General features: G+C 47.9%; 66 protein-coding genes and 4 tRNA genes (1 of these 70 running past the window's edge). 57 read left to right on the forward strand and 13 right to left on the reverse strand.

The features are described from left to right. Positions 1-435: 435 nt before the first annotated feature. The 5 genes from pyrB to HMPREF2608_RS11605 all read left to right on the forward strand — a co-directional run bounded on the left by pyrB (position 436) and on the right by HMPREF2608_RS11605 (position 3,971). Complete coding sequence (gene pyrB, locus HMPREF2608_RS01600) at positions 436-1,356, forward strand: aspartate carbamoyltransferase (RefSeq protein WP_003684701.1); 921 nt, start codon at positions 436-438, stop codon at positions 1,354-1,356. Positions 1,357-1,366: 10 nt separating this feature from the next. After that, positions 1,367-1,825 carry an aspartate carbamoyltransferase regulatory subunit gene (gene pyrI / locus HMPREF2608_RS01605; RefSeq protein WP_070825757.1) on the forward strand — a complete coding sequence of 153 codons (459 nt, stop codon included), beginning with the start codon at positions 1,367-1,369 and terminating at the stop codon, positions 1,823-1,825. A 192-nt stretch (positions 1,826-2,017) separates the two neighbouring features. Beyond that, positions 2,018-2,683, forward strand: coding sequence for a COG1361 family protein (locus HMPREF2608_RS01610; protein WP_070825758.1), 666 nt, complete (start codon positions 2,018-2,020; stop codon positions 2,681-2,683). A gap of 275 nt (positions 2,684-2,958) precedes the next feature. Next, on the forward strand, positions 2,959-3,822 hold the full coding sequence (locus HMPREF2608_RS01615) for a GNAT family N-acetyltransferase (protein ID WP_070825759.1): 864 nt from the start codon (positions 2,959-2,961) through the stop codon (positions 3,820-3,822). Between the two features lie 23 nt (positions 3,823-3,845). Next, positions 3,846-3,971, forward strand: a complete 126-nt coding sequence (locus tag HMPREF2608_RS11605; protein WP_003684698.1) for a hypothetical protein — start codon at positions 3,846-3,848, stop codon at positions 3,969-3,971. Positions 3,972-4,036: 65 nt separating this feature from the next. On the opposite strand, the gene HMPREF2608_RS01620 is transcribed toward HMPREF2608_RS11605, so the two are convergent. Beyond that, on the reverse strand, positions 4,037-4,540 hold the full coding sequence (locus HMPREF2608_RS01620; RefSeq protein WP_070825760.1) for a hypothetical protein: 504 nt from the start codon (positions 4,538-4,540) through the stop codon (positions 4,037-4,039). A 213-nt stretch (positions 4,541-4,753) separates the two neighbouring features. On the opposite strand from HMPREF2608_RS01620, the gene pyk reads away from it, so the two are divergent. Continuing rightward, complete coding sequence (gene pyk / locus HMPREF2608_RS01625) at positions 4,754-6,226, forward strand: pyruvate kinase (RefSeq protein ID WP_070825761.1); 1,473 nt, start codon at positions 4,754-4,756, stop codon at positions 6,224-6,226. 176 nt (positions 6,227-6,402) lie between these two features. After that, complete coding sequence (locus HMPREF2608_RS01630) at positions 6,403-7,818, forward strand: OmpP1/FadL family transporter (protein ID WP_070825762.1); 1,416 nt, start codon at positions 6,403-6,405, stop codon at positions 7,816-7,818. 308 nt (positions 7,819-8,126) lie between these two features. Here the strand turns inward: HMPREF2608_RS01630 and HMPREF2608_RS01635 are convergent, their stop codons facing one another. Continuing rightward, positions 8,127-9,392 carry a LysM peptidoglycan-binding domain-containing protein gene (locus HMPREF2608_RS01635; RefSeq protein ID WP_070825763.1) on the reverse strand — a complete coding sequence of 422 codons (1,266 nt, stop codon included), beginning with the start codon at positions 9,390-9,392 and terminating at the stop codon, positions 8,127-8,129. A gap of 234 nt (positions 9,393-9,626) precedes the next feature. Here HMPREF2608_RS01635 and def point away from each other — a divergent pair, with 234 nt between their 5' ends. The 46 genes from def (at position 9,627) to rplQ (ending at position 38,783) form a co-directional block, all read left to right on the forward strand. After that, entirely contained in the window at positions 9,627-10,130 is a 504-nt protein-coding gene (gene def, locus HMPREF2608_RS01640) for a peptide deformylase (RefSeq protein ID WP_070583279.1), read from the forward strand. A 134-nt stretch (positions 10,131-10,264) separates the two neighbouring features. Further along, positions 10,265-11,191 carry a methionyl-tRNA formyltransferase gene (gene fmt, locus HMPREF2608_RS01645; protein ID WP_070825764.1) on the forward strand — a complete coding sequence of 309 codons (927 nt, stop codon included), beginning with the start codon at positions 10,265-10,267 and terminating at the stop codon, positions 11,189-11,191. Between the two features lie 33 nt (positions 11,192-11,224). Next, positions 11,225-11,743: an O-acetyl-ADP-ribose deacetylase gene (locus HMPREF2608_RS01650; protein ID WP_070825765.1), complete on the forward strand. Its 519-nt coding sequence runs from the start codon at positions 11,225-11,227 to the stop codon at positions 11,741-11,743. A gap of 47 nt (positions 11,744-11,790) precedes the next feature. Further along, positions 11,791-13,050: a 16S rRNA (cytosine(967)-C(5))-methyltransferase RsmB gene (gene rsmB, locus HMPREF2608_RS01655; protein ID WP_070825767.1), complete on the forward strand. Its 1,260-nt coding sequence runs from the start codon at positions 11,791-11,793 to the stop codon at positions 13,048-13,050. Next, positions 13,016-13,609, forward strand: a complete 594-nt coding sequence (locus HMPREF2608_RS01660) for a DUF4390 domain-containing protein (RefSeq protein WP_004520180.1) — start codon at positions 13,016-13,018, stop codon at positions 13,607-13,609. The genes rsmB and HMPREF2608_RS01660 overlap by 35 nt, the downstream gene beginning before the upstream one ends. 3 nt (positions 13,610-13,612) lie before the next feature. Continuing rightward, the gene (locus tag HMPREF2608_RS01665; protein ID WP_070825768.1) at positions 13,613-15,739 is read left to right on the forward strand and encodes a sensor histidine kinase; all 2,127 of its coding nucleotides are present in this window, start codon (positions 13,613-13,615) and stop codon (positions 15,737-15,739) included. Continuing rightward, positions 15,726-17,000, forward strand: coding sequence for a sigma-54-dependent transcriptional regulator (locus HMPREF2608_RS01670; protein ID WP_070825769.1), 1,275 nt, complete (start codon positions 15,726-15,728; stop codon positions 16,998-17,000). Before HMPREF2608_RS01665 ends, HMPREF2608_RS01670 begins: the two co-directional genes overlap by 14 nt. A gap of 234 nt (positions 17,001-17,234) precedes the next feature. Next, entirely contained in the window at positions 17,235-18,425 is a 1,191-nt protein-coding gene (gene dprA, locus HMPREF2608_RS01675) for a DNA-processing protein DprA (RefSeq protein ID WP_070825770.1), read from the forward strand. A gap of 28 nt (positions 18,426-18,453) precedes the next feature. Beyond that, complete coding sequence (locus tag HMPREF2608_RS11430; protein WP_070825771.1) at positions 18,454-19,185, forward strand: glycosyltransferase family 25 protein; 732 nt, start codon at positions 18,454-18,456, stop codon at positions 19,183-19,185. Positions 19,186-19,252: 67 nt separating this feature from the next. Next, a complete protein-coding gene (locus HMPREF2608_RS01685; RefSeq protein WP_003679497.1) occupies positions 19,253-19,708 on the forward strand; it encodes a Smg family protein in 456 nt (151 codons plus the stop codon). A gap of 73 nt (positions 19,709-19,781) precedes the next feature. Continuing rightward, on the forward strand, positions 19,782-22,088 hold the full coding sequence (gene topA / locus HMPREF2608_RS01690; protein WP_070825772.1) for a type I DNA topoisomerase: 2,307 nt from the start codon (positions 19,782-19,784) through the stop codon (positions 22,086-22,088). A gap of 150 nt (positions 22,089-22,238) precedes the next feature. Next, the gene (gene rsmD, locus HMPREF2608_RS01695) at positions 22,239-22,811 is read left to right on the forward strand and encodes a 16S rRNA (guanine(966)-N(2))-methyltransferase RsmD (RefSeq protein WP_070825773.1); all 573 of its coding nucleotides are present in this window, start codon (positions 22,239-22,241) and stop codon (positions 22,809-22,811) included. Between the two features lie 122 nt (positions 22,812-22,933). Next, positions 22,934-23,185, forward strand: a complete 252-nt coding sequence (locus tag HMPREF2608_RS01700; protein WP_003679513.1) for a YfhL family 4Fe-4S dicluster ferredoxin — start codon at positions 22,934-22,936, stop codon at positions 23,183-23,185. A 98-nt stretch (positions 23,186-23,283) separates the two neighbouring features. Further along, positions 23,284-23,367 (forward strand) — tRNA-Tyr (locus tag HMPREF2608_RS01705). A 32-nt stretch (positions 23,368-23,399) separates the two neighbouring features. Further along, positions 23,400-23,473: transfer RNA gene (locus HMPREF2608_RS01710), tRNA-Gly, on the forward strand. A gap of 9 nt (positions 23,474-23,482) precedes the next feature. Further along, positions 23,483-23,557, forward strand: a tRNA-Thr gene (locus HMPREF2608_RS01715). A 50-nt stretch (positions 23,558-23,607) separates the two neighbouring features. After that, positions 23,608-24,792 carry an elongation factor Tu gene (tuf, locus tag HMPREF2608_RS01720; protein WP_004520187.1) on the forward strand — a complete coding sequence of 395 codons (1,185 nt, stop codon included), beginning with the start codon at positions 23,608-23,610 and terminating at the stop codon, positions 24,790-24,792. Between the two features lie 17 nt (positions 24,793-24,809). Further along, the gene (gene rpsJ / locus HMPREF2608_RS01725; RefSeq protein WP_002642322.1) at positions 24,810-25,121 is read left to right on the forward strand and encodes a 30S ribosomal protein S10; all 312 of its coding nucleotides are present in this window, start codon (positions 24,810-24,812) and stop codon (positions 25,119-25,121) included. A gap of 250 nt (positions 25,122-25,371) precedes the next feature. Next, on the forward strand, positions 25,372-26,016 hold the full coding sequence (gene rplC, locus HMPREF2608_RS01730; protein WP_004464584.1) for a 50S ribosomal protein L3: 645 nt from the start codon (positions 25,372-25,374) through the stop codon (positions 26,014-26,016). Next, positions 26,016-26,636: a 50S ribosomal protein L4 gene (gene rplD / locus HMPREF2608_RS01735; RefSeq protein WP_003684798.1), complete on the forward strand. Its 621-nt coding sequence runs from the start codon at positions 26,016-26,018 to the stop codon at positions 26,634-26,636. Before rplC ends, rplD begins: the two co-directional genes overlap by 1 nt. Beyond that, positions 26,633-26,947, forward strand: a complete 315-nt coding sequence (gene rplW, locus HMPREF2608_RS01740) for a 50S ribosomal protein L23 (RefSeq protein ID WP_002243944.1) — start codon at positions 26,633-26,635, stop codon at positions 26,945-26,947. Before rplD ends, rplW begins: the two co-directional genes overlap by 4 nt. Before the next feature lie 5 nt (positions 26,948-26,952). Further along, entirely contained in the window at positions 26,953-27,786 is an 834-nt protein-coding gene (gene rplB, locus HMPREF2608_RS01745) for a 50S ribosomal protein L2 (protein WP_070825774.1), read from the forward strand. Positions 27,787-27,791: 5 nt separating this feature from the next. Beyond that, positions 27,792-28,070 (forward strand): 30S ribosomal protein S19, encoded by a 279-nt coding sequence (gene rpsS, locus HMPREF2608_RS01750; RefSeq protein ID WP_002215422.1) that lies wholly within the window; start codon positions 27,792-27,794, stop codon positions 28,068-28,070. Positions 28,071-28,078: 8 nt separating this feature from the next. Continuing rightward, positions 28,079-28,408 (forward strand): 50S ribosomal protein L22, encoded by a 330-nt coding sequence (rplV, locus tag HMPREF2608_RS01755; protein WP_003749277.1) that lies wholly within the window; start codon positions 28,079-28,081, stop codon positions 28,406-28,408. 9 nt (positions 28,409-28,417) lie between these two features. Beyond that, positions 28,418-29,110, forward strand: coding sequence for a 30S ribosomal protein S3 (gene rpsC, locus HMPREF2608_RS01760; protein WP_003684753.1), 693 nt, complete (start codon positions 28,418-28,420; stop codon positions 29,108-29,110). Next, a complete protein-coding gene (gene rplP, locus HMPREF2608_RS01765) occupies positions 29,094-29,510 on the forward strand; it encodes a 50S ribosomal protein L16 (RefSeq protein WP_003749279.1) in 417 nt (138 codons plus the stop codon). Before rpsC ends, rplP begins: the two co-directional genes overlap by 17 nt. Continuing rightward, positions 29,510-29,701 carry a 50S ribosomal protein L29 gene (gene rpmC, locus HMPREF2608_RS01770; RefSeq protein WP_003684705.1) on the forward strand — a complete coding sequence of 64 codons (192 nt, stop codon included), beginning with the start codon at positions 29,510-29,512 and terminating at the stop codon, positions 29,699-29,701. Before rplP ends, rpmC begins: the two co-directional genes overlap by 1 nt. Then, positions 29,701-29,964, forward strand: coding sequence for a 30S ribosomal protein S17 (rpsQ, locus tag HMPREF2608_RS01775; protein ID WP_003684766.1), 264 nt, complete (start codon positions 29,701-29,703; stop codon positions 29,962-29,964). The genes rpmC and rpsQ overlap by 1 nt, the downstream gene beginning before the upstream one ends. Positions 29,965-30,191: 227 nt before the next feature. Beyond that, entirely contained in the window at positions 30,192-30,560 is a 369-nt protein-coding gene (rplN, locus tag HMPREF2608_RS01780) for a 50S ribosomal protein L14 (protein ID WP_002215434.1), read from the forward strand. A gap of 11 nt (positions 30,561-30,571) precedes the next feature. Beyond that, a complete protein-coding gene (gene rplX, locus HMPREF2608_RS01785) occupies positions 30,572-30,895 on the forward strand; it encodes a 50S ribosomal protein L24 (protein WP_036493506.1) in 324 nt (107 codons plus the stop codon). A 9-nt stretch (positions 30,896-30,904) separates the two neighbouring features. After that, positions 30,905-31,444, forward strand: coding sequence for a 50S ribosomal protein L5 (gene rplE / locus HMPREF2608_RS01790; protein WP_003684750.1), 540 nt, complete (start codon positions 30,905-30,907; stop codon positions 31,442-31,444). 2 nt (positions 31,445-31,446) lie between these two features. After that, positions 31,447-31,752, forward strand: a complete 306-nt coding sequence (gene rpsN / locus HMPREF2608_RS01795) for a 30S ribosomal protein S14 (RefSeq protein WP_003684736.1) — start codon at positions 31,447-31,449, stop codon at positions 31,750-31,752. 14 nt (positions 31,753-31,766) lie between these two features. Further along, entirely contained in the window at positions 31,767-32,159 is a 393-nt protein-coding gene (gene rpsH / locus HMPREF2608_RS01800; RefSeq protein WP_063075320.1) for a 30S ribosomal protein S8, read from the forward strand. A gap of 13 nt (positions 32,160-32,172) precedes the next feature. Continuing rightward, positions 32,173-32,706, forward strand: a complete 534-nt coding sequence (gene rplF, locus HMPREF2608_RS01805; protein WP_070825775.1) for a 50S ribosomal protein L6 — start codon at positions 32,173-32,175, stop codon at positions 32,704-32,706. 13 nt (positions 32,707-32,719) lie between these two features. Beyond that, the gene (gene rplR, locus HMPREF2608_RS01810) at positions 32,720-33,073 is read left to right on the forward strand and encodes a 50S ribosomal protein L18 (RefSeq protein WP_003749287.1); all 354 of its coding nucleotides are present in this window, start codon (positions 32,720-32,722) and stop codon (positions 33,071-33,073) included. Between the two features lie 17 nt (positions 33,074-33,090). After that, a complete protein-coding gene (gene rpsE / locus HMPREF2608_RS01815) occupies positions 33,091-33,609 on the forward strand; it encodes a 30S ribosomal protein S5 (RefSeq protein ID WP_003684704.1) in 519 nt (172 codons plus the stop codon). Then, positions 33,602-33,787 (forward strand): 50S ribosomal protein L30, encoded by a 186-nt coding sequence (gene rpmD / locus HMPREF2608_RS01820; protein ID WP_003684808.1) that lies wholly within the window; start codon positions 33,602-33,604, stop codon positions 33,785-33,787. The genes rpsE and rpmD overlap by 8 nt, the downstream gene beginning before the upstream one ends. 1 nt (position 33,788) lies before the next feature. After that, a complete protein-coding gene (rplO, locus tag HMPREF2608_RS01825) occupies positions 33,789-34,223 on the forward strand; it encodes a 50S ribosomal protein L15 (protein WP_070825776.1) in 435 nt (144 codons plus the stop codon). 13 nt (positions 34,224-34,236) lie between these two features. Continuing rightward, a complete protein-coding gene (gene secY / locus HMPREF2608_RS01830) occupies positions 34,237-35,532 on the forward strand; it encodes a preprotein translocase subunit SecY (RefSeq protein ID WP_070825777.1) in 1,296 nt (431 codons plus the stop codon). A gap of 4 nt (positions 35,533-35,536) precedes the next feature. Continuing rightward, the gene (infA, locus tag HMPREF2608_RS01835; RefSeq protein WP_003684714.1) at positions 35,537-35,755 is read left to right on the forward strand and encodes a translation initiation factor IF-1; all 219 of its coding nucleotides are present in this window, start codon (positions 35,537-35,539) and stop codon (positions 35,753-35,755) included. Positions 35,756-35,773: 18 nt separating this feature from the next. Beyond that, complete coding sequence (gene rpmJ, locus HMPREF2608_RS10990) at positions 35,774-35,887, forward strand: 50S ribosomal protein L36 (RefSeq protein ID WP_003697674.1); 114 nt, start codon at positions 35,774-35,776, stop codon at positions 35,885-35,887. 67 nt (positions 35,888-35,954) lie between these two features. After that, the gene (gene rpsM / locus HMPREF2608_RS01840; protein WP_003749295.1) at positions 35,955-36,317 is read left to right on the forward strand and encodes a 30S ribosomal protein S13; all 363 of its coding nucleotides are present in this window, start codon (positions 35,955-35,957) and stop codon (positions 36,315-36,317) included. A 19-nt stretch (positions 36,318-36,336) separates the two neighbouring features. Beyond that, on the forward strand, positions 36,337-36,732 hold the full coding sequence (gene rpsK / locus HMPREF2608_RS01845; protein ID WP_002216249.1) for a 30S ribosomal protein S11: 396 nt from the start codon (positions 36,337-36,339) through the stop codon (positions 36,730-36,732). 19 nt (positions 36,733-36,751) lie between these two features. Next, complete coding sequence (gene rpsD, locus HMPREF2608_RS01850; RefSeq protein ID WP_003684796.1) at positions 36,752-37,372, forward strand: 30S ribosomal protein S4; 621 nt, start codon at positions 36,752-36,754, stop codon at positions 37,370-37,372. Positions 37,373-37,397: 25 nt separating this feature from the next. Next, on the forward strand, positions 37,398-38,384 hold the full coding sequence (rpoA, locus tag HMPREF2608_RS01855) for a DNA-directed RNA polymerase subunit alpha (protein ID WP_070825778.1): 987 nt from the start codon (positions 37,398-37,400) through the stop codon (positions 38,382-38,384). A 24-nt stretch (positions 38,385-38,408) separates the two neighbouring features. Beyond that, positions 38,409-38,783, forward strand: coding sequence for a 50S ribosomal protein L17 (gene rplQ / locus HMPREF2608_RS01860; protein ID WP_070825779.1), 375 nt, complete (start codon positions 38,409-38,411; stop codon positions 38,781-38,783). 680 nt (positions 38,784-39,463) lie between these two features. Here rplQ and HMPREF2608_RS01865 read toward each other — a convergent pair. The 4 genes from HMPREF2608_RS01865 to HMPREF2608_RS01880 all read right to left on the reverse strand — a co-directional run bounded on the left by HMPREF2608_RS01865 (position 39,464) and on the right by HMPREF2608_RS01880 (position 44,661). Next, positions 39,464-40,888: an alanine/glycine:cation symporter family protein gene (locus HMPREF2608_RS01865; protein WP_070825780.1), complete on the reverse strand. Its 1,425-nt coding sequence runs from the start codon at positions 40,886-40,888 to the stop codon at positions 39,464-39,466. Positions 40,889-41,150: 262 nt separating this feature from the next. After that, a complete protein-coding gene (gene lysS, locus HMPREF2608_RS01870; protein WP_070825781.1) occupies positions 41,151-42,662 on the reverse strand; it encodes a lysine--tRNA ligase in 1,512 nt (503 codons plus the stop codon). Positions 42,663-42,841: 179 nt separating this feature from the next. After that, entirely contained in the window at positions 42,842-44,284 is a 1,443-nt protein-coding gene (aldA, locus tag HMPREF2608_RS01875; RefSeq protein WP_070825782.1) for an aldehyde dehydrogenase, read from the reverse strand. A 301-nt stretch (positions 44,285-44,585) separates the two neighbouring features. After that, positions 44,586-44,661, reverse strand: a tRNA-Lys gene (locus tag HMPREF2608_RS01880). Between the two features lie 182 nt (positions 44,662-44,843). Between HMPREF2608_RS01880 and HMPREF2608_RS01885 the strand changes: the two genes are divergently transcribed. Further along, a complete protein-coding gene (locus tag HMPREF2608_RS01885) occupies positions 44,844-45,242 on the forward strand; it encodes an Ag473 family lipoprotein (RefSeq protein WP_070825783.1) in 399 nt (132 codons plus the stop codon). Positions 45,243-45,305: 63 nt separating this feature from the next. Here HMPREF2608_RS01885 and HMPREF2608_RS01890 read toward each other — a convergent pair whose 3' ends face one another. Further along, positions 45,306-46,280 (reverse strand): TerC family protein, encoded by a 975-nt coding sequence (locus HMPREF2608_RS01890; RefSeq protein ID WP_070825785.1) that lies wholly within the window; start codon positions 46,278-46,280, stop codon positions 45,306-45,308. 33 nt (positions 46,281-46,313) lie between these two features. Then, the gene (locus HMPREF2608_RS01895) at positions 46,314-46,763 is read right to left on the reverse strand and encodes a CopD family copper resistance protein (RefSeq protein WP_070825786.1); all 450 of its coding nucleotides are present in this window, start codon (positions 46,761-46,763) and stop codon (positions 46,314-46,316) included. Between the two features lie 254 nt (positions 46,764-47,017). Here HMPREF2608_RS01895 and HMPREF2608_RS01900 point away from each other — a divergent pair, with 254 nt between their 5' ends. Next, positions 47,018-47,230, forward strand: coding sequence for a glycine zipper 2TM domain-containing protein (locus tag HMPREF2608_RS01900; RefSeq protein WP_003684747.1), 213 nt, complete (start codon positions 47,018-47,020; stop codon positions 47,228-47,230). 64 nt (positions 47,231-47,294) lie between these two features. Here the strand turns inward: HMPREF2608_RS01900 and HMPREF2608_RS01905 are convergent, their stop codons facing one another. The 5 genes from HMPREF2608_RS01905 to HMPREF2608_RS01925 form a co-directional block, all read right to left on the reverse strand. Continuing rightward, positions 47,295-48,215, reverse strand: coding sequence for a hydrogen peroxide-inducible genes activator (locus HMPREF2608_RS01905; RefSeq protein ID WP_003749313.1), 921 nt, complete (start codon positions 48,213-48,215; stop codon positions 47,295-47,297). Between the two features lie 3 nt (positions 48,216-48,218). After that, positions 48,219-48,482, reverse strand: coding sequence for a cell division topological specificity factor MinE (minE, locus tag HMPREF2608_RS01910; RefSeq protein ID WP_003680625.1), 264 nt, complete (start codon positions 48,480-48,482; stop codon positions 48,219-48,221). 3 nt (positions 48,483-48,485) lie between these two features. Further along, entirely contained in the window at positions 48,486-49,301 is an 816-nt protein-coding gene (gene minD, locus HMPREF2608_RS01915; protein ID WP_004520213.1) for a septum site-determining protein MinD, read from the reverse strand. A 26-nt stretch (positions 49,302-49,327) separates the two neighbouring features. Further along, the gene (gene minC, locus HMPREF2608_RS01920; protein WP_063076223.1) at positions 49,328-50,047 is read right to left on the reverse strand and encodes a septum site-determining protein MinC; all 720 of its coding nucleotides are present in this window, start codon (positions 50,045-50,047) and stop codon (positions 49,328-49,330) included. 147 nt (positions 50,048-50,194) lie between these two features. After that, positions 50,195-51,430, reverse strand: coding sequence for an FAD-binding domain-containing protein (locus tag HMPREF2608_RS01925; RefSeq protein WP_070825787.1), 1,236 nt, complete (start codon positions 51,428-51,430; stop codon positions 50,195-50,197). A 125-nt stretch (positions 51,431-51,555) separates the two neighbouring features. Between HMPREF2608_RS01925 and HMPREF2608_RS01930 the strand changes: the two genes are divergently transcribed. Next, complete coding sequence (locus tag HMPREF2608_RS01930) at positions 51,556-52,413, forward strand: ATP-grasp domain-containing protein (protein ID WP_070825788.1); 858 nt, start codon at positions 51,556-51,558, stop codon at positions 52,411-52,413. 367 nt (positions 52,414-52,780) lie between these two features. Further along, a protein-coding gene (locus HMPREF2608_RS01935; RefSeq protein ID WP_070825789.1) for an alanine/glycine:cation symporter family protein crosses the window boundary here: on the forward strand, positions 52,781-53,825 show its 5' portion. It continues 347 nt past the right edge of the window; 1,045 of the gene's 1,392 nt are visible here — the first part of the coding sequence; it begins with the start codon at positions 52,781-52,783; its stop codon lies off the right edge, out of view.

Here is a 53,825-nt window from a genome sequence, read left to right on the forward strand (position 1 = left end):
CGGAGGCGACGGTTTCTTCTGCCGCGCCTAAGGCCGCCCAGCCTGCCGTGAAAAAATAAGCCTGACGGTTAACTGCCGTAGACGCCGCCCCGAGGCCGAACCGTTTGCGGTTCGGGTTGACGGGCGGCTTTGTATGGGGCCGGGAATGAGAGCTTGGACCAATGGGGGTTTCTATTGGGTAATAACTGAAAACAGCCGAATCCCTGTGCTTGGGTCTCAGCTGTTGAGTACAGAGGGTTATTTTGCAAAGGTATCAGTCCGTCTGAAAACTTGAAAGAAGCAGCCGTCTGTTAAATATGCGATAATGCGGAAGATTTCATGGGTGTGGTAGGAACATGGTTGTGATTGTCCGACGAGGATGATGTCGGGCAACGATGGAATCGGTTTGCTTGAAACGCCCGCCTGTTGCGGGCTTTTTTATGGGAAGGAATGGTCATGCCTAATCCGCTTTATCGGCAACATATTATTTCAATTTCAGATTTGACGACGGAGCAGCTCGAATTGCTGCTTCAGACGGCCTTGAAGTTGAAAAAGCAGCCTCGTGAAGATTTGCTTGAGGGTAAATTGATTGGATCGTGCTTTTTTGAACCGTCCACCCGTACGCGTTTGTCTTTTGAAACCGCGGTACAGCGTTTGGGTGGGAAAGTTATCGGTTTTTCTGATGGTGCGAATACCAGCGCGAAAAAGGGTGAAACGCTTGCAGATACTGCGAGGATTATTTCTAGCTATACGGATGCGATTATTCAGCGACACCCTAAAGACGGTGCGGCCCGTGTGGCGGCCGAGTTTTCGAGCGTACCTGTGATTAATGCCGGTGATGGTACCAACCAACATCCGAGCCAGACGCTTTTGGATTTGGTAACGATTTATGAAACACAAGGTAGCTTGAGCAATTTGAAAATTGCGATGGCCGGTGATTTGAAATATGGCCGTACAGTACACTCATTGTGTCAGGCATTGAAGCGTTGGGGTTGTGAGTTCGCATTTGTATCCCCTCCCAGCTTGGCGATGCCGGACTATATTACTGAAGAGTTGGAAGAGGCCGGTTGCCCTTACCAAGTTTTGTCTAGTTTGGAAGAAGCGGTCGAATGGGCGGATATTTTGTACATGACCCGCGTTCAGCGCGAACGTTTTGATGAGCAGGAATTTGCCAAAATTCAGGGTAAATTCAATCTTGATGCGTCGATGTTGGCGAATGCCAAACCCAATTTGCGCGTCTTGCATCCTTTACCGAGGGTAGATGAAATTCATCCGGATGTGGATAAAACACCTCATGCCTATTATTTTGAGCAGGCAACCAATGGCGTGTATGCACGGATGGCGATTTTGTCTTTGGTATTGAACGAAGAAGTTTAAGGAGCGAAAGATGGAAAACTCAAAACTCAGCGTTGAAGCGATTGAACAAGGTACGGTAATTGACCATATTCCTGCCGGTAAAGGCTTGGCCATTTTAAGACAGTTTAAGTTGCTGCATTATGGCAGCGCGGTTACGGTCGGCTTTAATTTGCCCAGCAAAACGCAGGGAAGCAAAGACATTATCAAAGTCAGCGGCGTATGGTTGGATGCCAATGCGGCCAACCGTTTGGCTTTATTTGCCCCTGAAGCAGTGGTAAACAAAATTGATCAGTTTAAAGTGATCGACAAACAGCATTTGTCATTGCCGGACGAGATTTCGGAAGTATTCCGCTGCCCGAATACCAATTGTGCCAGTCATGGAGAGCCGGTCATCAGCCGTTTTTATGTCCGCTCACATCATGGGCAGACGCGTTTGAAATGTCATTATTGCGAGAAAACCTTCTCGCGTGATTCGGTTGCTGAAGCCTGATAAAAATCTCAGGCCGTCTGAAAACACAGCTGTGCGGTTTGAGTTGTCTGCTTGATACATCAGTTTCATAAAAAGCAAGATATTAAGCAAATTGCGTTAAAATTACGTTAAAATAATGCCTTCCGGGTTGATGACATCATTTGCTCAAAAGGCATTATTTTTTATAACACGACACGAAATGTAGGAAAACTTATGCACTCATCCATACAAAGCCGGTTTGCCCCAATTTTATACGTCTTGATTTTCTTTGCCGGATTTTTGGCAGCACAAGTTTGGTTTAATCAGCAAGCCTATTTGACCAACCTTCCCCTTTTGGTCACTGCCATTTCTGCCGTTGCATTGGTTTGGTTGATCTGGGCTGTCGTCTCTGCGCGATCCAAAGCAAAAAGCAAGATGTTGCACCGTGAGCAGCTGATTCAAAAAGAAAGCATTCATCCTGTTTTGCATGCGACGTTGCAGCGTTCTGACGGTCAAACGGATTTATTGGTTTTGGTTGTCCGCAATAGCGGTAAGGGCTTGGCGAAGAATGTGCGTTTTGAGGCAGAGTCTTTGCCGGATCACTTGCCGAGCAGGCTGGTTGCCGATGCAGTGATGCGCTTGGAGATGTTTTCCGGCGGTGTGGATATGCTGGCATCGGGCGAATTGTATGGCGGCGTGTTTGCAAGCATGTTGGCGCTTGCTGCCGAATTGCCGGATCAGACATTTGGCGGCGTGTTGAAACTGAAGACCACTTATGAAAATGCCTTTGGCGATCAATGCACTTCTGAAAGCGTCTTGGATTTGAGCATACTGAATTTCAACTTGTCGGAAATTAAATCCGGTGGCGAACAAAAGCCCCGCAAGAAATTGTTGTATTGATATACAAAATATGCAGGCCGTCTGAAACCGAAATACTTGGTTTCAGACGGCCTGTTGTTATTTTTCAAATGATTTTTGAAGAAAAAGAGGCGTATCGGGTATAATAATCAAAGAATTCGAAACGGATTGTCAGGATCGGCAAGCCGTCTCATCATTGTCGTATTTCAAAACCTTACTGATATTTTTTCAATCATCTGTTGCTATGTATCGGAACTTTTTCTGATGTTGGCACTGGCGAAATATTCCTTCAGCTATTTACTTTCAGGAAGCTGCTTATGTTAGTGTGTAATCCTTATGAAGTTGTGATCCATGGTACAACCAGCAAAGGCAAGATTTTCCGACCAAGCGACTGGGCGGAGCGCCTGTGCGGTATTTTGTCTTCCTTTACTAAAGACAACCGCCTTTCCTATTCGAATTGGGTGCGCCCGATTTTGGTGGACAATGTCCGTTGTGTGGCAGTCGATAAAAAACTGGAAGAAGACAATCCGCAAATGTTCCGTTTCTTGATGGACTTTGCGGCGGATAATGATTTGCGCGTGATTGACTGCAAAGCCTTGCTCAAAGAGCAAGAGAGCAAACAGCAGGGCGAAGTGCCGGTCGAGCGCGTTTTGTTGGCGCAGGCGATTGAAGAAAAACATGCCGCCGAGCGTGCGGAAGCGGCCAATGCGCAGCCTGAGTCCCAAGCTGCCGCGCCTGTGGTCGGCGTATTGCGTGAAATTCCGCCGGAAGAAACCGCGACTGCTTTTGCGGCACTGAGCATTTTGCGTTCATCGTTGACCGATATTCACCGTTTTGTCGAACAAATCAACGAGCACCAGCGCAAAACCGGCTACCGCCTGTTGGGTATTTTTGAAGAAGGCAAACAAAATGCCGTGGCCGTATGCGGTTTCCATACAGCACATAACTTGGCCAGCGGTTACCATATCCATATTGATGATCTCGTAACCATGCCGCAATGCCGCCAAAAAGGCTATGCTTCTCGCTTGTTGGAAGAAGTACGCAAAATCGGTGCGGAAACGGGTGCGACCAAAATCCATCTGAATGTCCATGTTAACCATGACCGTGCAGATGCGCATCGTCTCTACTTCAAAAACGGATTTGAAATTTGCGCTTACCATTTCCGTTGCGATCCGAAATAATTTTTGTGGAAAGAGAGAAATCAATGTTGAAGATTTTGACCGCGGCTGTTTTGACACTGAGCTTGGCGGCCTGCGCATCAGGCAGCGGAGGCAGCTCGCAAATGTATGGTGAGATTAAGGCCGGTGTAGAAACCAGCCATCAACGTTGAGATATATAATGACAAGGCCGTCTGAAATAGGTTTTCCTGTTTCAGACGGCCTTTTTGCAACTTGATTAGAGGGTCGTGGAGGTGTCGTCAGCGGCAACAGTCCGATGCAGGCGATACCAATTGTACAGGCGCAAGATGCACAAGAAAGCGATGATGGGCATGCAGGCTGCGGTAACCAGATAACGCGGGTTGCTGAAGTTTAAAACATTATGCCCAGAAAGCAGCGACAAAGCGGCATGCAACCATTCCCACAAAGACGAAATGCTGAATGCCAAAACAGCCAACAGGCTGAGAGTTCGGAAAATGCCGATGGGCAGGATTTGTTGGCGTAATACAGCTCGGTTGAGTTGGAACAAGACAATCAAACCGAAGCCGATAATGCAGATCATGCCGCCGTTGGCGACGATTTGCAGGCTGTTGAAGGCAATGTCGGGCGTAACGGAAATTGTACCGGACTGGTTGGAGGCGGTTTGTTGCAAATTTAAGCCTTGCATGACATTAAGTACGAAACCGTAGATCAGGTCAGCCAAAACGATGCCGATGGGTAGTGGAGTCAAAAAACGTTTCATGGATCAGTTGAGTATTCTATTAGTATGAGGGAGGCCGTCTGAAAATCAAAAATGACGACGTGAGAGTGTATTGTATCCGATAGAAAAGTAGGTTAATGCAAAAATAAATTTAGTTTAAGTCAGAAAATCATGTAATTTTACGCCAACATTATTGCATTAAGAGTACAATCTTCTTCATTATCAAACGTGAAATCAACAGGAAAGGACGTTTACATGAGCCAATTGCAACGTGATTTAACCCGTATCAGCCACAATACCAAAATTGTTGCCACACTGGGTCCGGGTAGCAACAATGTACAATTGTTGGAAGACATGATCCGTGTCGGCGGCCTTAATGTCGTCCGTTTCAATTTCAGCCACGGTACGCCGGAGTTTCATGAAGAAAATGCCCGTATCGTACGCGAAGCCGCGAAACGTGCGGGTCAGGAAATCGCCATTCTTGCCGACTTGCAAGGGCCTAAAATCCGCGTGGGCAAAATTGCAGGCGGCAGCATCGAGCTGAATAAGGGTGAAACCTTGATTTTGGATGCCACACTTGAAGGCGAAGGCACACGTGAAGCGGTGGGTTTGGACTACCGTGATTTGCCGAATGACGTCGCTGCCGACGATGTTTTGTGGCTGGACGACGGCCTGTTGACGTTGACCGTTGAAGCGGTTGAAGGAAGTAAGATTATTACAAGGGTAGAAAACAGCCATGTGCTGAAAAGTAACAAAGGTATCAATAAACGCGGCGGCGGCCTGTCTGCCGGTGCATTGACCGAGAAAGACTTCCGCGACCTGAAAACCGCGATTGCTATTGGTTGTGACTACCTCGCCATCAGCTTTGTAAAATCCGCCGAAGATTTGCACATTGCACGCGCCAAAGTCGAAGAAGAAATGAAAGGCAGTACAGCCGTACGCCCCGGGTTGGTTTCCAAAATTGAGCGCGTAGAAGCCATTGAAAATCTGGACGAAATCATCCTTGCCAGCGACGGTATTATGGTTGCCCGCGGCGACTTGGCAGTGGAAGTCGGTCATGCCGCCGTACCTGCCCTGCAAAAACGCATGATCCGCCGCGCCCGTGAGTTGCGCCGCTTCAGCATTACCGCAACTCAAATGATGGAATCCATGATTACCAACCCCGTACCGACCCGCGCCGAAGTGAGCGACGTGGCCAATGCGGTATTGGACGGTACCGATGCGGTAATGTGTTCCGCTGAAACCGCCGTCGGCGCGTATCCGTTTGAAACCGTCAGCCAAATGGCGATTATTTGTGCGGCTGCGGAAAAAGAACAAGATTCGCTCAACGGCGTTGCCGAACAGGTCGAGTATCCCGAAGCCGTCAGCACCAACTTGGCGATTGCCGGCGGTGCGGTCAGCGTGGCGCGAGCAGTTCACGCCAAAGCCATCGTTGCCCTGACTGAAAGCGGTTCGACCGCCTTCGAAGTCAGCCGCCACAACATTACCCTGCCGATTTTTGCCCTGACGCCGAGTGTTTCAGCGCAACGCCGCATGGCGATGTACCGCGGTGTACGTCCGTTGATTTTGGCAACCAGTACCGATCACGATACCGCGCTGAACGAAGTGGAAGCCATGCTGGTAGAACACAAAATCCTCCAAAGCGGCGACCAATACATCATCACCAGTGGTTCGCAAATGCGCGAATCCGGTTCGACTAATACGCTGGAAGTGTTGCAGGTCAAATAATTGCAGTGATCCGATGATTGGAAAAGCAGGCTGTTTTAGCCTGCTTTTTTTGTGTAAAAAAAGAAAAGATTAGGCAAAAATAATGATGTAGTATAGAATTGAGTGCCTATACTAAATCAATAAAGGACGTTTCAGACGGCCTTTTTCTTTGTCCGCTACTTTCACGGTAAAACAAAATGATTCATTTCAATCTGAAAAAAACAGCATTTATTTTAAGCGCAGCACTGTTATCTACCGCCGTCCAAGCCTCCGGCTACCACTTCGGCACACAATCCGTTAACGCACAAGGCACGGCCAACGCTGCCGCCGCCGAAGCCGCCGATGCATCAACCATTTTCTACAACCCGGCCGGTTTGAGCAAAATCGACAGCAGCCAAATTTCTGTCAACGCCAATATCGTTTTCCCAAGCATTCACTATGAGGCGGAATCTGCAAAACACTTCCGCACGGGTGCCGATGTCAGCGGCTCGACCAGTGGCAAAATTACCGAAACCACCATTGCTCCGCACATCTATGGCGCGTACAAAGCCAGCGACGATGTAACTTTGGGTTTGGGCGTGTACGTTCCTTTTGGCTCTGCAACCGAATACGAAAAAGATTCCGTCTTGCGCCACAACATCAACAAACTGGGTTTGACCACCATAGCCATCGAGCCAGTAGTCGCATGGAAACTGAATGAGCAACACGCCGTCGGTGCCGGTTTGATTGCCCAATATTCCAAAGCCGAATTGCGCAAATACTCCGACTGGGACGCTTCCGGCGCCATCAGCCAATTGGCCAGCGGCTTGGCTTCCCGTCAAGCAGGGCGTCCAGTTGCTGTCGATGCGACCGGCAAAGCTGACGGTCATGCCGATGTAAAAGGCCACGATTGGGGCTTCGGTTATCAACTGGCGTGGATGTGGGACATCAACGAGCGCGCGCGCGTGGGTGTGAACTATCGTTCCAAAGTATCGCATACGCTGAAAGGCACTGCCGATTGGGAAGCGGACGGCGCATATGCAAAACGCGCTTGGGATTTGGGTGCAATGGCTGCACGCGGTTATGTGCCGAACGAAAAAGCCAGCGTAAAAATCGTAACGCCTGAGTCTTTGTCTGTTCACGGTATGTACCGTGCTACCGACAAAACCAATTTGTTCGGCGATGTGACTTGGACGCGCCACAGCCGCTTCAACAAAGCGGAGCTGGTGTTTGAAAACACCAAAAAAGTTGTCAACGGCCAATCCGACCGTACTGTCATTACACCTAACTGGCGCAACACTTATAAAGTCGCATTCGGCGGCTCTTACCAAGTTACCGAACCATTGCAACTGCGTGCCGGTATCGCTTTCGACAAATCACCGGTTAAAAGCGCCGAAGACCGCATGAACAGCCTGCCTGACGGCAACCGTATCTGGTTCTCCGTCGGCGCTAAATATCAACTGGGTAAAAACCATGTTATCGATGCGGCGTACAGCCATATCCACATCAATGACACGGTTTACCGCACCGGCAAAGCCAGCGGCAACGACGTGGACAGCCGTGGTACATCCTCTGCCCGTTTTAAAAACAAAGCGGATATCTTGGGCTTGCAATACACTTACAAATTCAAATAATCGGATTTGAGTTGTAGATAAAAAGGCCGTCTGAAGATTTCAGACGGCCTTTTTGATTGGAAGGAACAGATGGAACAATCAACAGGCAATAAATGGCGTATTGGGCTTTTCATATTTCTGATTTGAATGGCAGAGCAGAAAGACAAATGGAAAAGGGGATAGCCAATAAATAGCTGAAGACATGAAATATTGTTTGCGCTTTAAACAACGCGTTACCAAATTTATTTATGGGCGGAAATCAAAAGGCCGTCTGAAAAACAGGTTTTCAGACGGCCTTTGTTTGCCGGATGGCTGCTAAGAAAGCCCAATCAGCTGCGGACTTCCAGTTCGATTTCTCTTTCCTGTTCGTCTTCAGCCGGTTTATCCATGGTTTTTTCATCAGCCATATTGTCCAAATCGCGGCCGGGTTCGGAGGCGGTATCGCCGATGGAAACGCTGTTCAGGCTTTCCAAAATAATGGCTGAGGCCAGATGGTCGGATGTGCGGTACACCATTGCCAAGCCGATTTCTTCCGCCGGAATGGAAACCAATTCAACCGTATCTTTGTCTTTCGGCTTGCGAATCAGGTTGTTGGACAGATTGACACGGACTTGGCGGCCGCGTTTGTAGAGGCTGACCACAGTGCCTTTGTCCAAGCCGTCGAGTTCGCCTTTATCCAAAGTAATGGTTTGGAACTGGCCTGCTTCGCCCACGCCGTCGAAGATGGAAACGACTTTGGCCTGAATCGGACGGGTAGGGGCGTGAGGCATAACATTGAAGCTGTCGAGGCCTTCTGGCAGTTTCAGCAGATAGTCGTCTTTGCGGATTTCGGAAACCGCTTCTTCGATAACCAAAGGTTGCGCAGATTGGGTGCGCAGCTTCATAGCTTTGTTGACTTGGGTGTAATACTCGTTGCTTTTGAGTTTTTCGTCAGAAGCGCGGGTACGGTGTTCCAATGCGGAGTCGGTGTAAGGCAGCGTGTTGGCGATGCCGCTGAACACGACTTCTTGACCGAGGAATTTGCCGGTTTCCGGATCAGTGATGTTTTTATTGACGCGGTAGGTCAGGTAGCGGCCGGGCTCGGTCAGGCCGTATGCGTACACGCGGTTGCCTTGCGTGTAGAGGACGCGGTTGTCGGGGCCCGCAATCAGGCGCGGCGCGTTGGCGGTTTCTTCCGGAGCGATAATCTGCGGATGTTTCATGAACATGCGGTAGAGATTGACGTTGACGGTCGGAATGCCGTAGCCGGAAGTTTCGCGTACGCGCGGATGCAGTTTGATCACGGGAATGCCGTCTGAACGGGTTTGGGCGTGTTCAAAACCCAGGCGCGGCTGGCCGTTGACGTAGCGTAAAACCAACACCTGACCCGGATAGATCAGGTGCGGATTGCGGATGGCGTTGCGGTTGGCGCCCCAAAGGCGGTTCCATTGCCACGGGCTGTACAGATATTTGCCGGAAATACCCCACAAGGTATCGCCGTTTTTAACGACGTAGCGTTGCGGCGCATTGGGGCGGATTTTTAAAGAAGCTGCCTGAGTGTGGGCAGAAATAGCCATGCCTGCTATGCAAAGCAGGGTTATAATACGTTGTTGCATAACCGTTCCCCTTGAAATCGATTCGGTTTGTCTTCAGATGATAAACAGAGAAGGCTGGAGTTTGCGAAACTGCCGCCCATTCATCAATACGATAACGAACGGCCTCCGTCGCGCTATCTTAACATTTTTCGGCGTTATTTTAGCATTGAATGTTGCTGTCATGACAGGAGATTGTGGCGGCGGAAACCAAATCTGTATGAAAATCACACATCAGTTTTATAAAATGAGAATATTATGGCTTTACTGAACATCCTCCAATACCCTGACGAGCGTTTGCACACGGTCGCCAAACCTGTTGAAAAAATCGACGAGCGCATCCAAAAATTGGTTGCCGATATGTTTGAAACCATGTACGAAGCACGCGGTATCGGCTTGGCGGCCACTCAGGTCGACGTACACGAGCGCATCGTCGTGATGGATTTGACCGAAGACCGCAGCGAGCCGCGCGTGTTCATCAATCCAGTCATTGTCGAAAAAGATGGCGAGACGACTTATGAAGAAGGCTGCCTGTCCGTGCCGGGCATTTACGATACCGTAACCCGTGCCGAGCGCGTCAAAGTTGAAGCCTTGAACGAAAAAGGCGAGAAATTCACACTGGAAGCAGACGGCCTGCTGGCAATCTGCGTGCAGCACGAATTGGACCACCTGATGGGCATCGTGTTTGTCGAACACCTGTCGCAGCTGAAACAAGGCCGCATTAAAACCAAACTGAAAAAACGTCAGAAACACACCATCTGACCTACGCATCGCTTAAAGGCCGTCTGAAAAGACAAAACAGAAGGCAGACTTCGGTTTTCAATCTTTCAGACGGCCTTTTCAGCTGAAATAGTTTGCCCAACGCGCCATTCAAACCATTTCCACAAGGACACAATATGAAAGTCATCTTTGCCGGTACGCCCGATTTTGCCGCCGCCGCCTTGAAAGCCATCGCCGCCGCAGGTTTTGAAATTCCGCTGGTGTTGACCCAGCCCGACCGCCCCAAAGGCCGCGGCATGCAGTTGACCGCATCGCCAGTCAAACAGGCTGCCTTGGAATTGGGTTTGACCGTGGCGCAGCCGGAAAAGTTGCGCAATAACGCCGAAGCCCTGCAAATGCTCAAAGATACGGGCGCGGATGTGATGGTGGTGGCCGCGTATGGCTTGATTTTGCCGCAGGATGTGTTGGATACGCCCAAACACGGCTGCCTCAATATCCACGCATCGCTGTTGCCCCGTTGGCGCGGTGCGGCACCGATTCAACGTGCGATTGAAGCCGGCGACGCCGAAACCGGCGTGTGCATCATGCAGATGGACATCGGCTTGGACACCGGCGCAGTGGTCAGCGAACACCGCTACGCCATTCAACCTACGGATACTGCCAACGAAGTGCATGACGCGCTGATGGGTTTGGGTGCCGAAGCGATTGTTGCCGACTTACAGCGTCTGCAGGCGGAAGGCCGTCTGAACGCGGTCAAACAGCCTGAAGAAGGTGTTACCTATGCTCAAAAATTGAGTAAAGAAGAGGCGCGTATCGATTGGAATGAAAGCGCGGCTGTGATTGAGCGAAAAATCCGTGCTTTCAACCCCGTACCTGCCGCGTGGGTCGAGTATCAAGGCAAACCGATGAAAATCTGGTGTGCCGAAGTCGTGGCCAAACAGGGTAAGGCAGGCGAGGTGTTGGCCTGCACTTCAGACGGTTTGCTGGTGGCGTGCGGTGAAAATGCGCTGAATATTACCGAATTGCAGCCTTCCGGCAGCAAACGCATGAGCATACAGGCATTTGCGGCAGGCCGGACGATTGAAGTCGGAACGGTTTTGTAACAGGCTGGAAACCAACGTAGAGGAAAGAAAACAATGGCTGTTTTTGAAGTGGTCGAGGGCGATATTACCCGATTGGCAGTCGATGCGATTGTCAATGCCGCCAATTCATCGCTGTTGGGTGGTGGCGGCGTGGACGGTGCAATACACCGCGCCGCAGGCAAAGAGCTGCTGGACGAGTGCCGCACTTTGGGCGGTTGCCGCACAGGCGAAGCCAAAATAACCCAAGGCTATCGTTTGCCTGCGCGTTTTGTCATCCACACGGTCGGGCCGGTATGGTTTGGCGGACACCAAAATGAAGAGGCCAAATTGGCACAATCCTACGCCAATTCCTTGCTGCTTGCCCAGAAACACGATCTCCACAGCATCGCCTTTCCGTGCATCAGCACCGGTGTGTACCGCTTCCCGGCCGAAGCCGCCGCGCGTATCGCTTTGGAGAGTTTGAAACAAACTCTGCCGCAATGTCCGGCAGTGGAAAAAATCATCTTTTGCTGTTTTTCCAAAACAGATGTCGAATATTATCGGGCATTGCTGGCAGCCGAACAGGCCGTCTGAAAATCCTCCGAACACTTGAAATCAAATATGAATCAGAAAGCAAAAATATGAGTATGTCCCTCGCCCAAAAACTGGCCGCTGACAGCATCGCCGCGGTTGCCGAAGGGCGCAATCTTCAGGATGTTTTGGCGGAAATCCGCGCGGCGCATCCGCAGCTGACGGCGCAGGAAAACGGCGCGTTGCAGGATATTGCCTACGGTTGCCAACGTTATTTGGGCAGTTTGAAATATATGCTTGGACAAATGCTGAAGAAGCCGATTGACAATCCTCAGCTCGAAAGCCTGCTTTTGGCGGCGATGTACCAACTGCATTACACGCGCAATGCGCCTCATGCAGTGGTCAATGAGGCGGTGGAAAGCATTGCCAAAATCGGTCGCGGCCAGTTCCGCTCGTTTGCCAATGCGATTTTGCGCCGCTTTTTACGTGAACGCGACAAGCTCGCGGCTTCCTGCAAAAAAGACGATGTGGCGAAACACAATTTGCCGCTGTGGTGGGTGGCTTACTTGAAAAACCATTATCCGAAACATTGGCACAACATCACCACCGCGCTGCAATCGCATCCGCCGATGACTTTGCGTGTCAACCGCCGACACGGCAATGCAGAAAGCTATTTGGAAAAACTGGCTGCGGAAGGTATTCAGGCCAAGGCTTTGGACGAATACGCCGTGATGTTGGAAGAAGCCGTGCCGGTCAGCCGCCTGCCCGGTTTTTCAGACGGCCTGGTGTCGGTGCAGGATTTTGGTGCGCAACGCGCCGCCTATTTGTTGAACCCGAAAGACGGCGAACGTATCCTTGATGCCTGCGCGGCGCCGGGCGGTAAGACGGGCCATATCTTGGAACTGGCAGATTGTCATGTTACCGCTTTGGATATAGACGAGGGCCGTCTTCACAGGGTGAAGAGTAATCTTGACCGTTTAGGCTTTCAAACGGCCTCTTTGACTTGTGCCGATGCGCAGGACTTGACAGCGTGGTATGATGGCAAGGTCTTTGACGCTGTCTTGGCAGATGTGCCGTGTACCGCTTCGGGTGTGGCGCGCCGCAATCCCGACGTAAAATGGCTGCGCCGACCGACCGATGCCGTCAAAACCGCACGCCAACAGGAAGCATTATTAGACGCGCTGTGGCAGACCCTGACGAAAAACGGCAGAATGTTGCTGGCTACCTGCTCGGTCTTCGTCGAAGAAAACGACGGTCAGTTGCAAAAATTCCTTAACCGCCATGCCGATGCCGAGTTGATCGAATCGCATGTGCTTTTACCGAACAAACATCAAGATGGCTTTTATTACGCGCTTATTAAAAAGCAGTAAAACGCTGATTGTACCGCTCTTGCTTGCCGTGTCGCTGAACGCGGCAGGCGAGGGCATCAGTGCGACCCGTGCCGAGGCAAAGCTGACCCATGCCGGACAGCTTTCCGTCAGCAGCCGTTTCCGCACCGACCTGCCCGACCAGCTTAAAGAAGCACTTAAACAGGGCGTCCCCCTGCATTTCAATTTGAGTTGGCAGCTGTCAGCGCCGTCTATGTCGTCTTATAAATTCAAGTTCGACCAGCTGCTCAACAACGACAGCACGATTCAATATAAATTATCCTTCCATCCGCTGACCAACCGCTATCGCGTTACCGTCGGTACGTTTTCTACCGAGTACGACACGCTTGAAACTGCCTTGCGCGCAGTGGGTGCGGTCGCAAATTGGAAGGTTTTGTCCAAGGGCGCGCTGAGTGATGTGGCCGCCAAAGACACGAAGGCTGAAATCCGCCTGCTGCTGACAACCGCCAAGCTGCCCAAACCGTTCCAAATCAATGCCCTGACTTCTAAAAACTGGCATTTGGATTCCGGTTGGAAATCCTTGTCGGTCGTGCAGGAGTAAACCATGCGCCGCTTTCTTCTGATTGCCGCCGTATTCGCCGTTGTTTTGTTGTACGGTCTGACTGTTGCAACGGGCAGCAGCAACGTATTGTCCGATTATTTCTGGTGGATTGTCGCCTTGTGCGGTTTGCTGTTGCTGGTGTTGGCAGCGGTGTTGGTGCGCTATGTCGTGCTTTTGATGCGCGACAACAGCAAAAGCGTGTTCGGTTCGCAGATTGCGCGTCGGCTGTCGGGGATGTTTACTTTGGTTGCCGTATTGCCGGGCGTGTTTTTGTTCGGTATTTCCGCCCAGTTTATTAACGGTACGATTAATTCTTGGTTTGGCAACGATACCCATGAGGCTCTAGAGCGCAGCTTAAACTTGAGCAAATCCGCGCTGAACTTGGCGGTAGACAACGCTGTCAGCAACGCCACGCCGGTGCAGATCGACTTAATCAGCGCCGCTTCGCTGGACGGCAACTTAGGGCAAGCGCTGGCAAAATCCGCGCTTACTGCCGACTTTGCCCAGCTGGCGCTTTATAACGCGACTACCCATAAAGCCGAGAAAAGCATCAATCCCTTGAAACTAAATCAACCTGAGCTTAACAAAGAAGGATGGGAGCAACTGGAGCAGACCGGCTCGGTGCGCAGCTTGGAAAACATCGGCGGCGTGCTGTATGCTCAGGGTTGGATGCTGATCGGTACGCATAAAAATCAGGATTATGCGTTGTTTTTCCGTCAGCCGATTCCGAAAGATGTTGCCCAAGATGCGACGCTGATTGAAGCGGCTCGTGCCAAATACGCCGAGCTGAGTTATACCAAAAAAGGCCTGCAAACCTTTTTCCTGTCCACGCTGTTGGTTGCAACATTGTTGGCCATCTTTTTGGCGCTGGTTATGGCTTTGTATTTTGCCCGCCGTTTTGTGGCACCGGTGTTGTCGTTGGCAGAGGGTGCGCGGGCGGTGGCTCAGGGTGACTTCAGCCAGACCCGGCCGGTATTCCGCAATGACGAGTTCGGTCGTTTGACCCAATTGTTCAACCACATGACTGAGCAATTATCGATTGCTAAAGAGGCAGACGAGCGCAACCGTTTGCGCGAAGAAGCCGCGCGCCATTATTTGGAATGCGTGTTGGAAAGTTTGACCACAGGCGTGATTACTTTGGATGCTGACGGCCGTCTGAAAACCTTTAACAAGGCCGCCGAACAGATTTTGGGCGTTTCGCTGGTGTCTTTGTGGGGCAGCAACTGGCATCAATGGCACGGCAAATCGCCGCAGCAAACCCTGTTGGCCGATGTGTTTGCCGCCATCAATGAAACCGCCGACAGCGACAAACCCGTCCAAGTCGAATACGCCGCGCCCGATGATGCCCGAATCTTGTTGGGTAAGGCCACCATCCTGCCGGAAGACAACGATAACGGCGTGGTGATGGTGATTGATGACATTACCGTCTTGATGCGGGCGCAAAAAGAGGCCGCATGGGGTGAAGTGGCGAAACGTTTGGCGCACGAAATCCGCAATCCGCTCACACCTATCCAGCTTTCCGCCGAGAGATTGGCATGGAAATTGCATGATAAACTTGATGAACAAGACGCCCAAATCCTCAGCCGTTCAACCGATACCATCGTCAAACAGGTTGCCGCGCTGAAAGAAATGGTCGAAGCGTTCCGCAATTATGCGCGTGCGCCGTCGCTGAATTTAGAAAAACAAGATTTAAACGGTTTGGTGTCGGAAGTGTTGGTATTATATGAGGCCGGCGCGTGCAAGTTTAATGCACGGCTCAACACGGAAGCCCTGCCGATTGTTGCCGATACGACGGCGATACGCCAAGTGTTGCATAACCTATTTAAGAATGCCGCAGAAGCGGCAGAGTCGGACGAAGCGCCGCAAGTAAACGTCGAAACAGGGCGCGAAGGCGGACAGGTTTTCCTGACCGTCTGCAACAATGGTAAAAGTTTCAGCAAAGAAATGCTGCACAATGCTTTTGAGCCGTACGTTACCGACAAACCGACAGGAACGGGGCTGGGTTTGCCCGTTGTGAAAAAAATTATCGAGGAGCATGGCGGCCGTATCAGCTTGAGCAATCAGAACAGCGGCGGTGCGTGTGTCAAAATAGCTTTACCGGAAATGGCAGAAACTTATGCGAAGCAGTGATATTTTGATTGTAGATGATGAAGTAGGCATCCGCGACCTGCTCTCCGAAATCCTTCAAGATGAAGGCTATACCGTCACTTTGGCTGAAAATGCCGAAGAAGCGCGCCAATTGCGTTATCAAACGCGTCCGGCCATGGTGTTGCTGGACATTTGGATGCCCGATTGCGACGGCATCACTTTGTTGAAAGAGTGGGCGAAAAACGGCCAACTCAATATGCCTGTGGTGATGATGAGCGGTCATGCCAGCATTGACACCGCGGTTGAGGCCACTAAAATCGGCGCGCTCGATTTTCTGGAAAAACCGATTGCCCTGCAAAAACTCTTGTCTGCAGTAGAACGCGCCTTGAAACATGGCGAAGTTCAGACGGCCTCCGGCATGACTTTGGACAAACTGGGCAACAGTTCCGTCATTCAAGAAATGAACGGCAGTATTGAAGCGGCCGCCAAACACAACCGCCCGCTGTTGTTGGCCGGTGAGGCGGGCTCGCCGTTTGAAATTGTCGCCCGCTATCTGCATAAAAGCGGTACGCCTTGGGTGGCAACCGACCGTGTCGAACACATTGTCGATACGCCGATGGAGCTGTTGCAAAAGGCATCAGGCGGCATTTTGTATGTCGGCGATATTGCTCGTTACAGCAAAAATATCCAAAACGGCATTGCTTTCTTGCTTGAAAAAGCCGACCGCTACAATGTCCGTGTGATTGCTTCATGCGGCTTTAAACGCGGTGAGAGCGCTGATGACGTCGTTGCCGGCCGACTGGCGGAGCTGTTGAAAGAGTGCATCAATGTTCCTTCTTTGCGCAGTCAACCAGACGATATCGTCTTTTTAATCAACCGCATCATGACCGATTTGGCCGAAAGTCAAAAAATCCAGCCGGTAAAATTCAGCGATAGCGCGTTGGTGGTTTTGCGCCAATACGATTGGCCGGGCAATTACGACCAGCTTGCCGAAACGGTGAAAAACATCATGTTGGAATCGGACGGCAAAGAAGTGGACGAGCAGGCCGTTGCTGTGGCTTTGGGTCAGAAGGAAAACGCGACGGCGACAGAAATCATCGGCGGCTTCAATTTCAATATGCCTTTGCGTGAATTGAGGGAAGAAGTCGAGCGCCGCTACTTTGAGTACCACATCGCCCAAGAAGGCCAAAATATGAGCCGCGTGGCGCAAAAGGTTGGTTTGGAGCGTACGCACCTTTACCGCAAACTCAAACAACTCGGTATCAGTGTATCGCGCCGTAACGCCGACAAATCCGAAGAATAAGCGCAATATCGGTTCAAACACAAAAGAGGCCGTCTGAAAGCCATCAGGTTTTTCAGACGGCATCGTCATTTGACGGTTTGCTTGGGTAACTCAAACTTTATCAAAATAATGATATGGCTCGGCATTGTTGTTTTGCCTTTTGGGCAGACAAAAGTTTTATACCAATAAAATTTTCAGACGGCCTTGATTTACTTTAGGCCGTCTGAAAAAACATTACGAAAAGGGAACAGATTGATGACGGAAAACGAGCGTTTTGCTTGGTTGCAACTGGCATTTACGCCCTATATCGGCGCAGAAAGTTTTTTGGTGCTGTTGCAACAATTCGGTAGCGCACAAGCTGCCTTGAATGCGCCGGCAGACAAAATTGCCGCGTTGGTGCGCCATAAACAGGCAGCCGAGTCATGGCGTAATGCGGACAAACGGGCTTTGGCGCAGCAGTCTGCCGAAGCCGCTTTAAAATGGGAAATGCAGGACGGTTGCCGTCTGTTGCTGCTGCAAGATGATGATTTCCCCGAAATGCTGACACAAGGTATTACCGCGCCGCCGGTTTTGTTTTTACGCGGCAATGCAGAGTTGTTGCACACACCTTCTGCCGCGATTGTCGGTAGCCGCCATGCCACGCCGCAGGCAATGCGGATTGCCAAAGATTTCGGCAGGGCGTTGAGCGAAAAAGGCATTCCCGTCGTATCGGGTATGGCTTCGGGTATCGATACCGCCACCCATCAGGGGGCATTGCAGGCAGATGGTGGCACCATCGCCGTCTGGGGAACCGGTATAGACCGCATTTATCCGCCGTCCAATAAAAACCTTGCTTATGAAATTGCTGAAAAAGGATTGATTGTCAGCGAGTTCCCTTTAGACACGCGTCCGTTTGCAGGCAACTTTCCGCGCCGCAACCGTTTGATTGCCGCATTGTCGCAGCTGACATTGGTGGTTGAGGCGGCATTGGAATCCGGCTCATTGATTACTGCCAAGCTAGCGGCGGAGATGGGGCGCGAAGTGATGGCAGTGCCCGGTTCGATAGACAATCCTCATAGCAAAGGCTGCCACAAGCTGATTAAAGACGGGGCAAAATTGGTTGAATGTTTGGACGATATTCTCCATGAGTGTCCGCAGCTATTGCAAAATACGCATGTTCCATCATATTCTATAAATAAGACGGTCAAACCGAAAAACGATCAAACCGAACGGCTGCAACCAAAAACAATAGCGGATGAACCGCAAAGGCCGTCTGAAAACCTATCTGCCGCCCCATCAACAAGCGCTTTATTGGAAGCAATGGGTTACGACCCGATACATCCCGATATTTTGGCGCAACAAACCAATACGGCAGCAGCAGACGTGTACGCACAGCTTTTGGAATACGAACTTGACGGTATCGTTGCCGCCTTGCCGGGCGGCCGTTATCAGCGTGTCAAAGCATAAATTATCTATATTTATAAAGGGATTTGTGATGAAAGGGTATGTCATCAATTTAGATAGACAGCCGGAAAGGCTGGAACATTTTTACGCCCAACCAGGAAGTAAAATTTTTCAAAAAGTCTCTGCAGTTGATAGGAAGGTTTTAGATCTTATCGGCAATAAAGAATTCTTTTTTGATGTCGCCACCTTTACTCGCATGATACCCCGAGGACCGACGATGGGAGAAATAGCCTGTACGCTTTCCCATATCAAATGTTGGCAACTTATTGCGATGGACGATACTATCGAGGAAGACGATTTTTGTCTTATTGCCGAAGATGATATTACCTTATTACCTAATGCAGGCAAAGAATCAACAGTGTTTCAAGATGTGGTTGTGGATATTGCTAAAGCTTTAGAAAATTTTCCGGTTGAGTTAGTCAAACTGCAAATGTTGGCCTATCGGGAAGGTGATTTGTTTGAAGTAGGCAAAAATATTGCGTTAAGTAAAGAAATTACCACAGGTTACGATACATCTTATGACAATACAGGATCGGCGTTGTATTTAATAAGAAAGTCACTTGCACAAGCCATCATGCATAAATTAAAAACAAAAAAACCGTATTGGCTGGCAGATGGATTTACCAAGTTCTGTAATCCTGAAAATATTATGATGAGTTTGCCGTTGATGGGGTGTGTCAAAGATGATGCTTCCTCTGATTTGGAAGAAGATAGGGAGAAACAGATGCAAGCCTATATTCAAATGCGTAATGTTGCGGAATGAGTTGATTTTCCATAAGTTATTTATTTGATAAAACAACGAATCTATTTATAAATTTTAAGGAACCAGCATGACCGAAGTCATTGCCTATTTAATCGAACACTTCCAAGATTTCGACAATTGTCCGCCTCCGGAGGACTTGGGTCGCCTTTTGGAAGATGCGGGTTTTGATGCTACGGAAATCGGCAATACATTGATGATGATGGAAGTCTTGTTCAATACGTCCGAATTCTATGCCGAGCCGTTTAACAGCGACTCCCTGCGCGTATTCTGCCGTGAAGAAGCTGAAAACCTGCCGCAGGAAGTCATGGGCTTGATGCAATATTTGGTTACCGAACACGCAATTACTTATGAGCAACGCGAAATCGTCATTCACGCCCTGATGCACATTCCATCGGACGAAATCACCCTCGATACCGCCAAAGTGTTGGTATTGCTGGTGTTGTGGATGCACAAGAGCGAGTTGCCCGTCCTGATTGGCGACGACTTGATGAGTGCGTTGACCGGACAAAACGTGATGCACTAAACCTTTTTTCAGACGGCCTCAATAATAAAGGCCGTCTGAAACATAAACCCAATACATCCAAAAGAGAACAACAATGGCGAAAAACCTATTAATCGTCGAATCCCCGTCCAAAGCCAAAACCCTGAAAAAATATCTGGGCGGTGATTTTGAAATCTTGGCGTCTTACGGCCACGTCCGCGATTTGGTTCCGAAAAGCGGAGCAGTCGATCCCGACAATGGCTTTGCCATGAAATACCAATTGATCAGCCGCAACAGCAAACACGTCGACGCCATCGTCGCCGGTGCCAAAGAAGCTGAAAACATCTACCTCGCAACCGACCCGGATAGGGAAGGCGAAGCCATTTCTTGGCATCTTTTGGAAATCCTAAAATCCAAACGCGGCTTGAAAAATATCAAGCCGCAGCGTGTCGTGTTCCACGAAATTACCAAAAACGCCGTGCTCGATGCGGTTGCCCATCCGCGCGAAATCGAAATGGATTTGGTCGATGCGCAACAAGCCCGCCGCGCTTTGGACTATTTGGTTGGTTTCAACCTCTCGCCATTGTTGTGGAAAAAAATCCGCCGCGGTTTGAGTGCAGGCCGTGTGCAAAGTCCCGCTTTGCGCCTGATTTGCGAACGCGAAAACGAAATCCGCGCGTTTGAAGCGCAGGAATATTGGACGGTACATCTCGACAGCCACAAAGGCCGCAGTAAGTTTACCGCCAAACTCGCCCAATACAACGGCGCGAAACTCGAACAATTCGACCTGCCGAACGAAGCCGCGCAAGCCGACGTGTTGAAAGAACTCGAAGGCAAAGAGGCCGTCGTTACCGCCATTGAAAAGAAAAAGCGCAGCCGCAATCCAGCCGCGCCGTTCACCACATCTACCATGCAGCAGGATGCCGTGCGCAAACTCGGCTTCACCACTGACCGCACCATGCGTACCGCCCAACAGCTTTACGAAGGTATAGACGTAGGGCAGGGTGCCATCGGTCTGATTACCTATATGCGTACCGACAGCGTGAATTTGGCTGATGAAGCGGTAACCGAAATCCGCCATTACATTGAAAATAAAATCGGCAAAGAATATCTGCCAAGTTCGGCCAAGCAGTACAAAACCAAATCCAAAAACGCCCAAGAAGCACACGAAGCGATCCGCCCGACTTCCGTGTATCGCACGCCTGAAAGCGTCAAACCCTTCTTGAGCGCAGACCAGTTCAAACTCTATCAAATGATTTGGCAACGTACCGTCGCTTGTCAGATGACGTCCGCCAAATTCGACCAAACCACCGTCGATATTACCGTCGGCAAAGGCGTATTCCGCGTAACCGGACAAGTACAAACCTTCGCAGGCTTCTTGAGCGTTTATGAAGAAAGCAGCGATGACGAAGAGAGTGAAGACAGCAAAAAACTGCCTGAAATGAGCGAAGGCGACAAATTGCCGGTCGACAAACTTTACGGCGAACAACACTTCACCACTCCGCCTCCACGCTACAACGAAGCCACGCTGGTTAAAGCCCTCGAAGAATATGGTATAGGCCGCCCTTCCACTTACGCCAGCATTATTTCCACGCTCAAAGACCGTGAATACGTTACCCTTGAGCAAAAACGCTTCATGCCTACCGACACAGGCGACATCGTCAATAAATTCTTGACCGAACACTTCGCCCAATACGTCGATTACCACTTTACCGCCAAACTTGAAGACCAGCTTGACGAAATTGCCAACGGTAAACGCCAATGGATTCCCGTGATGGATAAATTTTGGAAGCCGTTTATCAAGCAAGTGGAAGAAAAAGAGGGTATTGAACGCGCCAAATTTACCACGCAGGAACTCGATGAAACCTGCCCGAAATGCGGCGAACACAAACTGCAAATCAAATTCGGCAAAATGGGTCGTTTCGTTGCGTGTGCCGGTTATCCCGAGTGCAGTTACACGCGCAATGTCAATGAAACTGCTGAAGAGGCTGCCGAACGCATCGCCAAAGCCGAGGCTGAACAAGCCGAACTCGACGGACGCGAATGCCCTAAATGTGGCGGTCGCCTAGTGTACAAATACAGCCGCACAGGCAGCAAATTCATCGGCTGTGCTAATTACCCCAAATGCAAACACGTTGAGCCGTTGGAAAAGCCAAAAGACACCGGCGTCCAATGTCCACAATGCAAAAAAGGCAACCTCGTCGAGCGTAAATCCCGCTACGGCAAACTGTTTTACAGTTGCAGTACCTATCCGGACTGTAACTACGCCACTTGGAATCCGCCCGTTGCAGAAACATGTCCAAAATGCGCGTGGCCGGTTTTGACCATCAAAACCACCAAACGCTGGGGCGTGGAAAAAGTCTGCCCGCAAAAAGAATGCGGTTGGAAAGAGCAGATTGAACCGCCTGCACCGAAAGAGTAAAGGTAGGTTGGTTTAAAATAGGGAAGGCCGTCTGAAAAATGATTTTCAGACGGCCTTGTTGTATTTAAAAGAATAGAGTGAAATACGGCTTGATGGCAGTTTCACTATATAATTGAGGCCGTCTGAAAACTCGACATCTTTTTAAAAATCATGGCAAACAACAAACATTCCAAACACACCAATCAAGTACGCATCATCGGTGGGCAATGCAGGGGACGAAAGTTAACATTTTTATCTGCAGACGGTTTGCGTCCGACGCCTGACAGCGTGCGTGAAAAACTGTTTAACTGGCTGGGTCAGGATTTAACCGGCAAAACAGTATTGGATTTATTCAGCGGTAGCGGTGCTTTGGGAATGGAGGCTGCTTCTCGTAATGCGGAAAAAGTGGTAATGGTCGACAACCACCGCCAAACTGTTCAAATGCTTCAGAAAAATATCCGTGAATTAGATTTGAAACAGGTAGAAATCGTGTGTTCAGACGGCATGGCTTATCTGGCAAGGCCGTCTGAAAAATTTGATGTTGTGTTTCTTGATCCGCCTTTTGCATGGGAAGACTGGCAAAATCTGTTTATCCGATTGCAAAGCCACTTGAAAAATGGGGCAATGGTCTATATTGAAGCAGGGAAGCTGCCTGAAAAACCGGATTGGCTGGAAATTTATCGGGAAGGAAAGGCGGGAATGAGCAGGTTTGAATTATTGCTCTATTCGCAAGTTGCTGAATAGTATGGAATTTGAGAATCATTCCCAAGGTGTAAAACATTCTTTCAAATGGATTGTTCCGATATCATTTGTGCTATAATCCGCGCCCAATCGGTTTTGATAATTTAAGAAAAAAGGAAATAGAAATGTCGCTCTTTATTACAGATGAGTGCATTAATTGCGATGTGTGCGAGCCGGAATGTCCTAATGATGCCATTTCGCAAGGTGAAGAAATTTACGAAATCAATCCAAATTTATGTACGCAATGTGTAGGCCATTACGATGAGCCTCAGTGCCAACAGGTATGTCCTGTCGACTGTATCTTGATCGATGAAGAGCATCCTGAAACGCACGAAGAACTGATGGCTAAGTACGAAAAAATCATTCAGTTTAAATAAATAGTGTTTAAAAGCAAAAGCTTGGATATTTTTAAAGAAATAAATAAAAAAAAATCTTGACGGAAATCTGAGTTGCCAATAAACTAGCGTTCTCTTTTGGAGGGATTCCCGAGCGGTCAAAGGGGGCAGACTGTAAATCTGTTGCGTGAGCTTCGAAGGTTCGAATCCTTCTCCCTCCACCAAAAATTCTTACTTGGAGCAAAAAAGTGAGTATGCGGGTGTAGCTCAATGGTAGAGCAGAAGCCTTCCAAGCTTACGGTGAGGGTTCGATTCCCTTCACCCGCTCCAAACAATTTCGCCCATGTAGCTCAGGGGTAGAGCACTCCCTTGGTAAGGGAGAGGTCGGCAGTTCAAATCTGCCCATGGGCACCATCTCATTGTTACCCTTTATTTTCAAAAAGCTTAGATTATAGGATATTGCCATGGCTAAGGAAAAATTTGAACGTAGCAAACCGCACGTAAACGTTGGCACCATCGGTCACGTTGACCATGGTAAAACCACTCTGACTGCTGCTTTGACTACTATTTTGGCTAAAAAATTCGGTGGCGCTGCAAAAGCTTACGACCAAATCGACAACGCTCCTGAAGAAAAAGCTCGTGGTATTACCATTAATACCTCACACGTAGAATACGAAACCGAAACCCGTCACTACGCACACGTAGACTGCCCGGGCCACGCCGACTACGTTAAAAACATGATTACCGGTGCTGCCCAAATGGACGGCGCTATCTTAGTATGTTCCGCAGCTGACGGTCCTATGCCGCAAACTCGCGAACACATTCTGTTGGCTCGTCAAGTAGGCGTACCTTACATCATCGTATTCATGAACAAATGCGACATGGTTGACGATGCTGAGTTGTTGGAACTGGTTGAAATGGAAATCCGTGACTTGTTGTCAAGCTACGACTTCCCAGGTGATGACTGCCCAATCGTACAAGGTTCTGCACTGAAAGCTTTGGAAGGTGACGCTGGTTACGAAGAAAAAATCTTCGAATTGGCTGCTGCCTTGGACAGCTACATCCCAACACCTGAGCGTGCTGTGGACAAACCTTTCTTGTTGCCTATCGAAGACGTATTCTCTATCTCTGGCCGTGGTACAGTAGTAACCGGTCGTGTAGAGCGCGGTATCATCCACGTTGGTGATGAGATCGAAATCGTAGGTCTGAAAGAAACTCAAAAAACCACTTGTACCGGTGTTGAAATGTTCCGCAAACTGCTGGACGAAGGTCAAGCTGGTGACAACGTAGGTGTATTGCTGCGTGGTACTAAACGTGAAGACGTAGAGCGTGGTCAAGTATTGGCTAAACCAGGTACTATCACTCCTCACACCAAATTCAAAGCAGAAGTATACGTACTGAGCAAAGAAGAGGGTGGTCGTCACACTCCATTCTTCGCTAACTACCGTCCACAATTCTATTTCCGTACTACTGACGTAACTGGTGCAGTTACTTTGGAAGAAGGCGTAGAAATGGTAATGCCAGGTGAGAACGTAACCATTACTGTAGAACTGATTGCTCCTATCGCTATGGAAGAAGGTCTGCGCTTTGCGATTCGCGAAGGTGGTCGTACCGTAGGTGCGGGTGTGGTTTCTTCTGTAATCGCTTAATTGAGGGATATTGATAAATGGCAAACCAAAAAATCCGTATCCGCCTGAAAGCTTATGATTACAGTCTGATTGACCGTTCTGCGCAAGAAATCGTTGAAACTGCCAAACGTACTGGCGCTGTTGTTAAAGGTCCGATTCCTTTGCCAACTAAAATCGAACGTTTCAATATCTTGCGTTCTCCTCACGTGAACAAAACTTCTCGTGAACAATTGGAAATCCGTACCCACTTGCGTCTGATGGACATCGTGGACTGGACTGACAAAACTACTGATGCACTGATGAAACTGGATCTTCCAGCAGGTGTAGATGTAGAAATTAAAGTTCAATAAGAACTGAAAACCGAACAGCTTGGCTGTTCGGTTTTTTATAGAATTCTTAGGCCGTCTGAAAATTTTCAGATATTTGGCAACACTTCATCCGAAAAAAATGATGGTTTTAAGAAGTTAAATTGAAATTTTTGTTGATATTTCTTTGATTTGTCAATTATAATGGCAGACTTGGTACATCCGTATCAAGTTTAACTTTGTCTGAAAGGCAGGCCAATCGTAGCCCGCCCCTTTACTTAAAAGGAAAATAATCATGACTTTAGGTCTGGTTGGACGCAAAGTTGGTATGACTCGCGTGTTCGACGAACAGGGTGTTTCTGTTCCGGTAACTGTTTTGGATATGTCTGCCAACCGCGTTACACAAGTGAAATCCAAAGATACTGACGGCTACACTGCTGTACAAGTTACCTTTGGTCAGAAAAAAGCTAATCGTGTCAACAAAACTGAAGCCGGTCACTTTGCTAAAGCAGGTGTTGAAGCTGGTCGCGGTTTGGTTGAGTTTGCTTTGACTGAAGAAAAACTGGCTGAATTGAAAGCCGGTGATGAAATTACCGTTTCTATGTTTGAAGTTGGTCAATTGGTAGATGTAACCGGCACCTCTAAAGGTAAAGGTTTCTCTGGTACGATCAAACGTCATAACTTCGGTGCTCAACGTACTTCCCACGGTAACTCCCGTTCTCACCGTGTTCCTGGTTCTATCGGTATGGCACAAGACCCTGGTCGTGTGTTCCCTGGTAAACGTATGGCAGGTCAATACGGTAACACTAAAGCAACTGTTCAAAAATTGGAAGTTGTGCGTGTTGATGCTGAACGCCAACTCTTGTTGGTTAAAGGTGCTGTTCCGGGTTCGGTTAACAGCGACGTCGTGGTTCGTCCTAGCGTGAAAGTAGGTGCGTAATGGAATTGAAAGTAATTGACGCTAAAGGACAAGTATCTGGCAGCTTGGCTGTTTCTGATGCTTTGTTTGCTCGTGAATACAATGAAGCTCTGGTTCACCAACTGGTTACTGCTTACTTGGCAAATGCCCGTTCTGGTAATCGTGCTCAAAAGACTCGTGCCGAAGTAAACCACTCTACTAAAAAGCCATGGCGCCAAAAAGGTACCGGTCGTGCTCGTTCCGGTATGACTTCTTCTCCGCTGTGGCGTAAAGGTGGTCGTGCATTCCCAAACAAACCTGACGAAAACTTCACTCAAAAAGTGAACCGTAAAATGTACCGTGCCGGTATGGCGACTATTTTGTCCCAATTGGCTCGTGATGAACGTTTGTTTGCAATCGAAGCATTGACTGCTGAAACTCCTAAAACCAAAGTTTTTGCTGAACAAGTGAAAAATTTGGGTTTGGAGCAAGTTCTGTTTGTAACTAAACAGCTCGACGAGAATGTTTACTTGGCTTCACGCAACTTGCCTAACGTATTGGTTTTGGAAGCTCAACAAGTTGATCCTTACAGCTTGCTGCGTTACAAAAAAGTCGTTATCACTAAAGATGCAGTTGCACAATTAGAGGAGCAATGGGTATGAATCAACAACGTTTGACTCAAGTAATCTTGGCACCTATCGTTTCTGAAAAAAGCAACGTATTGGCTGAAAAACGTAACCAAATGACGTTTAAAGTTTTGGCAAATGCAACCAAACCTGAAATTAAAGCGGCTGTTGAGCTGCTGTTCGGCGTTCAAGTTGCAGACGTTACTACTGTTACCATTAAAGGTAAAGTTAAACGTTTTGGTCGCACTTTAGGTCGTCGCAGCGATGTTAAAAAGGCTTATGTAAGCCTGGCTGCCGGTCAAGAGTTGGATTTGGAAGCCGCTGCTGCAGCTGCAGATAAGGAATAAACAAAATGGCAATCGTTAAAATGAAGCCGACCTCTGCAGGCCGTCGCGGCATGGTTCGCGTGGTAACAGAAGGTTTGCACAAAGGTGCACCTTATGCACCTCTGCTGGAAAAGAAAAATTCTACTGCCGGTCGTAACAACAATGGTCATATCACTACCCGTCATAAAGGTGGTGGCCATAAACATCATTACCGCGTTGTAGATTTTAAACGTAACAAAGACGGTATCCCTGCAAAAGTAGAGCGTATCGAATATGATCCTAACCGTACTGCATTTATCGCGTTGTTGTGCTATGCAGATGGTGAGCGTCGCTACATCATTGCTCCTCGTGGTATTCAAGCCGGTGCAGTATTGGTTTCCGGTGCTGAAGCTGCTATCAAAGTAGGTAACACTCTGCCGATCCGCAATATTCCTGTTGGTACAACTATTCACTGTATCGAAATGAAACCAGGTAAAGGTGCGCAAATTGCGCGTTCTGCTGGTGCTTCTGCGGTATTGCTTGCAAAAGAAGGTGCTTACGCACAAGTTCGTTTGCGTTCTGGTGAAGTGCGCAAAATTAGCGTAAATTGCCGTGCAACTATCGGTGAAGTTGGTAACGAAGAACAAAGCCTGAAAAAAATCGGTAAAGCTGGTGCTAACCGCTGGCGTGGTATTCGTCCGACCGTTCGTGGTGTTGTAATGAACCCTGTTGATCACCCACATGGTGGTGGTGAAGGCCGTACTGGTGAGGCTCGCGAACCGGGGAGCCCATGGGGTACTCCTGCTAAGGGCTACCGCACTCGTAATAACAAACGCACGGATAACATGATTGTTCGTCGTCGTTACTCAAATAAAGGTTAATTAGTATGGCTCGTTCATTAAAAAAAGGCCCATATGTAGACCTGCATTTGCTGAAAAAAGTAGATGCTGCTCGTGCAAGCAACGACAAACGCCCAATTAAAACTTGGTCACGTCGTTCTACCATTTTGCCTGATTTCATCGGTCTGACTATCGCTGTTCACAACGGTCGCACTCACGTGCCTGTGTTCATCAGCGACAATATGGTTGGTCATAAATTAGGTGAGTTCTCATTGACCCGTACCTTTAAAGGCCACTTGGCTGATAAAAAGGCTAAAAAGAAATAAGGTGAATCATGAGAGTAAGTGCACAACATAAAAACGCCCGTATTTCAGCTCAAAAAGCTCGTTTGGTGGCTGATTTGATTCGTGGTAAAGACGTTGCCCAAGCTTTGAATATCTTGGCATTCAGCCCTAAAAAAGGTGCTGAGCTGATTAAAAAAGTATTGGAATCAGCAATCGCCAATGCCGAGCACAACAATGGTGCTGACATTGACGAACTGAAAGTGGTAACTATCTTTGTTGACAAAGGCCCAAGCTTGAAACGTTTCCAAGCTCGTGCCAAAGGTCGCGGTAACCGCATCGAGAAACAAACTTGTCATATTAATGTGACAGTGGGCAACTAAGGAAAAGCTATGGGACAAAAGATTAACCCTACAGGCTTTCGCCTGGCGGTAACTAAAGACTGGGCTTCAAAATGGTTTGCTAAAAGCACCGACTTTTCTACTGTTTTGAAACAAGATATTGATGTTCGTAACTACTTGCGTAAAAAACTGGCTAATGCTTCAGTTGGTCGTGTAGTGATCGAGCGTCCTGCTAAATCTGCACGTATTACCATTCACTCTGCTCGTCCAGGTGTGGTTATTGGTAAAAAAGGCGAGGATATCGAAATCTTGAAACGTGACTTGCAAGCTCTGATGGGTGTGCCTGTTCATGTAAATATTGAAGAGATTCGTCGTCCTGAATTGGATGCGCAAATCATTGCTGATGGTATTGCCCAGCAGCTTGAAAAACGTGTTCAATTCCGTCGCGCTATGAAACGTGCAATGCAAAATGCAATGCGTTCTGGTGCTAAAGGCATCAAGATCATGACTTCAGGCCGTCTGAATGGTGCTGATATCGCTCGTAGCGAATGGTACCGTGAAGGTCGTGTACCTTTGCATACTTTGCGTGCGAACGTGGATTATGCAACTAGCGAAGCACACACTACTTATGGTGTACTGGGTCTGAAAGTTTGGGTTTATACAGAAGGTAATATTAAATCTTCTAAACCTGAGCATGAGAAGAAACAAAGAAAGGCAGGTGGACGTAATGCTGCAGCCAACTAGACTGAAATATCGCAAGCAACAAAAAGGCCGTAACACCGGTATTGCTACTCGCGGTAACAAAGTAAGTTTCGGTGAGTTCGGTTTGAAAGCCGTAGGCCGTGGTCGTTTGACTGCCCGCCAAATCGAAGCTGCTCGTCGTACTATGACTCGTCATATTAAACGTGGCGGTCGCATTTGGATCCGTGTATTCCCTGATAAACCAATTACTGAGAAACCTATCCAAGTTCGTATGGGTGGCGGTAAAGGTAATGTGGAATATTACATTGCTGAAATTAAACCAGGCAAAGTATTGTACGAAATGGACGGTGTTCCTGAGTCATTGGCTCGTGAAGCATTTGAATTGGCCGCTGCCAAATTGCCTATTCCTACAACCTTTGTGGTAAGACAGGTGGGTCAATAATGAAAGCAAATGAATTGAAAGACAAATCTATTGAGCAATTAAACTCTGATTTGTTGGACTTGTTGAAAGCTCAGTTTGGCTTACGCATGCAAAATGCAACCGGTCAGTTGGGTAAATCTAGCGAGTTGAAACGTGTACGTCGCGATATTGCTCGTATTAAAACCATTTTAACTGAAAAAGGTGCTAAGTAATGAGCGAAGCTAAAAATGTTCGTACTTTGCAAGGCAAAGTGGTAAGCGACAAAATGGACAAAACTGTTACAGTATTGGTTGAGCGTAAAGTTAAACATCCTCTGTACGGTAAAATTATTCGTTTATCAACTAAAATCCATGCTCATGATGAAAACAATCAATATGGCATTGGTGATGTAGTGGTAATCGAGGAATCTCGTCCTTTGTCAAAAACCAAGTCTTGGGTTGTAAAAGAATTGGTTGAGAAAGCGCGTACTGTTTGATTTAAAACACAGTAATGTAGCTTAATAAGAAACGAAGTCTTGCAGCAAAGTTAATTTGCGTGTAAACTTCGTTTCTTATCTTCCAGCTTCTTATGGAAGTTTCTCTCCCTTCGGGATCCAAGACTGGTTTACTAGAACCGTGATGGTTTCATTTAATAAGCAGCTTAAAGTAAGGTGCGAGTTATATGAAAGTGGTAAATTAAGTTGGTTAATTTAAAGGTACTAATATGATTCAAATGCAGACCATCTTAGATGTGGCTGATAACTCTGGTGCGCGTCGCGTGATGTGCATCAAGGTATTGGGCGGATCTAAGCGTCGCTACGCTTCTGTTGGCGATATTATTAAAGTTGCAGTTAAAGATGCAGCCCCACGTGGTCGTGTCAAAAAAGGTGATGTATACAATGCGGTAGTTGTTCGTACTGCTAAGGGTGTGCGTCGTCCTGATGGTGCGCTAATTAAATTTGATAACAACGCCGCTGTGTTATTAAATAATAAACTTGAGCCTCTGGGTACTCGTATTTTTGGCCCGGTAACCCGTGAATTGCGTACTGAGCGATTTATGAAAATCGTTTCATTGGCGCCTGAAGTATTATAAGGAATAGCGCGATGAATAAAATCATTAAAGGCGATCAGGTTGTAGTGATTACCGGTAAAGATAAAGGTAAGCAAGGTCAAGTAGTTCGAGTATTGGGTGATAAAGTTGTTGTTGAGGGTGTTAATGTTGTAAAACGCCATCAAAAACCTAATCCAATGCGCGGTATTGAGGGTGGCATTATTACTAAAGAAATGCCTTTGGATATTTCTAATGTTGCAATCCTGAATCCGGAAACTAATAAAGCAGACCGTGTTGGTATTAAGCTGATTGAAAATGAAGGCAAAGTTAAACGCGTTCGTTTCTTCAAATCAAATGGCTCTATCATTGGAGCATAAGGAGATAACATGGCTCGTTTGAGAGAGTTTTATAAAGATACAGTTGTTCCTGAATTGGTTAAACAATTTGGTTACAAATCAGTAATGGAAGTTCCACGTATTGAAAAAATCACCTTGAATATGGGTGTGGGTGAAGCTGTTGCTGATAAAAAAGTTATGGAACACGCTGTTTCTGATTTAGAGAAAATTGCTGGTCAAAAGCCAGTTGTTACTGTTGCTCGTAAATCTATCGCGGGTTTTAAAATCCGTGATAACTATCCAGTTGGTTGCAAAGTAACTTTGCGTCGTGATCAAATGTTTGAATTCTTGGATCGTTTGATTACTATTGCGTTGCCTCGCGTACGTGACTTCCGTGGTGTAAGCGGTAAATCATTTGATGGTCGTGGCAATTACAATATGGGCGTTCGTGAGCAAATTATTTTCCCGGAAATTGAATACGATAAAATCGATGCTTTGCGTGGTTTGAATATTACTATTACAACTACTGCAAAAACTGATGAAGAAGCGAAAGCTTTGTTGTCACTGTTTAAGTTTCCGTTTAAAGGATAATCATGGCTAAGAAAGCACTTATTAATCGTGAGCTGAAACGTCAAGCATTGGCGAAAAAGTTTGCAGCTAAACGTGAGGCAATTTTCGCTGTTATTAATGATGCTAATGCGACTGAAGAAGAACGTTTTGAAGCACGTTTGAAATTTCAATCCATTCCTCGTAATGCAGCACCTGTACGTCAACGTCGTCGTTGTGCTTTAACAGGTCGTCCTCGTGGCACTTTCCGTAAATTTGGTTTGGGCCGTATTAAAATCCGTGAAATCGCTATGCGTGGCGAGATCCCTGGTGTTGTTAAAGCTAGCTGGTAATAGGAGTATAAATAATGAGTATGCATGATCCTATTTCCGATATGTTGACTCGTATTCGCAATGCGCAACGTGCTAATAAAGCAGTAGTTGCCATGCCTTCCTCTAAACTGAAGTGCGCAATTGCAAAAGTTCTGAAAGAAGAAGGTTATATCGAGGATTTTGCGGTTTCTGCTGATGCAAAACCGGTATTGGAAATTCAATTGAAATACTATGCAGGTCGTCCTGTGATTGAGCAAATTAAACGTGTTTCACGTCCAGGTTTGCGTATTTACAAAGCATCAAGTGAGATCCCTAGTGTAATGAATGGCTTGGGTGTCGCTATTGTTAGTACTTCTAAAGGTGTAATGACTGATCGCAAAGCCCGTTCTGAGGGTGTTGGCGGTGAGTTGTTGTGCATCGTAGCCTAGTGGAGAAAAGTAAATGTCACGCGTCGCAAAAAACCCAGTGACTGTTCCTGCTGGTGTAGAAGTAAAATTCGGAACAGATGCATTGGTTATCAAAGGTAAAAACGGCGAATTGTCTTTTCCTTTGCATTCCGATGTTACTATTGAACTGAACGATGGTAAATTGACTTTTGCTGCAAAAAATGACAGTAAACAGGCTAATGCTATGTCTGGTACTGCTCGTGCATTGGTTAATAACATGGTTAAGGGTGTTTCTGAAGGTTTTGAGAAAAAACTTCAATTGATTGGTGTGGGTTATCGTGCCCAAGCCCAAGGTAAAGTTTTGAACTTATCTTTGGGTTTCTCTCATCCAATCGTATACGAAATGCCTGAAGGTGTTTCTGTTCAAACTCCTAGCCAAACAGAAATCGTTTTGACTGGTGCAGATAAACAAGTGGTTGGCCAAGTCGCTGCTGAAATTCGTGCATTCCGTTCTCCTGAACCTTATAAAGGTAAAGGCGTTCGTTATGTAGGTGAAGTAGTAGTGATGAAAGAAGCCAAGAAAAAATAATTGAGGTTCACTAATGGATAAACATACAACCCGACTCCGTCGTGCACGCAAAACCCGTGCGCGTATTGCGGACTTGAAAATGGTAAGATTATGTGTGTTCCGCAGCAATAATCATATTTATGCTCAAGTAATTAGTGCTGAAGGTGATAAAGTATTGGCTCAAGCCTCTACATTGGAAGCTGAAGTACGTAGTAGCCTGAAATCAGGTAGCAACGTTGAAGCAGCAGCTGTAGTTGGTAAGCGTATTGCTGAAAAAGCTAAAGCAGTAGGTGTTGAAAAAGTTGCTTTTGACCGTTCAGGTTTCCAATATCACGGTCGAGTGAAAGCTTTAGCTGAAGCTGCACGTGAAAATGGTTTAAGCTTCTAATATTTGGAGACTTTCAGATGGCAAAACATGAAATTGAAGAACGCGGTGACGGCCTGATTGAAAAGATGGTCGCAGTTAATCGCGTGACTAAAGTAGTTAAAGGTGGCCGTATCATGGCTTTCTCTGCACTGACTGTTGTTGGTGATGGTGATGGTCGCATCGGTATGGGCAAAGGTAAATCAAAAGAAGTACCAGTTGCTGTTCAAAAAGCAATGGATCAAGCTCGACGCTCTATGATTAAAGTACCTTTGAAAAATGGTACTATTCATCATGAGGTTATTGGTCGTCATGGTGCTACTAAGGTATTTATGCAACCTGCTAAAGAAGGTAGCGGTGTAAAAGCTGGTGGTCCAATGCGTTTAGTATTTGATGCTATGGGTATTCATAACATCTCAGCTAAAGTACATGGTTCTACTAACCCTTACAATATTGTACGCGCTACATTAGACGGTTTGTCTAAACTGTATACCCCTGCTGATATTGCTGCTAAACGTGGCTTGACAGTAGAAGATATTTTGGGAGCTAACCATGACTGAGCAAAAAAAGATTAAAGTTACATTGGTTAAGAGCCTGATCGGTACAATTGAATCTCATCGTGCATGTGCTCGTGGTTTAGGTTTACGCCGCCGTGAGCATACTGTGGAGGTTTTGGATACCCCTGAAAACCGTGGTATGATCAATAAGATCAGCTACTTGTTGAAAGTGGAGTCTTAATATGTTTTTGAATACTATTCAACCTGCTGAGGGTGCTACTCATGCTAGCCGTCGTGTAGGCCGTGGTATTGGTAGCGGCTTAGGTAAGACAGGTGGTCGTGGTCATAAAGGTCAAAAAAGCCGTTCTGGTGGCTTTCACAAGGTAGGTTTTGAAGGCGGTCAAATGCCTTTGCAGCGCCGTCTGCCAAAACGTGGTTTCAAATCTTTGACTGCGGCCACTAATGCTGAAGTTCGTTTGAGTGAATTAAATCTGATTGCTGTGAACGAGATTGATGTCTTGGTTCTTAAACAAGCTGGTTTGATTCCTGCAACTGCTTCTAATGTAAAAGTTATCGCTTCTGGTGAAATCTCAAAAGCAGTTACCTTGAAAGGTGTAAAAGCTACTAAAGGTGCTAAAGCTGCTATTGAAGCTGCCGGTGGTAAAGTAGAAGAATAAGGCTTGAACTACAGTGGCTAATCAACAATCTTTATCAGGATTATCCAAATTTGGTGATCTGAAAAAACGTCTGGTGTTCCTTTTAGGTGCTTTAGTCGTTTTCCGTATTGGTGCTCATATACCGGTACCGGGCGTAGATGCTGTTGCATTAGCTGAGTTATTCAAAGGCGCTGCAAACGGCATATTCGGAATGTTAAATATGTTCTCGGGTGGTTCGTTGGAGCGCTTTACTATATTTGCAATTGGTATCATGCCTTATATTTCGGCATCGATTATTATTCAGCTTGCTTCTGAGATTGTTCCTTCTTTGAAAACTTTAAAGAAGGAAGGTGAGGCTGGTAGGAAAATAATTACGAAATATACTAGGTATGGGACGGTATTATTGGCTATAGTACAAAGCTTTGCGGCTGCATCATATGTTTATCAACAAGGTGTCGTTGTAACGACTGCGCTTGAGTTTTATATTTCTACAGTGGTCTGTTTAGTTACAGGTACTATGTTTCTGATGTGGTTGGGGGAGCAAATTACCGAGCGTGGTATTGGTAATGGTATTTCCTTAATTATTACAGCAGGTATTGTATCTGGTGTCCCTTCAGGGATTACTAAATTATTAGATCAGAAATCGCATACTGCTGTATTAATAGCTTTAGGTACGTTACTATTAATATATGTTGTAGTCTATTTTGAGAGTGCTCAGCGTAAAGTTCCTGTTCATTATGCGAAGAGACAGTTTGGCTCGGGAATGATGTCAGGACAGAGCATTCATATGCCATTTAAGCTAAATATGGCGGGTGTTATTCCCCCCATTTTTGCTTCCAGTATCATTTTGTTTCCATCTACACTTTTAGGTTGGCTTGGTTCCAATAATACAAATTCAGTTTTATATCAGATTGCCGCTCAACTACAGCATGGTAAAACTTTATTTATCGTATTATTTGCGTCAACAATCATTTTTTTCTGCTATTTCTATACTGCTTTAGTATTCAGTCCTAAAGAGATGGCAGAAAATTTGAAGAAGAGTGGTGCATTTGTGCCAGGTATACGACCAGGTGAGCAAACATCTAGGTATTTGGAAAAAGTGGTACTAAGACTGACATTGTTTGGTGCTTTGTACATTACTACAATCTGTCTGATACCTGAAATTTTAACAACTGCATGGAATGTTACTATCAATTTCGGTGGTACATCTTTGCTTATTTTGGTCGTTGTTACAATGGATTTTAGGACGCAAATTAATTCATACATAATGAGTAGTCAGTATGAAGACTTGATGAGTCGTCCAGATATGAAATCTTTGTCACGTAAGTAGGCTTATGGCTAAAGAAGATACCATACAGATGCAGGGTGAAATCCTTGAGACTTTGCCCAATGCAACATTTAAAGTAAAACTGGAAAATGATCATGTAGTACTTGGTCATATATCTGGCAAAATGCGGATGCATTATATCCGTATTTCTCCAGGTGATAAGGTAACAGTTGAATTAACTCCTTATGATTTAACCCGTGCTCGGATTGTTTTCCGAGCAAGATAAACGATAAAAGGAAATAAAATGCGTGTACAACCTTCTGTAAAGAAAATTTGTCGCAATTGCAAGATTATTCGTCGTAATCGTGTAGTTCGCGTAATTTGTACTGACCCACGTCACAAACAACGTCAAGGTTAAGAAGCTAGTTTTCTTAACTATTGATTTTGTGGTATAGTGACATACTTTGCCCTAAAAAGGAAAAAATATGGCTCGTATTGCAGGGGTAAATATCCCTAATAATGCCCATATCGTAATTGGCCTTCAGGCTATTTATGGTATTGGTGCGACTCGTGCTAAATTGATTTGTGAGGCAGCAAATATTGCTCCTACTACTAAAGCAAAAGATTTGGACGAGGCTCAATTAGACGCTTTGCGTGAGCAAGTTGCTAAATATGAAGTTGAAGGCGATTTGCGTCGTGAAGTAACGATGAGCATTAAACGACTGATGGATATGGGTTGCTATCGCGGCTTCCGTCATCGTCGTGGCTTGCCTTGTCGTGGTCAACGCACTCGCACAAATGCTCGTACCCGTAAAGGTCCGCGCAAAGCGATTGCCGGTAAGAAATAAATTTTAAGGAATTTGATTAATGGCTAAAGCAAACACAGCTTCGCGTGTACGTAAAAAAGTACGTAAAACCGTAAGCGAAGGTATTGTGCACGTTCATGCATCTTTCAACAATACCATCATTACAATCACTGACCGTCAAGGCAATGCATTGTCTTGGGCTACCTCTGGCGGCGCTGGTTTTAAAGGTTCTCGTAAAAGTACACCATTTGCAGCACAAGTTGCAGCAGAAGCAGCTGGTAAAGTTGCCCAAGAGTATGGCGTTAAAAATTTAGAAGTCCGCATTAAAGGCCCTGGCCCTGGTCGCGAATCTTCTGTACGTGCTTTAAACGCTCTTGGTTTCAAGATTACCAGCATTACTGACGTTACCCCGTTGCCTCATAACGGTTGCCGTCCGCCTAAAAAACGTCGTATTTAATATTGGAGTGATTTAAAACATGGCACGTTATATTGGCCCTAAATGTAAATTAGCACGTCGCGAAGGTACGGATCTGTTTTTGAAGAGTGCACGTCGCTCTTTGGATTCCAAATGTAAAATGGATTCTGCACCTGGTCAACACGGTGCGAAAAAACCACGTTTGTCAGACTACGGTTTGCAATTGCGTGAAAAACAAAAAATCCGTCGTATTTATGGCGTATTAGAGCGTCAATTCCGTCGTTACTTCGCGGAAGCAGATCGTCGTAAAGGCTCTACCGGTGAATTGCTGCTGCAATTGCTGGAGTCTCGTTTGGACAATGTCGTTTACCGTATGGGTTTTGGCTCTACTCGCGCCGAAGCACGTCAATTGGTTTCTCACAAAGCTATCATTGTAAACGGTCAAGTTGTTAATATCCCTTCTTTCCAAGTTAAAGCAGGTGATGTTGTAGCTGTTCGTGAAAAAGCTAAGAAACAAGTACGTATCCAAGAAGCATTGAGCCTGGCTACTCAAATTGGGTTGCCAAGCTGGGTATCTGTTGATGCCGACAAATTGGAAGGCGTATTCAAAAATATGCCGGATCGCTCAGAATTGTCTGGCGATATTAATGAACAGCTGGTGGTAGAGTTCTACTCTAAATAATGCTAGCTCAATGAGGGACAGTTAAATGCAAAATAGCACAACCGAATTTTTGAAACCTCGTCAAATCGATGTAGATACTTTGTCTTCCACTCGGGCCAAGGTGTCTATGCAGCCATTTGAACGTGGTTTTGGTCATACTTTAGGTAATGCTTTGCGTCGTATCTTACTGTCATCCATGAATGGCTTTGCCCCAACTGAAGTAGTTATTTCCGGCGTATTGCACGAATACTCTACTATTGATGGTGTTCAAGAGGATGTTGTCGACGTTCTCTTGAACATTAAAGGTATCGTATTCAAGCTTCACGGTCGTAACCAAGTTCAGTTGACTTTGAAAAAAACAGGCGCTGGTGCTGTTATAGCCGGTGATATTGATTTGCCACACGATGTGGAAATCATCAATCCTGAACATGTTATTTGCCACTTGGCTGACAATGGCCAAATCGACATGGAAATTAAAGTAGAGCAAGGTCGTGGTTATCAATCCGTTTCAGGTCGTCGCGTATTGCGTGATGAGAACAAACAGATTGGTGCGATTCAGTTGGATGCGAGCTTTTCGCCCATCAGTCGTGTTAGCTTTGAAGTTGAACCTGCACGCGTAGAGCAACGCACGGATTTGGATAAATTGGTTTTGGATATTGAAACCAATGGTTCTATTGATCCAGAAGAAGCTGTACGTAGTGCCGCACGTATCTTAATTGACCAAATGTCTATTTTTGCAGATCTGCAAGGTACTCCGGTTGAAGAGGTTGAAGAAAAAGCTCCTCCTATCGATCCTATCTTGCTGCGTCCTGTAGATGATTTGGAATTAACCGTACGTTCAGCTAATTGTCTGAAAGCTGAGGATATTTATTATATTGGCGATTTGATTCAACGTACTGAAACCGAGCTTCTCAAGACCCCTAATTTGGGTCGTAAATCTTTGAATGAGATCAAAGAAGTGTTGGCCTCTAAAGGTCTGACATTAGGTTCCAAATTAGAAGCTTGGCCGCCTGTAGGCTTAGAAAAGCCGTAAGTTTGAAGATTAAAGGATAATGACATGCGTCATCGTAATGGCAACCGCAAATTAAACCGTACTAGCAGCCACCGTGCTGCGATGCTGCGCAATATGGCGAATTCCTTGTTGACTCACGAAACCATCGTGACAACTTTGCCTAAAGCAAAAGAATTGCGCCGCGTAGTTGAGCCCTTGATTACCTTGGGTAAAAAACCTTCTTTGGCAAGCCGTCGTTTGGCTTTTGACCGCACTCGCGATCGTGATGTTGTAGTTAAATTGTTTGACGAATTGGGTCCACGCTTTGCTGCTCGTAACGGCGGCTATGTTCGTGTACTGAAATACGGTTTCCGTAAAGGTGACAATGCTCCTTTGGCATTGGTTGAATTGGTTGATAAAGCAACTGATTCTGCTGAATAAGCAAATTAATATGAAAGCACTACCTGTTTAGGTGGTGCTTTTTTATTTGGATGATTCCTTTCTTAATTCATAATTTACAATGCTTAAATTGTAAGTCACTATTTTGTAAGTATTTCTTATTTTTTATTACTGAGACCTTTGCAATAACATAGGTTACTAAAATTTTATGCTCAATCTCATTTTCAAAATGCAAAACCTTTCTGATTTTTCCTATTTTTTGCTCAATATCAGGAAGGTTTTAGTCAATTGAATTTTTTGGCGCATTTTTATGCGTCAAATTTCGTTAACAGACTATTTTTGCAAAGGTCTCTACTCGGGAAAATGGCTGGGAATAGTAATGATCTGAATCGATTTTTTGGATTTTGATGCTTTTAACAGTAATTTTATGGTCGCATACTGCTTTTCTGTTACTTCCAAGTAGCGGCTTTAACTTTCTTACGGTAGGTTTAGATACCGCCTACTGTAGTGTTTCGATAGTGAACGCAGTCTTTGTCAAAGTAAGTGGTCATTTGGCTACAAGGTTATTACCTGTTCGTCTGAGATAAATGATTAATTAAGGATTTCTTTGGCAGATATGTTGCCATTAGTCTGCCCCTTAAGGCTTCTGCTTTAAGGGGCATCGTTTTATCTAGATGGCAGGGATTAAAAAGGCCGTCTGAAATTTCAGACGGCCTTTGGTTTTACCAGATATCGGATTTGATTTTGCGTTTCAAGCCCGGGTGTTCAGAGAGTTTGAACTCTGGGTCTTTACCCATTTTCAGCTTGGCTGTGTAGTCTTTCAACAGCAGGAAGGCAAGTGGTGACAGGAGCAGGATGGCGACGAGGTTAATCCATGCCATGATGCCCATGGCCATGTCTGCCATATCCCATACCAAGGGTACGTTGGCAACTGCGCCGAAGTAGACCCATGCCAAAACCAGCATACGGAAAACGGCGGTAACCAGCCAATGGCTCTTGATGAATTGGACGTTGGACTCGGCATAGGCATAGTTACCGATAACGGTTGAAAAGGCAAACATAAACAGGATGACGGCAAGGAAGCCCGCGCCCCATTGACCCACTTGGCTGACAATCGCCGCCTGCGTCAACGCTGCACCGCTCAGGTCGCCGTAAGGCTGCTGATAGGTCAAGACGATAAAGGCGGTGCATGAGCAGACGATGATGGTATCGACGAAAACGCCCAGCATTTGAATCATGCCTTGGGAGACGGGGTGTTTCACTTCGGCTGCAGCTGCAGCATTCGGCGCGGAACCCATACCCGCCTCATTGGAATACAGGCCGCGTTTGATACCCTGCATCATGGTGGTCGAAATCAGACCGCCGAGGAAACCGCCTGCAGCCGAATCGAAGTTGAACGCGTTGGAGAAAATCTGACCGAACACGTCAGGAATCAGGGAAATATTGGTAACAATGATGAAGAGTGCTATGACGAGGTATAAAACCGCCATCAGTGGAACGATGATTTCCGCGGCTTTAGATACGCGGCGGATACCGCCGAAGATAATCGGGGCAGTCAGAATGACCAGGGCGACACCGACATAGTGTTGATCCCAGCCCCATGCTGCTTTGGTGGTATCGGCGATGGTATTGGTCTGTACGGCTTCAAATACAAAGCCGAAACAGAAAATCAGGCTCAGGGCGAACAAAACGCCCAGCCATTTTTGTCCCAGGCCTTGAGTGATGTAGTAGGCAGGGCCGCCGCGGAAGTGGTGGTTGTCGTAGTCCCGGACTTTAAAGAGTTGGGCCAGTGAAGATTCGACAAACGCCGAACTCATGCCGATTAAGGCGGTTACCCACATCCAGAATACCGCGCCCGGCCCGCCGAGTTTGATGGCAATCGCCACGCCGGCGATGTTGCCCACGCCTACGCGGCTGGCCAAGCCGGTAACGAATGCTTGGAACGGTGTGATTCCGTGCGGATCATCACCTTGTTTGCGGCCACTCAGCATTTCTTTGATACTGCGGCCGAAGAGGCGGAATTGTACAAAACCGGTGGTAACGGTGAAAAAGAGGCCTGCGCCTAAAAGCATATATACCAACCCCGACCACATTTGGTCGTTGATGGCGTTTATCCAGCCGTGAAGCTGTTCGAAAAATTGATCCATACAAACCTTTCAGAGTTTCTCCATTTTCAGACGGCCTGTGTGTGGAGGCTGCCTGTAACTGGATGTATTCTAGCAGACTGTCAACAAACTGAAAAACGTTTACATATTCTTTTTTATATTATCTTTTTGATTATCATGTAATTTTATTATTATGGTGTAAAGAATTTATCGATTTAAACTCTTCCGTTTTACATATTTGAACAAAAAGGCCGTCTGAAAACAGAGTCTTGTTTTCAGACGGCCTTGATTTTATTTCAATGCGTTATTCGGGACGCATTTGTGGGAACAGAATCACGTCGCGGATGGTTTGCGAATCGGTCAGCAACATTACCAAGCGGTCGATGCCGATGCCGCAACCGCCGGTCGGTGGCAGGCCGAATTCCATGGCGCGGATGTAGTCGGCATCGTAGTGCATGGCTTCGTCGTCACCGGCATCTTTTTGCGCCACTTGCGCTTTGAAGCGTTCGGCTTGATCTTCCGGATCGTTCAACTCGGAATAGCCGTTTGCCAGTTCGCGGCCGACAACGAAAAGCTCGAAGCGTTCGGTCAAACCCGGTTTGCTGTCGGATGCGCGTGCCAATGGCGACACTTCGACAGGGTAGTCGATGATGAAAGTCGGGTTCCACAGTTTGCCCTCGGCGCAACCTTCAAACAGGGCAAGTTGCAGGCTGCCGATACCCGGAGACGGAGGCAGGCTTTCGCCGTGTTTGACGATTTCTTTTTTCAGCCATTCTTCATCGTTCAACTGTTCATCGGTGTAGTGCGGATTGTATTTCTTGATGGCACCGAGAATGGTCAGGCGTTCAAACGGGCTTTCCAAATCGACTTCTTTTCCGTTGTAGCTGATTTTTGCCGTACCGTTTACCGCGCGGGAAGCGTTGCGGATGATGTCTTCCGCCATTTGCATCATGCGTTCGTAGTCGGAGAAGGCTTCGTAGAATTCGATCATGGTGAATTCAGGGTTGTGGCGTACGGACATGCCTTCGTTGCGGAAGCTGCGGTTGATTTCAAACACGCGTTCCAAGCCGCCGACAACCAAGCGTTTCAGATACAGCTCGGGAGCGATGCGCAGGTAGAGTGGAATGTCCAAGGCATTGTGGTGAGTAACGAACGGTTTTGCCGTCGCACCGCCAGGAATCGGGTGCATCATTGGGGTTTCAACTTCCAAATAATGCTCGTTAACCATGAAATTGCGCACGGATTGGATGATTTGGCTGCGTTTGATGAAGGTATTGCGCGATTCTTCGTTGGCAATCAAATCGACGTAGCGTTGACGGTATTTGGTTTCCTGATCGCTCAAACCTTTGTGTTTGTCGGGTAGCGGGCGCAGGGATTTGGACAGAAGGCGGATGTTGGACACGCGCACGGTCAATTCGCCGTGGTTGGTTTTGAACAAAGTACCTTCCGCGCCGACGATGTCGCCCAAGTCCCAGTGGTTGAAGTCGTCCAAATCTTCTTGGCTCACGCCTTTGTTGTTCAAATAAAGCTGGATTTGACCGGTAACGTCTTGAATGGTGGCGAAGCTGGCTTTGCCCATTTGACGTTTGAGCATCATGCGCCCGGCCACTTTGACGGTAATGCCTTGCGGGTCGAGTTCTTCTTTGCTGACTTTACCGTATTGGGTGTGCAGATCGGCGGCAAAGCTGTCGCGTTTGAAATCGTTAGGGTAGGCATTGCGTTCTTTGCGGATGTTGTGCAGTTTCTCGCGGCGCAGGGCAATGATTTGGTTTTCGTCCAACTGCGGCTCGATTTGCGGATTGTTTTGTTCGCTCATGGTGTTTTCCGGAAAAATGAGTCAGGGCCGGTATTTTCAGACGGCCTGAATAAAGTGAAAAATTGGCTCTATTTTACGCGATGTCGGTGTTTTTTTCTATAAAGGCAGAAAGGCCGTCTGAAACCTGAAAAATCAGTTTCAGACGGCCTTTTGTGTTTCATGAAGGGCCGTATCGGCAGTTAGATATCGGTTTCTAAATAAACGACTTGGGTTTGCAGATATTCTTCCAAACCGTGTTTACCGTCGGCGCCGCCGATACCTGATTTTTTCCAACCGGCATGGAAGCCCTGCATGGCTTCAAAGTTTTCGCGGTTGATGTAGGTTTCGCCGAAACGCAGGCGGCGGGTTACATAAAACGCTTCATTCAGATTGGTGGTATAGACGGAGCTGGTCAGGCCGAATTCGCTGTCGTTTGCCAAGGCTATGACTTGATCGAGCGTGTCGAAAGTGGCAACCGGCAGGACGGGGCCGAAGGTTTCTTCCTTCATGATGTCCATGCTGTTGTCGGTATCGGTCAGCAGGGTAGGTTCGAAGAAGTAGCCTTTGCCGTCGGCACGTTTGCCGCCGCAAACCAAAGTTGCGCCTTGTCGAACTGCGCGTTCGACTTTCTCGGCAACAGATTTTACGGCGCGTTCTTCAATCAACGGCCCCATTTCCAGTGCGCCGGCTTCGGCTTCGGCCGGGTTGCCGTAGCGCACGCCTTTCATGGCGGCAGTCATTTTTTCAATAAATGCGTCTTTCAGGCTGCTGTGGACATACACGCGTTCGGCGCAGTTGCAGATTTGGCCGGTATTGCCCACGCGTGAAGCCAAGATAGATTTGACGGCCAGATCCAAGTCGGCATCTTTCAGGACGATGGCAGGGGCTTTGCCACCCAGTTCCAGTGAGACTTTGGTAATGTTGGCGGCGGCGGCTTCCATCACTTGGCGGCCTGCATCGACAGAACCGGTCAGGCTGACCATATCGACTTGCGGATGTGATGCCAAGGCATTGCCGATTTCTGCACCCGGGCCGTTGACGACGTTGAATACGCCGGCCGGTAAGCCTGAAGCATGAACGATTTCAGCAAAAATGTGGCAGTTAATCGGGGTAACGCTGCTCGGTTTGACGACGATGGTATTGCCTGTTACTAAAGCCGGGCCCATTTTGCGGGCGATCAGGAAGAATGGGAAGTTCCACGGCAAAATGCCGGCGATTACGCCCAAAGGACGTTTGAACAATAAAATATTTTCGCGCGGGCGGTCGCTTTGGATGATTTCACCTTCATAACGGCGCGCCCATTCGGCTTGGTAGTCGAGATAATCGGCAGTGAACATGACTTCTATGCGTGCCAAATCTTTGGTTTTGCCGCCTTCGGCGACAATGGTGTCGGTCAGCTCGTCGGCGCGTTCGCGGATGCCTTGGGCAATTTTGCGCAGGTATGCGCCGCGTTCAACGGCAGGCAAACGCTCCCATGCAGTTTGTGCATCTCTGGCCGCAGCAACGGCACGATCAACATCGGCTTTTCCGCCTTTAGGCTCACGTGCGATGACTTCTTCGGTTGCCGGATTCAATACATCACGCCATGCGCCGTTAAAGTCGGTTTCAAAGCGGCCGTTAATATACATAGACAGTTGTTTCATCAAACCTTCTCCTGTTGTTGTAGTTGGATGTAGTTTTAGTCTATGCCTAAATTGTCTGGCATACAAGAGGATTTAGCGTGGGTTGATGGTAGGTATTTGGAAGTTTTTAGAAAAAGATGTTGGGTGAGGAGTTGGGTTTGATTGATTCAAGAGGTTTGTGATGCTTTGAGTTACATCTATAACAGCATTGTGACAAAGCTCGAATATTCTTGATGTTGATAATAAGGGAGGTATCGAGTGAAGAAAGGCTTGATGGAGAATATAAAAAAACCTGCTTTTTTCAAAGCAGGTTTTCATATTTTGGTGGGTCGTGAGCGATTCGAACGCTCGACCAACGGATTAAAAGTCCGCTGCTCTACCGACTGAGCTAACGACCCGATAAGCTGTGCATTGTAGGGAACTTGTTTCTTTTCGTCAACTGTTTTTTTGAAATTTTTTTCAAAAAACGTAAATCGGCTGTCATTTGGCGTTAATTCTTCCTTTTTTGAGCGTTTATTATGTTATGATTTTTTGGTCTGTCAGTTTTGACAGATATTTTTTAGACCAAAGGATATACAACATGAAAAAATTATTGATTGCTGCAATGATGGTAGCCGGCTTGGCTGCGTGTACACAAGAAGCGAAAAAAGAAACCCAAGAGGCGGCTTCTGCTGTTGCTTCCGATGTAAACGCTGCTGCTGAAAATGCAGCTTCTTCTGTTGATGCTGCTGCTTCTGAAGCCAAAGGTGCGGCTGAGCAAGCTGTTTCTGATGTTAAAGACGCTGCTGCAGATGCTAAAGCGACTGCGGATAAAGCAGTTTCTGACGCTAAAGATGCTGCCGGTAAAGCGGTTGAAGAAGCTAAAGAAGCGGTTTCTGATGCTAAAGATGCTGCCAAAGACGCAGCTAAAGACGCTATGGGTAAAGCAGCCGATGTGACTCAAGAAGCTGCCGACAAATTGAAAGACGCTGCTAAATAAGCTGGTGTTTGATATTTGAAAAGGCCGTCTGAAATGTTCAGACGGCCTTTTTATATCGGCAGATTATTTTTTCTCTTGCTGACGCGTGTACACTAAAGAAGTCAGGATGGATGCGCCCAGTGCGCCAAAGACGACGGACAGGGAAATGGAAATCGGGATATGCACCCAGTGCATAATCAGCATCTTGATACCGATAAAGCTCAATACGAAGGCCAAGCCGTATTTGAGGAAGATAAAGCGTTCGGCAAAGTCTGCCAGTAAGAAGTACATGGCACGCAGGCCCAAGATGGCAAAAATGTTGGAAGTGAGGACGATGAAAGGGTCGGTGGTTACGGCAAAAATAGCGGGGATGCTGTCCACGGCGAAGATGACGTCGCTCAATTCGATCATAATCAATACCAGCAAAAGCGGTGTAGCGATGCGTTTGCCGTTCTCGATGGTAAAGAATTTTTCACCGTCAAACTGTGGGCTGGTCGGGATGACTTTTTTGAGTAGGGTCAGGATTTTGTTTTGGGAAAGGTCTTCTTCAGCTTCGGCTTCGGGCTTCATCATGTGAATGCCGGTATAGAGCAGGAATGCGCCGAAAAGGTAGAGAATCCATTCGAATTGCTGTACCAGTGCCGCGCCGATGAAAATCATGATGGCGCGCAGGACGATGGCGCCGAATACGCCATAGAGCAGGACGCGGTGTTGGAATTTGGGTTCGACTTTGAAATAGCCGAAAATCATCAGGAAAACGAAGATGTTATCGACGGCAAGGGATTTTTCGAGTACATAGCCGGTGAAGAATTCGAGGACTTTTTCTTTGGCGACAACGGCCCCGTAAGTCGGGTTGCCAGCCAGTTCAAAATAGAGCCAGCCTGCAAATGCGCAGGATACGGCCACCCAAATGCCGCTCCAGGCGAGGGCTTCTTTGATGCTGACTTTGTGGGCGCCGTTTTTTTTCAGCGATACCATATCGATGGCGATCATGATTAAGACGGCAATAAAGAAGATGCCGTAAAACATCGGCGAGCCGACGGACGGGTATTGGGTCATAAACAATCCTTGTGTGTGGGGGAGGGGTAAGGTTTACCAAGACAGGTAGAACATCGCCTTGGCAAAAAAGACGATAAACAGCATATGGCTGAATACGACGGCGTGTATGTATTTCGACCAGCCGACGGTGAGGGTGTGTCGTGCCATTTTGACGACGGCGATGGCAAAATGTACCAAAACGCTTATTGCCAACAGGATTTTGATGCTCAGCATGATGCCGAAAGAGCTGTCGAATGGGTGGTGCAGTATCGGCAGGTAGCGGTTGTACACCATCACGACGCCGCTGATGAACAAGGTAATGACGACAGGCGGCATCACGCGGACGGCACGATAGGACATGGCACGTTCGACTTCGCGGCGCGATTCGCGCGAAACGCGACCGGTGTGCAAAACGGAGAGAACCAGCATTTCGAAAAATACGCCGCCGACAAAGGCAATCGCGCAATAAACGTGGATGATGTGTGCCAGTGCGTAGATACTCATGACGGGTGTTTCCGGTAATTCAGACAAGTCGTCATTGTATCACTACCGAATGCGGTTGATGTGTGCGCAATTTTATGCCAAAGATATTAAATTTTATAAATATTCTATTGGAATTGCCGTTTATTTTTGAAGTTAACCGTTCATCAAGAGTGTTATCTTAGTTTAATCTGTCTTTACTTATCAGAAAATATATTAATGAAAGGTTGTGCCATACTGCTCCATATAAAGCTTAACCCCTGATGGAGAATCAAACCATGAAGAAAACTTTTGCAAAAACTGTGACCTTGATCATGCTGGCCGCTTCTTTGGGTGCATGTGCCAATATGACTCAAACCCAACGCAACACTGCTGCTGGTGCGGTATTGGGTGGTGTGGCAGGTAACTTGATTGGTGGCGATACCGGCTCTACCTTGGGTGGCGCGGCTTTGGGTGGCGTTATCGGCAGCCAGGTTCATACCCGCTACTAATCCTTTATTCGGTTAAAAATAAAAAAGGCCGTCTGAATATTCAGACGGCCTTTTGTTTTACGGTTTATTCGTTGACGAATGTTACACCGGTCAGTTGCGATTGCAAAATGGCAGTGCGCAGGGCAGTCAGTGCTTTCGGACGGACAAAGTTGCGGCGATAGGCCAAAACGACACGGCGGTGCGGTGCAGTGCCTTCAAACGGGATAATGCTGAAAAGCATGTGGTCGTTTTCGGTCAATGCGGTAGCCGGCATGACGCTGATGGCCAAACCGCTGGCAACCATGTGGCGGATGGTGTTGATGGAGCTGCCTTGCAGGGTATTGGTCAAACCTTGGATTTTCTGTTTGGAAGCCAATTCGGAACAGCTAGCCAACACTTGGTCGCGCATACAGTTGCCTTCAGACAGCAGCAACACTTGTTCTTCGCTCAAAAGTTGAGGCGTAACGGCATCGAGTTCTTCAAAGTGATGGCCTTTGGGAACAATGACGAAGAAAGGTTCGTCATACAGAGGCTCGGTCACGATGCCCGGCTCTTGGAACGGTTCGGCAACGACGATTGCATCGACATCGCCGCGTTTGAGCGACTCGGTCAGGATGTGGGTATAGTTCTCTTCCAGCATCAGCGGCATTTTCGGTGCGGTTTCACGCAGCGCGGTAATAAGCTTGGGCAGAAGGTAGGGGGCAACGGTGAAAATCAGGCCGAGTTTGAATGCGCCTTCCAATTCGTTTTGCTCTTCATTGGCAAGGTGCTTGATGAGTTCTGCTTCTTCCAGAACCCGGCGGGCTTGGGCGACAATACGCTCGCCTGCTTCGGTCGTGATGATGTCGTTGCTGCTACGGTCGAACAGGGATACCGACAGCTCTTCCTCCAGCTTTTTGATGGCGATGGAGAGGGTGGGCTGGCTGACAAAGCAGCGTCGTGCGGCACGTCCGAAGTGACGTTCTTGTGCGACGGCTACGATGTAACGCAATTCGGTCAAGGTCATGTGTTAAGCCTTTTTTTGTTCCGGCAGGGTGATGTTCAGCTCAAGAACGTCCAAGCCGTCTTGTTTCTCTTGGGAGATGCGGATGTCGTCCAATGATACGTTGACGTATTTGGACAGGACTTCCAACAACTCTTTACGCAGGGTCGGCAGATAGTCCGGAGCTTGGCCTTCTTGTGCGCGTTCTTGCGCGATGATGATTTGCAGGCGGTCGCGCGCGACTGTGGCGGTTTTCGGCTTTCTGCCGAACAGCATATCGAGCAGTGACATGTATTAACCTCCGAACAGTCGTTTTAAGAAGCTTTTCTTCTCAGCTTCGAGGAAACGCATTTCGCGGTTTTCACCCAAGAGGCGGGCGATAACGTCTTTGTAGGCTTCTGCTGCTGCGGCATTGTCTTGGTGGATGACAGGTTCGCCGGCGTTGGAAGCTTGCAGAACGTTTTGTGATTCAGGAATCACACCGATCAACGGAATACGCAAGATGTCGCAGATGTCTTGTACAGACAGCATTTCGCCTTTGGCTACGCGCTCAGGGGAGTAGCGGGTAATCAGCAGGTGCTCTTTAACAGTGCCGCCTTGTTCGGCTTTACGGGATTTGCTTTGCAAAATGCCCAAGATGCGGTCGGAGTCGCGGACGCTGGATACTTCCGGATTGGTGGTAATGATGGCTTCGTCGGCAAAGTAGAGTGCCATCAGCGCACCTTGTTCGATACCTGCAGGGGAGTCGCAGATGATGAATTCGAAGCCCATTTTTTCGCTGGCCAGCTCTTTCATCACGTTGTCTACGCCTTCGCGGGTCAGCGCGTCTTTATCGCGGGTTTGCGATGCAGGCAGGATGTAGAGGTTTTCGCAGTTTTTGTCTTTAATCAGGGCTTGGTTGAGTGTGGCTTCGCCTTGGATGACGTTGATGAGGTCATATACGACGCGGCGTTCGCAACCCATAATCAGGTCAAGGTTGCGCAAACCGACGTCGAAGTCGATCACGGCAGTTTTGTGGCCGCGCAGGGCCAGGCCGGTTGCGATGCTGGCGCTGGTAGTGGTCTTGCCTACGCCGCCTTTACCTGAAGTTACTACGATGATTTTGGACACGATATTTCCTTTTTAAGTACTGATGTTTATTCGGCGTCGATTGCGCTGATAACCAGTCGGTTGTCTTGCAATGATACTTGTACGGGTTTTTTGTGCAGATGCTCGGGCAGGTCTTGCTCGAAGTTGCGGTAGATACCGGCAACGGAGACTAATTCGGCCTGCATGGAATGAATAAAGATGCGCGCGTTGGTATTGCCTTTTGCACCGGCCAACGCTCTGCCGCGCATGGGGGCGTAAATATGGATGTTGCCGTCGGCGATAAGTTCCGCACCTTGGCTGACGATGCCGGTAACGATGAGGTCGCCGTTTTCAGCATAAACCTGCTGGCCGGTACGCACGGGCGTGCTGACCAATACGGTCGGATTGTTGATAACGGTGGCTTGTACGTCTTGCGGCTGCGGTGCTTGGCGAGGAGCAGGTGCTGCCTGTGTGTCGGCTGCCTGGGTGGAGTTACCTTGTTTGAAGACCAAGTGGTAACGCGCTGCCGCTGCCGCCCATGTGTCGCTGGTGTGGTGTAGCCCTAAAATTTGCATGCCGTAACGGGCAAACAGGGAAATCATGCCGCCCAAATCGATGGATTCGGGATGGTCGAAATCTTGTACGTCTAAAATGAAGGGAACGAATTCGTCTTGGGATTGGCCTGCCAGTTGGCGCAGGAATTCTTCCAATTCGGTTAGATCTGCGGTGTGCAGATGGATGGATAAGACGTCCAAACGTGACGTTTTTATGTCGAATGCGGGTTTCATTGTAATGAAATAATAAAATTTTTTAATGACGTAAGTTTACCGTGTAAATCTTGGCTATTCAATCTGTTTGGCCGTCTGAAACCAAAATATTTTGTTTGAACGTTTTTCAGCTGTATTTAGTGTGGTTTTTTGGTGTGAACGCAGGTTTCAGACGGCCTTGGGGAAGGGGTAGCCGTGTGTGTCGATGTCGTCGGCGGCTGCCCACGGCGTGTGAATGAGGGTAGACGGCAGGTGCGCCAATTCGGGGAGGTAACTGCGGATGTAACTGCCGTCGGGGTCGATTTGGTGCGAACGGTGGGCATAGCGGACGGTGGCCGTGTCTTGTGCGGCGAGGTGCCAGTTGGCTTGGTTGAGCGCAGGGTCAGTGCCGGTTTGGACGGAGGCTGTCCACGCGATGCCTTGGTTGGGGTCAAGGTTGAGGGCGTGGCAGAAATAGTGGGCGCACAGCTGCTGGAGAACAGGATGTAGGTAGCCGGTGGCTTCGAGGCCGCGGATGGAGGCGTCGATGATGGGTACGCCGGTTTGGCCGTGTCGCCAGTATTCGCGTACCGGAGCAGCATCGGTTGTTTCGGGCAGGCGGCGGTGGTAGGCGAGCTGGTAGCAGTAGTCGCGGAAAATAAGCTTGTCCAGCCACTCGAAATGTCGGTTTGCCAAGCTTTCGGCGGCCAGCAGGCGCGGGGAAATGCAGCCTGCGGACAGGTAGGCATTGAGGAGGCTGGTGTTTTTTCGTGCCGGAAAGTTTTGGGTAATCGGATAGTGAACCAAATTCTGTTTGAACGCGTGCCATTGCGTTAAGGCTGCGGTTTCGCCGCCCTGTTGATAGGCAGGCAATACCGTGCCGGTATGGGCTGGAAACAGTGGAACGTTTTGTCCGGTTTGAACAGGCAATTCGGTTTCAGACGGCCTTTGTCCTGAATAAGCCTGCAACCATGCTTGTTTATAGGCGGCAAAATCGGTATAGGGCAGGCCGTTGGCATCCATGAGGGGGGATTTGGCCAAAATGCCGCGGTCGTTGGCGTGTTGCAGGGCAATGCCTGCTCGGTCGAGATTGTGCCAGAGGTGGTTGTCTTGGCGGATTTCGGCTTCGGTGTAGGCTTCGTCTGTGATGACGGTATGGGCATTGAGCGCAGCAGCCAAGGGGAGGAGGTCTTCGTCGGAAGCGACGACATATAAAGGAATATGGTGCGCCGCCAGACGGGTATGCAGCTCTTGTGCGGCTTGATAATGGAACAGGTTTTGACGCGGATTGTGGTTTTCAGACGGCCTTTGGCTGACCCAGACGCAGGCGATGGGCAAACCGCTTGCAACGGCGGCATTAAGCGCGGCATTGTCGTGCAGGCGGAGGTTGCGGCGGAACCAGACAAGGACGTGGGCAGATTTCATGAGCATGTTCCGACGGAAAAGGGGAAACCATTTTATCAGAATCAGCCTCATGTATCAGGCCGTCTGAAAAATCTTTTGGTTTGATTTTGCTATATAATTTTGGTTTTAGCAATGAGGCGGCAACCATGACCGAGCAAACCGTTTTGGCACTCATTACCTGCCAAACCTATCCCGAACCATCGGACAACCTGAAAACATTGGCGGCATGCTTGGAAACCATGGGCGTGAAAACCGTATTTGATGCGTGGCAAAACCATCCGTCCGTACCGTTTTTGCTGCCTTTGTGCGCATGGGATTATGCCGCCGAACCTGAAGCCTTCCGCCAATGGCTGGAGCAAGCCGAGCGGGCAGGGCAGCGTTTTATCAATCCGCCCGAGCTGATGGCTTGGAATATGGAAAAGACTTATTTGTGCGATTTGGCAGAACGCGGCGCGCGAGTGATTCCCAGCGTGTTCGTTCCGCCGCAAAAAGCCGAATTGGCCGATATCCTGAACCAACAGGGCTGGACGGAAGCGGTCATCAAGCCGGCATTCGGGCAGAGCGGCAAAGGTGTAGTCAAAGTTTGTGCGGAGGTATTGGACGTGAACATGGCGGATTATCCGCAAGGCATGATTGTTCAACCTTATATCCGCAAAATCGAAACGGCAGGCGAAACATCGCTGGTGTTTTTCAACGGCATATTCAGCCATGCCGTGCGCCGTCAGCCGCCGCAAGGCGAATGGCGCGCCAACTCTGCCTATGGCGTGTCGGTGTTCGGTATTGAGCCGCCCGAGTTTGCCATCAGTGCCGCGCAAGACGTACTGGCCGCTTTGTCGCAAATGCCGGTTTATGCCCGAGTGGACGGAACATTGGTCGGCGACACCTTCCTGCTCAATGAGTTGGAACTCATCGAGCCAGCCCTGTATTTGCACACCAGCGAAGGCGCGACAGAACGCTTTGCCCGACTGTTGGCGCAGTTACTTGGGCAACATTCATCAACCTGAATCAATATAGTTAACAAGCATCAGGCCGTCTGAAAACCATCTTTCAGACGGCCTGAGGCTTTTTTAAAACAAGATTTGCGTGTTTGTATTTTTCAATAATGTGCCATTTGTCGATTGTGTCATTTTAATTGTTGCAGTCTTAATTGATGGTTGATTAACTTTCATTTGGCATTTTATCTCGACCGCAGCCTTTATTTTTAGCGGATTGTAAACAATCTGACCGGTCTAAATAGATATCTTTTTAGGGTAAAACCTCAAAAATCTTTTTAAAAAGAAAGATATTGTCTTATTGAATATTCTGTGCTGAAATTACATGACACTACAAAAAGTAGTGCATAAAAAAATAAAACAGACAAAGGAGAAAGCCATGCAATTGTTTTTAGACAATCTCAAAGCCTTTTTCGAAACCATCAGCGGCTGGGTCTGGGGACCTATTATGTTGATGCTGCTGGTCGGTACGGGCATTTTGCTGACCGTTTTGCTGAAAGGTTTGCAGTTCACCATGTTGGGTTATGCGCTGAAACAGGCGTTTGTGCCGTCAAAGAAGCATGAAGACGGCGAAGACCACGAAGGCGATATTTCCCATTTCGCGGCGTTGATGACCGCGTTGTCCGCCACCATCGGTACGGGTAACATCGCCGGTGTGGCGACTGCGGTGGTAACCGGCGGCCCGGGCGCAGTATTTTGGATGTGGATGACCGCCATTTTCGGTATGGCCACCAAATACGGCGAGGGCGTGTTGGCGGTGAAATACCGCGTCACCAATTCCAAAGGCGAAATGTCCGGCGGCCCGATGTATTACATCGAAAAAGGCTTGGGCAAAAACTGGAAATGGATGGCCGTCGCATTTGCCCTGTTCGGCACATTCGCTTCCTTCGGTATCGGCAGCTCGGTGCAGTCCAACTCGGTCGCGCAGGCAGTGCAAACCAGCTTCGGTGTCGAACCTGCCTACACCGGCGTGGCCTTGACCGTATTAACGGCCATCGTGCTTTTGGGCGGCATCAAGGGCATTGCCAAAGCCGCCTCCTTTATCGTACCTGCCATGGCAGTGTTTTATGTAGTGGGCGGTATTTCCATTATTGTCGTGAATTCTGACGCACTGATGCCTGCCGTCAAACTGATTTTCTCCGATGCGTTCAGCGCGCAAGCTGTGGCCGGCGGTGCCATCGGTACGGTCATCCGCTACGGCGTGGCGCGTGGTGTGTTCTCCAATGAGGCAGGTATGGGTTCTGCACCGATTGCCGCCGCAGCCGCCAAAACCGACCACCCCGTCCGTCAGGCTTTGGTTTCCATGACCGGTACGTTTTTGGACACCATCGTTGTCTGCTCGATTACCGGTATCGTGTTGGTCATGGGTCTGCTCGGCGCAGGCGGCGAGTTTGTGAAACCTGAATTGAGCGGTGCGGCGCTGA

It is taken from the genome of Neisseria sp. HMSC064D07, from assembly GCF_001837185.1.
GTDB lineage: Bacteria > Pseudomonadota > Gammaproteobacteria > Burkholderiales > Neisseriaceae > Neisseria > Neisseria flavescens_C.

Excerpts from the sequence above, each read along its gene's own strand:
- pyrB (WP_003684701.1), top strand. The coding sequence starts at position 436 with ATGCCTAATCCGCTTTATCGGCAACATATTATTTCAATTTCAGATTTG.
- pyrI (WP_070825757.1), top strand. The coding sequence starts at position 1,367 with ATGGAAAACTCAAAACTCAGCGTTGAAGCGATTGAACAAGGTACGGTA.
- HMPREF2608_RS01610 (WP_070825758.1), top strand. The coding sequence starts at position 2,018 with ATGCACTCATCCATACAAAGCCGGTTTGCCCCAATTTTATACGTCTTG.
- HMPREF2608_RS01615 (WP_070825759.1), top strand. The coding sequence starts at position 2,959 with ATGTTAGTGTGTAATCCTTATGAAGTTGTGATCCATGGTACAACCAGC.
- HMPREF2608_RS11605 (WP_003684698.1), top strand. The coding sequence starts at position 3,846 with ATGTTGAAGATTTTGACCGCGGCTGTTTTGACACTGAGCTTGGCGGCC.
- HMPREF2608_RS01620 (WP_070825760.1), bottom strand. The coding sequence starts at position 4,540 with ATGAAACGTTTTTTGACTCCACTACCCATCGGCATCGTTTTGGCTGAC.
- pyk (WP_070825761.1), top strand. The coding sequence starts at position 4,754 with ATGAGCCAATTGCAACGTGATTTAACCCGTATCAGCCACAATACCAAA.
- HMPREF2608_RS01630 (WP_070825762.1), top strand. The coding sequence starts at position 6,403 with ATGATTCATTTCAATCTGAAAAAAACAGCATTTATTTTAAGCGCAGCA.
- HMPREF2608_RS01635 (WP_070825763.1), bottom strand. The coding sequence starts at position 9,392 with ATGCAACAACGTATTATAACCCTGCTTTGCATAGCAGGCATGGCTATT.
- def (WP_070583279.1), top strand. The coding sequence starts at position 9,627 with ATGGCTTTACTGAACATCCTCCAATACCCTGACGAGCGTTTGCACACG.
- fmt (WP_070825764.1), top strand. The coding sequence starts at position 10,265 with ATGAAAGTCATCTTTGCCGGTACGCCCGATTTTGCCGCCGCCGCCTTG.
- HMPREF2608_RS01650 (WP_070825765.1), top strand. The coding sequence starts at position 11,225 with ATGGCTGTTTTTGAAGTGGTCGAGGGCGATATTACCCGATTGGCAGTC.
- rsmB (WP_070825767.1), top strand. The coding sequence starts at position 11,791 with ATGAGTATGTCCCTCGCCCAAAAACTGGCCGCTGACAGCATCGCCGCG.
- HMPREF2608_RS01660 (WP_004520180.1), top strand. The coding sequence starts at position 13,016 with ATGGCTTTTATTACGCGCTTATTAAAAAGCAGTAAAACGCTGATTGTA.
- HMPREF2608_RS01665 (WP_070825768.1), top strand. The coding sequence starts at position 13,613 with ATGCGCCGCTTTCTTCTGATTGCCGCCGTATTCGCCGTTGTTTTGTTG.
- HMPREF2608_RS01670 (WP_070825769.1), top strand. The coding sequence starts at position 15,726 with ATGCGAAGCAGTGATATTTTGATTGTAGATGATGAAGTAGGCATCCGC.
- dprA (WP_070825770.1), top strand. The coding sequence starts at position 17,235 with ATGACGGAAAACGAGCGTTTTGCTTGGTTGCAACTGGCATTTACGCCC.
- HMPREF2608_RS11430 (WP_070825771.1), top strand. The coding sequence starts at position 18,454 with ATGAAAGGGTATGTCATCAATTTAGATAGACAGCCGGAAAGGCTGGAA.
- HMPREF2608_RS01685 (WP_003679497.1), top strand. The coding sequence starts at position 19,253 with ATGACCGAAGTCATTGCCTATTTAATCGAACACTTCCAAGATTTCGAC.
- topA (WP_070825772.1), top strand. The coding sequence starts at position 19,782 with ATGGCGAAAAACCTATTAATCGTCGAATCCCCGTCCAAAGCCAAAACC.
- rsmD (WP_070825773.1), top strand. The coding sequence starts at position 22,239 with ATGGCAAACAACAAACATTCCAAACACACCAATCAAGTACGCATCATC.
- HMPREF2608_RS01700 (WP_003679513.1), top strand. The coding sequence starts at position 22,934 with ATGTCGCTCTTTATTACAGATGAGTGCATTAATTGCGATGTGTGCGAG.
- tuf (WP_004520187.1), top strand. The coding sequence starts at position 23,608 with ATGGCTAAGGAAAAATTTGAACGTAGCAAACCGCACGTAAACGTTGGC.
- rpsJ (WP_002642322.1), top strand. The coding sequence starts at position 24,810 with ATGGCAAACCAAAAAATCCGTATCCGCCTGAAAGCTTATGATTACAGT.
- rplC (WP_004464584.1), top strand. The coding sequence starts at position 25,372 with ATGACTTTAGGTCTGGTTGGACGCAAAGTTGGTATGACTCGCGTGTTC.
- rplD (WP_003684798.1), top strand. The coding sequence starts at position 26,016 with ATGGAATTGAAAGTAATTGACGCTAAAGGACAAGTATCTGGCAGCTTG.
- rplW (WP_002243944.1), top strand. The coding sequence starts at position 26,633 with ATGAATCAACAACGTTTGACTCAAGTAATCTTGGCACCTATCGTTTCT.
- rplB (WP_070825774.1), top strand. The coding sequence starts at position 26,953 with ATGGCAATCGTTAAAATGAAGCCGACCTCTGCAGGCCGTCGCGGCATG.
- rpsS (WP_002215422.1), top strand. The coding sequence starts at position 27,792 with ATGGCTCGTTCATTAAAAAAAGGCCCATATGTAGACCTGCATTTGCTG.
- rplV (WP_003749277.1), top strand. The coding sequence starts at position 28,079 with ATGAGAGTAAGTGCACAACATAAAAACGCCCGTATTTCAGCTCAAAAA.
- rpsC (WP_003684753.1), top strand. The coding sequence starts at position 28,418 with ATGGGACAAAAGATTAACCCTACAGGCTTTCGCCTGGCGGTAACTAAA.
- rplP (WP_003749279.1), top strand. The coding sequence starts at position 29,094 with ATGCTGCAGCCAACTAGACTGAAATATCGCAAGCAACAAAAAGGCCGT.
- rpmC (WP_003684705.1), top strand. The coding sequence starts at position 29,510 with ATGAAAGCAAATGAATTGAAAGACAAATCTATTGAGCAATTAAACTCT.
- rpsQ (WP_003684766.1), top strand. The coding sequence starts at position 29,701 with ATGAGCGAAGCTAAAAATGTTCGTACTTTGCAAGGCAAAGTGGTAAGC.
- rplN (WP_002215434.1), top strand. The coding sequence starts at position 30,192 with ATGATTCAAATGCAGACCATCTTAGATGTGGCTGATAACTCTGGTGCG.
- rplX (WP_036493506.1), top strand. The coding sequence starts at position 30,572 with ATGAATAAAATCATTAAAGGCGATCAGGTTGTAGTGATTACCGGTAAA.
- rplE (WP_003684750.1), top strand. The coding sequence starts at position 30,905 with ATGGCTCGTTTGAGAGAGTTTTATAAAGATACAGTTGTTCCTGAATTG.
- rpsN (WP_003684736.1), top strand. The coding sequence starts at position 31,447 with ATGGCTAAGAAAGCACTTATTAATCGTGAGCTGAAACGTCAAGCATTG.
- rpsH (WP_063075320.1), top strand. The coding sequence starts at position 31,767 with ATGAGTATGCATGATCCTATTTCCGATATGTTGACTCGTATTCGCAAT.
- rplF (WP_070825775.1), top strand. The coding sequence starts at position 32,173 with ATGTCACGCGTCGCAAAAAACCCAGTGACTGTTCCTGCTGGTGTAGAA.
- rplR (WP_003749287.1), top strand. The coding sequence starts at position 32,720 with ATGGATAAACATACAACCCGACTCCGTCGTGCACGCAAAACCCGTGCG.
- rpsE (WP_003684704.1), top strand. The coding sequence starts at position 33,091 with ATGGCAAAACATGAAATTGAAGAACGCGGTGACGGCCTGATTGAAAAG.
- rpmD (WP_003684808.1), top strand. The coding sequence starts at position 33,602 with ATGACTGAGCAAAAAAAGATTAAAGTTACATTGGTTAAGAGCCTGATC.
- rplO (WP_070825776.1), top strand. The coding sequence starts at position 33,789 with ATGTTTTTGAATACTATTCAACCTGCTGAGGGTGCTACTCATGCTAGC.
- infA (WP_003684714.1), top strand. The coding sequence starts at position 35,537 with ATGGCTAAAGAAGATACCATACAGATGCAGGGTGAAATCCTTGAGACT.
- rpmJ (WP_003697674.1), top strand. The coding sequence starts at position 35,774 with ATGCGTGTACAACCTTCTGTAAAGAAAATTTGTCGCAATTGCAAGATT.
- rpsM (WP_003749295.1), top strand. The coding sequence starts at position 35,955 with ATGGCTCGTATTGCAGGGGTAAATATCCCTAATAATGCCCATATCGTA.
- rpsK (WP_002216249.1), top strand. The coding sequence starts at position 36,337 with ATGGCTAAAGCAAACACAGCTTCGCGTGTACGTAAAAAAGTACGTAAA.
- rpsD (WP_003684796.1), top strand. The coding sequence starts at position 36,752 with ATGGCACGTTATATTGGCCCTAAATGTAAATTAGCACGTCGCGAAGGT.
- rpoA (WP_070825778.1), top strand. The coding sequence starts at position 37,398 with ATGCAAAATAGCACAACCGAATTTTTGAAACCTCGTCAAATCGATGTA.
- rplQ (WP_070825779.1), top strand. The coding sequence starts at position 38,409 with ATGCGTCATCGTAATGGCAACCGCAAATTAAACCGTACTAGCAGCCAC.
- HMPREF2608_RS01865 (WP_070825780.1), bottom strand. The coding sequence starts at position 40,888 with ATGGATCAATTTTTCGAACAGCTTCACGGCTGGATAAACGCCATCAAC.
- lysS (WP_070825781.1), bottom strand. The coding sequence starts at position 42,662 with ATGAGCGAACAAAACAATCCGCAAATCGAGCCGCAGTTGGACGAAAAC.
- aldA (WP_070825782.1), bottom strand. The coding sequence starts at position 44,284 with ATGAAACAACTGTCTATGTATATTAACGGCCGCTTTGAAACCGACTTT.
- HMPREF2608_RS01885 (WP_070825783.1), top strand. The coding sequence starts at position 44,844 with ATGAAAAAATTATTGATTGCTGCAATGATGGTAGCCGGCTTGGCTGCG.
- HMPREF2608_RS01890 (WP_070825785.1), bottom strand. The coding sequence starts at position 46,280 with ATGACCCAATACCCGTCCGTCGGCTCGCCGATGTTTTACGGCATCTTC.
- HMPREF2608_RS01895 (WP_070825786.1), bottom strand. The coding sequence starts at position 46,763 with ATGAGTATCTACGCACTGGCACACATCATCCACGTTTATTGCGCGATT.
- HMPREF2608_RS01900 (WP_003684747.1), top strand. The coding sequence starts at position 47,018 with ATGAAGAAAACTTTTGCAAAAACTGTGACCTTGATCATGCTGGCCGCT.
- HMPREF2608_RS01905 (WP_003749313.1), bottom strand. The coding sequence starts at position 48,215 with ATGACCTTGACCGAATTGCGTTACATCGTAGCCGTCGCACAAGAACGT.
- minE (WP_003680625.1), bottom strand. The coding sequence starts at position 48,482 with ATGTCACTGCTCGATATGCTGTTCGGCAGAAAGCCGAAAACCGCCACA.
- minC (WP_063076223.1), bottom strand. The coding sequence starts at position 50,047 with ATGAAACCCGCATTCGACATAAAAACGTCACGTTTGGACGTCTTATCC.
- HMPREF2608_RS01925 (WP_070825787.1), bottom strand. The coding sequence starts at position 51,430 with ATGAAATCTGCCCACGTCCTTGTCTGGTTCCGCCGCAACCTCCGCCTG.
- HMPREF2608_RS01930 (WP_070825788.1), top strand. The coding sequence starts at position 51,556 with ATGACCGAGCAAACCGTTTTGGCACTCATTACCTGCCAAACCTATCCC.